36 protein-coding genes (1 of these 36 only partly in view) are annotated in these 41,440 nt (G+C 67.2%); 33 read left to right on the forward strand and 3 right to left on the reverse strand.

Annotated elements, in window-relative coordinates:
- The 32 genes from fliM to AC5QAH_RS06210 all read left to right on the forward strand — a co-directional run.
- Positions 1 to 57 carry the 3' end of a flagellar motor switch protein FliM gene (gene fliM / locus AC5QAH_RS06055; RefSeq protein WP_010482429.1) on the forward strand. It extends 948 nt beyond the left edge of the window, so 57 of the gene's 1,005 nt are visible here — the last part of the coding sequence; its start codon lies beyond the left edge, outside the window; the stop codon is at positions 55 to 57.
- Positions 54 to 389 (forward strand): flagellar motor switch protein FliN, encoded by a 336-nt coding sequence (gene fliN, locus AC5QAH_RS06060; RefSeq protein WP_005409543.1) that lies wholly within the window; start codon positions 54 to 56, stop codon positions 387 to 389. Before fliM ends, fliN begins: the two co-directional genes overlap by 4 nt.
- The gene (gene fliO, locus AC5QAH_RS06065) at positions 386 to 805 is read left to right on the forward strand and encodes a flagellar biosynthetic protein FliO (protein WP_495232183.1); all 420 of its coding nucleotides are present in this window, start codon (positions 386 to 388) and stop codon (positions 803 to 805) included. Before fliN ends, fliO begins: the two co-directional genes overlap by 4 nt.
- A 1-nt stretch (position 806) precedes the next feature.
- A complete protein-coding gene (fliP, locus tag AC5QAH_RS06070) occupies positions 807 to 1,586 on the forward strand; it encodes a flagellar type III secretion system pore protein FliP (protein ID WP_043395553.1) in 780 nt (259 codons plus the stop codon).
- Between the two features lie 51 nt (positions 1,587 to 1,637).
- The gene (locus tag AC5QAH_RS06075) at positions 1,638 to 1,907 is read left to right on the forward strand and encodes a flagellar biosynthetic protein FliQ (RefSeq protein ID WP_005413254.1); all 270 of its coding nucleotides are present in this window, start codon (positions 1,638 to 1,640) and stop codon (positions 1,905 to 1,907) included.
- A 13-nt stretch (positions 1,908 to 1,920) separates the two neighbouring features.
- Positions 1,921 to 2,712 (forward strand): flagellar biosynthetic protein FliR, encoded by a 792-nt coding sequence (gene fliR / locus AC5QAH_RS06080; protein WP_057504317.1) that lies wholly within the window; start codon positions 1,921 to 1,923, stop codon positions 2,710 to 2,712.
- A gap of 275 nt (positions 2,713 to 2,987) precedes the next feature.
- On the forward strand, positions 2,988 to 5,123 hold the full coding sequence (locus tag AC5QAH_RS06085) for a putative bifunctional diguanylate cyclase/phosphodiesterase (RefSeq protein ID WP_495232184.1): 2,136 nt from the start codon (positions 2,988 to 2,990) through the stop codon (positions 5,121 to 5,123).
- Positions 5,124 to 5,281: 158 nt separating this feature from the next.
- The gene (gene flhB / locus AC5QAH_RS06090) at positions 5,282 to 6,412 is read left to right on the forward strand and encodes a flagellar biosynthesis protein FlhB (protein WP_005416428.1); all 1,131 of its coding nucleotides are present in this window, start codon (positions 5,282 to 5,284) and stop codon (positions 6,410 to 6,412) included.
- 44 nt (positions 6,413 to 6,456) lie between these two features.
- Entirely contained in the window at positions 6,457 to 8,517 is a 2,061-nt protein-coding gene (gene flhA, locus AC5QAH_RS06095; RefSeq protein WP_171955051.1) for a flagellar biosynthesis protein FlhA, read from the forward strand.
- A 145-nt stretch (positions 8,518 to 8,662) separates the two neighbouring features.
- Positions 8,663 to 10,291 carry a flagellar biosynthesis GTPase FlhF gene (gene flhF, locus AC5QAH_RS06100; protein ID WP_495232185.1) on the forward strand — a complete coding sequence of 543 codons (1,629 nt, stop codon included), beginning with the start codon at positions 8,663 to 8,665 and terminating at the stop codon, positions 10,289 to 10,291.
- Positions 10,278 to 11,165 carry a MinD/ParA family ATP-binding protein gene (locus AC5QAH_RS06105; RefSeq protein ID WP_005409532.1) on the forward strand — a complete coding sequence of 296 codons (888 nt, stop codon included), beginning with the start codon at positions 10,278 to 10,280 and terminating at the stop codon, positions 11,163 to 11,165. Before flhF ends, AC5QAH_RS06105 begins: the two co-directional genes overlap by 14 nt.
- Complete coding sequence (locus tag AC5QAH_RS06110; protein WP_010482450.1) at positions 11,162 to 11,905, forward strand: RNA polymerase sigma factor FliA; 744 nt, start codon at positions 11,162 to 11,164, stop codon at positions 11,903 to 11,905. The genes AC5QAH_RS06105 and AC5QAH_RS06110 overlap by 4 nt, the downstream gene beginning before the upstream one ends.
- A 57-nt stretch (positions 11,906 to 11,962) precedes the next feature.
- Complete coding sequence (cheY, locus tag AC5QAH_RS06115; RefSeq protein ID WP_006365466.1) at positions 11,963 to 12,355, forward strand: chemotaxis response regulator CheY; 393 nt, start codon at positions 11,963 to 11,965, stop codon at positions 12,353 to 12,355.
- Positions 12,355 to 12,960 carry a protein phosphatase CheZ gene (locus tag AC5QAH_RS06120; RefSeq protein WP_010482455.1) on the forward strand — a complete coding sequence of 202 codons (606 nt, stop codon included), beginning with the start codon at positions 12,355 to 12,357 and terminating at the stop codon, positions 12,958 to 12,960. The genes cheY and AC5QAH_RS06120 overlap by 1 nt, the downstream gene beginning before the upstream one ends.
- A gap of 2 nt (positions 12,961 to 12,962) precedes the next feature.
- Positions 12,963 to 14,795, forward strand: coding sequence for a chemotaxis protein CheA (locus tag AC5QAH_RS06125; RefSeq protein WP_053442967.1), 1,833 nt, complete (start codon positions 12,963 to 12,965; stop codon positions 14,793 to 14,795).
- A 101-nt stretch (positions 14,796 to 14,896) separates the two neighbouring features.
- On the forward strand, positions 14,897 to 15,637 hold the full coding sequence (locus AC5QAH_RS06130) for a flagellar motor protein (protein ID WP_010482457.1): 741 nt from the start codon (positions 14,897 to 14,899) through the stop codon (positions 15,635 to 15,637).
- A 1-nt stretch (position 15,638) separates the two neighbouring features.
- Positions 15,639 to 16,655: a flagellar motor protein MotD gene (motD, locus tag AC5QAH_RS06135; RefSeq protein WP_049434715.1), complete on the forward strand. Its 1,017-nt coding sequence runs from the start codon at positions 15,639 to 15,641 to the stop codon at positions 16,653 to 16,655.
- A gap of 4 nt (positions 16,656 to 16,659) precedes the next feature.
- Positions 16,660 to 17,442 carry a ParA family protein gene (locus AC5QAH_RS06140; protein WP_495232186.1) on the forward strand — a complete coding sequence of 261 codons (783 nt, stop codon included), beginning with the start codon at positions 16,660 to 16,662 and terminating at the stop codon, positions 17,440 to 17,442.
- Positions 17,439 to 18,650 carry a chemotaxis protein CheW gene (locus tag AC5QAH_RS06145; protein WP_495232187.1) on the forward strand — a complete coding sequence of 404 codons (1,212 nt, stop codon included), beginning with the start codon at positions 17,439 to 17,441 and terminating at the stop codon, positions 18,648 to 18,650. The genes AC5QAH_RS06140 and AC5QAH_RS06145 overlap by 4 nt, the downstream gene beginning before the upstream one ends.
- Positions 18,651 to 18,819: 169 nt before the next feature.
- A complete protein-coding gene (locus AC5QAH_RS06150; RefSeq protein ID WP_014037092.1) occupies positions 18,820 to 19,128 on the forward strand; it encodes an STAS domain-containing protein in 309 nt (102 codons plus the stop codon).
- Positions 19,125 to 19,490, forward strand: coding sequence for a response regulator (locus AC5QAH_RS06155; protein ID WP_005409521.1), 366 nt, complete (start codon positions 19,125 to 19,127; stop codon positions 19,488 to 19,490). Before AC5QAH_RS06150 ends, AC5QAH_RS06155 begins: the two co-directional genes overlap by 4 nt.
- Positions 19,491 to 19,535: 45 nt before the next feature.
- The gene (locus AC5QAH_RS06160) at positions 19,536 to 21,527 is read left to right on the forward strand and encodes a chemotaxis protein CheA (RefSeq protein WP_312385623.1); all 1,992 of its coding nucleotides are present in this window, start codon (positions 19,536 to 19,538) and stop codon (positions 21,525 to 21,527) included.
- A gap of 358 nt (positions 21,528 to 21,885) precedes the next feature.
- Positions 21,886 to 24,135: a methyl-accepting chemotaxis protein gene (locus tag AC5QAH_RS06165; RefSeq protein ID WP_495232188.1), complete on the forward strand. Its 2,250-nt coding sequence runs from the start codon at positions 21,886 to 21,888 to the stop codon at positions 24,133 to 24,135.
- Between the two features lie 158 nt (positions 24,136 to 24,293).
- Entirely contained in the window at positions 24,294 to 25,067 is a 774-nt protein-coding gene (locus AC5QAH_RS06170) for a flagellar brake protein (protein WP_029550863.1), read from the forward strand.
- 133 nt (positions 25,068 to 25,200) lie between these two features.
- Positions 25,201 to 25,692, forward strand: coding sequence for a chemotaxis protein CheW (locus AC5QAH_RS06175; protein ID WP_010482468.1), 492 nt, complete (start codon positions 25,201 to 25,203; stop codon positions 25,690 to 25,692).
- Between the two features lie 136 nt (positions 25,693 to 25,828).
- On the forward strand, positions 25,829 to 26,212 hold the full coding sequence (locus tag AC5QAH_RS06180; protein WP_010482470.1) for a hypothetical protein: 384 nt from the start codon (positions 25,829 to 25,831) through the stop codon (positions 26,210 to 26,212).
- A gap of 101 nt (positions 26,213 to 26,313) precedes the next feature.
- The gene (locus AC5QAH_RS06185) at positions 26,314 to 28,692 is read left to right on the forward strand and encodes a methyl-accepting chemotaxis protein (RefSeq protein ID WP_049413562.1); all 2,379 of its coding nucleotides are present in this window, start codon (positions 26,314 to 26,316) and stop codon (positions 28,690 to 28,692) included.
- A gap of 735 nt (positions 28,693 to 29,427) precedes the next feature.
- Positions 29,428 to 31,704, forward strand: coding sequence for a methyl-accepting chemotaxis protein (locus AC5QAH_RS06190; RefSeq protein WP_126559903.1), 2,277 nt, complete (start codon positions 29,428 to 29,430; stop codon positions 31,702 to 31,704).
- A 37-nt stretch (positions 31,705 to 31,741) separates the two neighbouring features.
- Positions 31,742 to 32,611, forward strand: coding sequence for a CheR family methyltransferase (locus AC5QAH_RS06195; protein ID WP_019338555.1), 870 nt, complete (start codon positions 31,742 to 31,744; stop codon positions 32,609 to 32,611).
- The gene (cheD, locus tag AC5QAH_RS06200) at positions 32,608 to 33,204 is read left to right on the forward strand and encodes a chemoreceptor glutamine deamidase CheD (protein WP_014037083.1); all 597 of its coding nucleotides are present in this window, start codon (positions 32,608 to 32,610) and stop codon (positions 33,202 to 33,204) included. The genes AC5QAH_RS06195 and cheD overlap by 4 nt, the downstream gene beginning before the upstream one ends.
- Complete coding sequence (locus AC5QAH_RS06205; protein ID WP_019338554.1) at positions 33,201 to 34,274, forward strand: protein-glutamate methylesterase/protein-glutamine glutaminase; 1,074 nt, start codon at positions 33,201 to 33,203, stop codon at positions 34,272 to 34,274. Before cheD ends, AC5QAH_RS06205 begins: the two co-directional genes overlap by 4 nt.
- A gap of 238 nt (positions 34,275 to 34,512) precedes the next feature.
- On the forward strand, positions 34,513 to 34,884 hold the full coding sequence (locus tag AC5QAH_RS06210; RefSeq protein ID WP_043398942.1) for a hypothetical protein: 372 nt from the start codon (positions 34,513 to 34,515) through the stop codon (positions 34,882 to 34,884).
- A gap of 140 nt (positions 34,885 to 35,024) precedes the next feature.
- Here AC5QAH_RS06210 and acnB read toward each other — a convergent pair whose 3' ends face one another.
- Genes acnB through AC5QAH_RS06225 form a run of 3 tightly spaced genes read right to left on the reverse strand, consistent with a single transcriptional unit; the run spans position 35,025 to position 38,289 of the window.
- Positions 35,025 to 37,616 (reverse strand): bifunctional aconitate hydratase 2/2-methylisocitrate dehydratase, encoded by a 2,592-nt coding sequence (gene acnB, locus AC5QAH_RS06215; protein ID WP_049482208.1) that lies wholly within the window; start codon positions 37,614 to 37,616, stop codon positions 35,025 to 35,027.
- A 43-nt stretch (positions 37,617 to 37,659) separates the two neighbouring features.
- On the reverse strand, positions 37,660 to 38,058 hold the full coding sequence (locus AC5QAH_RS06220) for a type II toxin-antitoxin system VapC family toxin (protein WP_010482492.1): 399 nt from the start codon (positions 38,056 to 38,058) through the stop codon (positions 37,660 to 37,662).
- 6 nt (positions 38,059 to 38,064) lie between these two features.
- Positions 38,065 to 38,289, reverse strand: coding sequence for an AbrB/MazE/SpoVT family DNA-binding domain-containing protein (locus AC5QAH_RS06225; RefSeq protein WP_005409505.1), 225 nt, complete (start codon positions 38,287 to 38,289; stop codon positions 38,065 to 38,067).
- A 301-nt stretch (positions 38,290 to 38,590) separates the two neighbouring features.
- On the opposite strand from AC5QAH_RS06225, the gene acnA reads away from it, so the two are divergent.
- On the forward strand, positions 38,591 to 41,344 hold the full coding sequence (gene acnA / locus AC5QAH_RS06230) for an aconitate hydratase AcnA (protein ID WP_495232189.1): 2,754 nt from the start codon (positions 38,591 to 38,593) through the stop codon (positions 41,342 to 41,344).
- Positions 41,345 to 41,440 lie beyond the last annotated feature (96 nt).

Consider the following 41,440-nt stretch of genomic DNA (forward strand, 5'->3'; position numbering starts at 1 on the left):
ACCCATCCGCCGGGCACCCGCCCGCGCGCACCCGTCATCCAGGAAGACCCGCAATGAACGATATCGACGCCCTCGAACCGACCCCGGCCCAGTTCAGCAGCCTGCAGGCCGATGAGGCGAACGGTCCTGACCTGAACCTGGACGTGATCCTGGACGTGCCGGTGACCCTGTCGCTGGAAGTCGGTCGCGCCCGCCTGCCGATCCGCAACCTGCTACAGCTCAACCAGGGTTCGGTGGTGGAACTGGAACGCGGCGCCGGCGAATCGCTGGATGTGTTCGTCAACGGCACCCTGATCGCCCATGGCGAAGTGGTGGTGATCAATGACCGCTTCGGCGTGCGCCTGACCGATGTGGTCAGCCCGAGCGAGCGGATCCGGAGACTGCGTTGAGCCTGCTGGCCTCCACCCTGCTGGCGGTCGGCAAGACCGCCGCCCCGGTTGGCCCGCAGGTCGGCCAGCATGCGGCCGCCGCACCCAGCCTGTTCGGTGCGGTGCTGGCGCTGCTGGCCGTGCTGGCCCTGGTCGTCGGCCTGGGCTGGTTGCTCAAGCGCATGCCCGGCAGCGGCTTCCGCCCGGCCGAAGGCATGAAGCTGGTGGCCAGCCTCAGTGTCGGCGCCAAGGAACGCGTGGTGGTGGTCGAGGTCAATGGCCAGCAACTGCTGCTGGGCGTCACCGCCGGCGGCATCAACACCCTGCATACCCTGCCCGAACCGCTGCCGCCGCCGGCACCGGTGTGCGTGCCGGACTTCAAGAACCTGCCGAATTTCGCCCAGCTGCTGCAGCAGCGGCTGCGCAAGGACCCCTGACATGCGTGTCACCCGTACCCGTCTTGCCACCCTGATGCCGTGGCTGCTGATGCTTGCCCTGTGCCTGTTGCCGGCACTGGCCTTCGCCGCCCCGGGCGCCCCGACCACGCCGCTGCCGGACATCAACGTGGGCAAAATCGGCGGTGCGCCGGTCAGCCTGCCGCTGCAGACCCTGCTGCTGATGACGGCGATCACCCTGATCCCGTCGATGCTGCTGGTGCTGACCTCGTTCACCCGCATCATCATCGTGCTGGGCCTGCTGCGCCAGGCATTAGGCACCGGCCAGACGCCGTCCAACCAGGTGCTGCTGGGTCTGGCGCTGTTCCTGACCGCAATGATCATGCTGCCGACCTGGGACAAGGCCTGGAGCACCGGCATGGCGCCCTATCTCAATGGCGAGATCGACTTCCAGACCGCCTGGACGCTGACCACCTCGCCGCTGCGCGCCTTCATGCTTGCGCAGATCCGCGAGACCGACCTGATGACCTTCGCCGGCATCGCCGGGCACGGCACCTACGCCAGCCCCGATGCGATTCCGTTCCCGGTGCTGGTCGCCTCGTTCGTCACCAGCGAGCTGAAGACCGCCTTCGAAATCGGATTCCTGATCTTCATCCCGTTCGTGATCATCGACCTGGTCGTGGCCAGCGTGCTGATGTCGATGGGCATGATGATGCTGTCGCCGATGCTGGTGTCGGCACCGTTCAAGATCCTGCTGTTCGTGCTGGTGGATGGCTGGGTGCTGACCGTGGGTACGTTGGCGGCGAGCTTCAATCCGGCGTGATCGAAAGGCAGTCGAGCCTGGCTCGACTCTACATAAGCAGATGGAATCCGAATGTCTCCCGAACTTGCCTTGACCGAACTGCGTGGCGGCCTGATCACCGTATTGTGGGTGGCTGGCCCGCTGCTGCTCACCGTGCTGGTGGTGGGCGTGGTGGTGGGCGTGGTGCAGGCCGCGACCCAGCTCAACGAACCGACCATCGCCTTCGTTGCCAAGGCGGCGGCGCTGACCGCGGTGCTGTTCGCGCTGGGCAGCCTGCTGATCGGCCACCTGGTGGAGTTCACCACGCTGCTGTTCCAGCGCATTCCACACCTGATCGGCTAGGACACGCGCTTCGATGGACGCCGCCACCCAGATGGCAGCCGACGGCCTGCAGGCCTTCGGCATGATCGGCACCGTGCTGTGGACCATGCTGCGCATCGGTGCCGTGGCCATGGCCATGCCGATGGTCGGCACCCGTGCCGTTCCCGCGCGGGTGCGCGTCGTGCTGGCCGGGACCCTGGCCATCGCGCTGGCGCCGCTGCTGCCGCCAGTACCGGACTGGACGGGCTTCGATGCCGCCACGGTCCTGACCATCGCCCGCGAACTGGCCATCGGCGTGTCCATCGGCTTCCTGCTACGGCTGGTGTTCGAGGCCGGGGCGATGGCCGGCGAACTGATTGCCCAGGGCACCGGCCTGGCCTTCGCGCAGATGAGTGACCCACTGCGTGGCGGCACCTCGGGCGTGATCGGCCAGTGGTTCTATCTGCTGTTCGGCCTGCTGTTCTTCACCGCCAACGGGCACCTGGCGCTGATCTCACTGGTGGTGGACAGCTACCGGGCGCTGCCGATCGGCGCGCCGCTGCCCGACCCGCACGCCTTCTTCAGCATCGCCCCGACCTTCCTGCTGACCGTACTGCGCGGCGCATTGACCCTGGCGATCCCGCTGACCGTGGCGATGCTGGCAGTGAATCTGGCGTTCGGCGTGCTGGCCCGGGCCGCCCCGGCGCTGAACCCGATCCAGCTGGGCCTGCCGGTCTCGCTGCTGCTGGGCCTGTTCCTGCTGGCGTTGCTGGCCGGGGAAATGGGTCCGCCGGTACAGCGCCTGTTCGACGCCGCCATCCAGGCTGCGGACGCGGTCACACACTGAACTGATCATCACGTTTTACTGCTTGCCATGCCTTTGTTTCTGTAGAGCCGAGCCCATGCTCGGCTGTCTTCGGCAGGAGCGGCAGCCGAGCATGGGCTCGGCTCTACAGGGGCGCAATTTCACGTTTTACTGCTTGCCCTTCCCCCGGGTCCGCGCGTTAGAGTGAATGCGCGGCAACCGGGGGGATGCCGCACGTGGCCGCCGCCCTGCGTCGGCCTGCCTCATGCATGCCCCACCGTGGTTTCCGTCGACAGGCAGGTCCGGGAGACTGACGAATGCTGGTAGGCACGTACAACCCGTGGCTGGTGGCGATCTCGCTGCTGGTTGCCGTGATGGCTTCGTACACTGCGCTGGCAATGGCCGGGCGCACGGTCACCGCCCCCGGCAAGGGCGCGGCGTGGTGGTGGCGCCTCGGTGGTGGCTTCGCCATGGGCCTGGGCATCTGGTCGATGCATTTCATCGGCATGCTCGCCTTCGACCTGCCCATTCCGCTCGGCTACGACCTGCCCATCACCCTGCTCTCCCTGGCCCTGGCCATCGCCTCGTCAGTGTTCGCACTGTGGCTGGTCTCGCTGCGCACCCTGCCGCATCCGCGCCTGGCTGGCGGCGCACTCTTGATGGGTACCGGTATCGCCGGCATGCATTACGTTGGCATGGCCGCAATGCGCATGCAGCCGGGCATCGACTACGACCCGGGCTGGCTGCTGTTTTCGCTGATGGTGGCGGTCGCTGCTTCGTGGACGGCCCTGTACGTTGCATTCCGCCTGCGTGCGCAGCGCACCCGTGTCGGCGACCGGCTGGCCGCTGCCGGCCTGCTCGGGCTGGCCATTGTCGGCATGCACTACACCGGCATGGCCGCCGCGCGGTTCCCGGAAGGCAGCATCTGCGGTGCGGCGGTGGGCGATGGCCTGCAGAGCGAATGGCTGGCCATGCTGGTGGTGATGCTCACTGTGTCGATCCTGGCCGTGGTGCTGGTGGTGTCCTGGCTGGACCAGCGGGTGGAGGCGCAGCTGCTGCGCCTGCGCAATTCCCTGTTGAGCACCTCGCTGACCGACGCGCAGCAGGAACTGACCCAGGCCGCACTGCACGACCCACTCACCCGCTTGCCCAACCGCCTGCTGCTGCAGCGTCGCATCGTGCAGGCTCTGGCCGAGGCCGAACAGGGCGGCAGCCGTTTCGCGGTGATGTTCATGGACCTGGATGGCTTCAAGCAGGTCAACGATGCCTATGGCCATCAGGCCGGCGACGCGCTGCTGGTGGCAGTGGCCGAGCGCACCCGCCAGCTGCTGCGCCCCCACGACATGCTGGCCCGTCTGGGCGGGGACGAATTCGTATTGGTGGTGCGCATCGAGCACGATGAAGACCTGCCGACCCTGGCCCGGCGCATCCTGCAGGCGGTCGGCAGCGGGCCGTTGCTGGCCGACAACGAACTGCAGGTGACCGCCAGCATCGGCGTGGCGATCTGCCCGGACCACGCCGCCAGCGAGCGCCAGCTGATGGCCTTCGCCGATGCGGCGATGTACCAGGCCAAGGAGTCCGGACGCAACGCCTTCGTGCTGTTCGCCGACTGGATGAATGACAGCGCCGAGCAACAATTCCGGCTGCTGGCCGACCTGCGCCGGGCCATTGGCAGCGAGCAGCTGTTCCTGCACTACCAGCCGAAGATACAGGTAGCCACGCAGAAGGTAGCCGGTGCCGAAGCGTTGATCCGCTGGCGCCATCCGGAGCATGGCCTGATCCCGCCGGACCGCTTCATCCGGCTGGCCGAGCGCAGCGGCGCGATCAACGACATCGGGCGCTGGGCGCTGGACCAGGCCTGCCTGCAGCTGCGCCGCTGGCATGACGCCGGTCACGAAGGCTGGTCGATGTCGGTGAACCTGTCGCCGGTGCAGTTCAGTTCGCCGCACCTGCTGCAGGATGTGCGCGAAGTGATCGAACGCTACGACATTGCCCCGCGCCACCTGGTGCTGGAGATCACCGAAAGCACGGTGATGCGCGATACCGATACCAGCCTGCGCCTGCTGCAGGCGCTCTCGGCGCTGGGCGTGGGCATCTCCATCGATGACTTCGGCACCGGCTACTCCAGCCTGCTGTACCTGAAGCGGCTGCCGGCTACCGAGATCAAGATCGACCATGCCTTCGTGCGCGATCTGGAGCACAGCGCCGAGGATGTGGTGATCGTCTCGGCCATCGTGGCGCTGGGCCATGCGCTGGACATGGACATCGTCGCCGAAGGCGTGGAAACCGCTGCCCAGCGCGCCTACCTGGAGCGGCTGGGATGCGATTACCTGCAGGGCTACCTGCTCGGCCGCCCGGTCGATGCGGCGCGCTTCATGCAGCTGCACGACCTGCCCCGGCCGCGGGTGGAGCTGGCGCAGAGCCCACCGCCCAGCGACAACGCTCCCCTGTAGAGCCGAGCCTGCGCTCGGCTGCTCTTCGCGCCCGATCCAAACATAGCCGAGCATGGGCTCGGCTCTACAAATAGGTCCACGCCGTGCGTGGATAGGCAACACCCCATCACGGAACAGTTCTTGCACCCACCCCGGCAACTCCTGCCGCAGTGCCCGTGATGTCCGAGAACGAATCCGCCGGCGAAAAGACCGAACAACCCACCGAAAAACGCCTGCGCGACGCCCGTGAACAGGGCAACCTGCCGCGCTCGCGCGAACTCGGCACCGCCGCCGTGTTCGGTGCCGGCGTACTGGCGGTGATGGCCATGAGCGGCTCGATCGGCCGCGGCGCCACGGCCTGGATGAAGCAGGCGCTCAGCCCGGAACAGAGCCTGCGGCAGAACCCGAAGGAACTGTTCGGCCACTTCGGCGACCTGCTGCTGCAGTTCATGCTGGTGATCGCGCCGCTGGTGCTGGTCTGCCTGCTGGCCAGTTTCGTCGCACCTCTGGTGATGGGTGGCCTGCGCTGGTCGCAGAAGGCGTTGCTGCCCGACATCAACCGCATGAACCCGATGAGCGGGCTCAAGCGCCTGTATGGCCCGGAGGCCATCGCCGAGTTCACCAAATCGCTGCTGCGCGTGGCCTTCGTCGGTGTCGCCGCCGGGCTGGTGGTCTGGACCGGTTTCGACACCCTGCGCGGGCTGATCCACCACCCGCTGGAGACGGCCATCACCGACGGCCTCGGCTTCACCCTGCGCCTGCTGCTGGCCACCGCCGGTGCGATGCTGGTGCTGGCCGCCATCGACGCGCCGTACCAGCGCTGGAACTGGATGCGCAAGCTGAAGATGACCCGTGAAGAGCTGCGCCGGGAAATGAAGGAAAGCGAGGGCAGCCCCGAGGTGAAGGGCCGCATCCGCCAGCTGCAGCAGCAGATGGCCAACCGCCGGATGATGGAGGCGGTACCCACCGCCGACGTGGTGGTGGTCAACCCCACCCACTACGCGGTGGCCCTGAAGTACGAAGGTGGTGCCATGAACGCCCCGACCGTGGTTGCGCTGGGCGTGGACGAGACCGCCCTGCGCATCCGTGAAGTGGCCGACGGCAACAAGGTGGCGATCGTCTCTGCCCCGCCTTTGGCACGCGCCTTGTATCGGGAAGGCCAACTCGGAAAGGAAATCCCCGTGAGACTGTATTCGGCCGTCGCCCAGGTCCTGTCCTACGTCTACCAGCTGCGCGCCTGGCGCACTGGCCCGATGCCGGACGCCCCGCACATCCAGGTGGATGAATTCGGCAAGGGAGGCCGCCCGTGAGCGCCCAGCCCTCCACCGGTTTCAACACCCGCCGCGCTCTGGAAATGATCCGCCAGGGCCTTGGCGCGCCGCTGATCGTGCTGGCCCTGCTGGCCATGGTTGTGGTCCCGCTGGCCGCACCGGTGCTTGATGCGCTGTTCACCTTCAACATCGCCATCTCGCTGATGGTGCTGCTGGCGGTGGTCTACGTGAAGCGCCCGCTGGACTTCACCATCTTCCCGATCGTGCTGCTGATCACCACCATGCTGCGGCTGGCGCTGAACGTAGCCTCCACCCGCGTCATCCTGCTCAACGGCCAGAACGGCCACGATGCGGCCGGCAAGGTGATCGCCGCCTTCGGCGAATTCGTGATCGGCGGCAACTACGCGGTCGGCATCGTGGTGTTCGCGATCCTCACCATCATCAACTTCGTGGTGATCACCAAGGGCGCCGGCCGCGTCTCGGAAGTGACCGCGCGCTTCATCCTGGACGCGATGCCCGGCAAGCAGATGGCGATCGACGCCGACCTCAACGCCGGTTTGCTGACGCGTGAAGAAGCCAAGCTGCGCCGTGAAGAAGTCCGCGAGGAAGCCGACTTCTACGGCGCAATGGACGGCGCCAGCAAGTTCATCCGCGGCGACGCCATCGCCGGCATCCTGATCCTGTTCATCAACATGCTTGGCGGCCTGGCCGTAGGCGTGCTCCAGCATGGCATGCCGTTCGGCGACGCCGCCGCCACCTACACCCTGCTCTCCATCGGTGACGGCCTGGTGGCGCAGCTGCCGGCGCTGCTGGTCTCCAGCGCGGTGGCGATGCTGGTCACCCGCGCCTCGCGCTCGCAGGACATGGCCCAGGCCATGACCGGCCAGGTGTTCGGCCAGTACCGCGCGCTGGCGATCACCGCCGGCATCATCGGCGTGGTCGGCCTGGTGCCGGGCATGCCCAACGTCGCTTTCCTGACGCTGTCCGCGATCCTCGGCTTCATCGCCTGGAAGGTCTACCGCAAGGGCAAGGCCGCGGCCACCGACCCGGCAGCCGCAGGCAATGACGCCGCCGCGCTCAACGCACTGGGTCGCCCGGCCGCACCGGCGCCCACCGCCGAACTGAGCTGGGACGAGCTGCGCCCGGTCGATCCACTGGGCCTGGAGGTCGGCTATCGGTTGATCCCGCTGGTGGACGCCAACCAGGGCGGCGAACTGATGGCGCGCATCAAGGGCGTGCGCCGCAAGCTGACCCAGGACGTCGGCTTCCTGATCCCGTCGGTGCACATCCGCGACAACCTGGAACTGCCGGCCAACGGCTATCGCGTGCTGGTGCACGGCGTGCCGGTGGCCACCGCCGAGATCCACCCCGACCGGGAACTGGCCCTGGACCCGGGCAGCGCGCTCGGCGCACTGGAGGGCATTGCCGGCAAGGATCCCGCGTTCGGCCTGGATGCCACCTGGATCCAGCCGCACCAGCGCGCCCAGGCCGAAACGCTGGGCTACACGGTGGTCGACCCGGCCACCGTGGTCGCCACCCATCTGTCGCACCTGATCCGCGAACACGCACCCGAGCTGCTCGGCCATGAGGAAGTGCAGCACCTGCTGGCCAACCTGGCCAAGAGCGCGCCCAAGCTCGTCGAAGATCTGACGCCGAAGGCGCTGCCGCTGTCGGCGGTGGTGCGCGTGCTGCAGAACCTGCTGGTCGAGCGCATTCCGATCCGCCAGCTGCGCAAGATCGCCGAGGCACTGGTCGAACATGCGCCCAGCAGCCAGGACCCGGCCGTGCTGACCGCCGCGGTGCGCACCGCACTGGGCCGCTTCATCGTGCAGGAGATCGCCGGAATGTCGGCGGAGCTGCCGGTGTTCACCCTCAACCCGCAATTGGAACGTGTCTTGCAGGAGTCCACGCAGGGCAACGGCGCCGCGCTGGAACCCGGACTCGCAGAGCGACTGCACCAGAGCCTGGCCGAATGTGTCAGCAAGCAGGAAGCGCGAAACGAGCCGGCGGTCGTGCTGGTACCGGGCCCGGTGCGCGCCGCGCTGGCGCGCCTGGTCCGCCACAGCGTCCCGTCGCTGTCGGTCCTGGCCTACAGCGAGGTGCCGGAGGACAAGCGACTGAAGCTGGTCGGAACGATCAGCTGACGCCGCCCACCGATGCGCCAGAAAACAGACACCACTTTCAAACCAACGCAACAGATAGACACCAAGGGGAACCCGCACCGTGCAGACCACCGACCACCCGAGTTCTCCGACCGCCACCCCGCCGTCTTCGTCCCGTGACCACAGCATGAAAATCAAACGATTCGTCGCCGCCGACATGCGCTCGGCCATGAACCTGGTGCGCAAGGAACATGGTCCTGACGCCGTGATCCTGTCCAACCGCCGGATCGAGGAAGGCATCGAGATCGTCGCCGCCGCGAACTATGACGAGAGCGCCGTGCAGCGTGCACTGGAAGCCTCGCGCCGTGACGTGGCACCGCCGCCGGCACCCAAGCCGCGCACCGCCGCCGATGCCGTCATTGCCGCAGTCACCCGCCGTCGCAGCAACACCCCCGCTCCGGAACCGGTTGCCGCGACCACCTCGGCCGTGGCCGCCCTCGCCCGCGCCGCGGTCGGTGCCACCGGCCGTACCCTGGACAGCGCCGACGAGATCGTGCCGACCCGCGGCAGCACCGGCTTCGCCGCGACCCTGGCCCGCGCTGCCGTCAACGAACCGGCGCTGCCCGAACAGATCTTCGCCCCGTTCGCCGAGGCCATCGTTGCACCGGCATCGGCACCGGCCGCCAGCGCGCCAGCCAACCGTGCCCGCTTCCAGGTCGACCCGCCGCACGAGATGCATCACGAAAGCGCGGCCCCCGCCGTGCAGCCGCCGCCGCTGCCGGGCGCGGCTCCGACCGAAGCACAGCCGGAGATCGCCGCCAGCGAACCGGCAGTGGCCGACGCCGTCATCGAAACCTCGCCGGAGCCCACCCTCGCCCCGGCCCCGGTGCTGACCGTGGTCGCCCAGGACGACGCCGAGATCCGCCAGCTGCGCCAGGAAGTGGCCGGCATGCGCCAGGTGATCGAGCGCGAGATGAACCGCTTCACCGACGAGCGCCTGCGTGGCTGCCCGGTGCGCGCCACCGCGCTGGACCTGATGGACGAGTACGGTTTCGACGCCGGCCTGGCCCGCGACGTGGCCATGCAGATCCCGCTGGAGACCGAAGCCCACCGTGGCCGTGGCCTGATGCTGGGGCTGATCTCGCGCAAGCTGCCGATCGCCCCGGTCGACCCGCTGGAGGAAGGCGGCGTGATTGCCCTCGTCGGCCCGACCGGCGCCGGCAAGACCACCACCATCGCCAAGCTGGCCTCGCGCTTCGCCGAGAAGCACGCCCCGCGTGACGTCGCCCTGGTGACCACCGATACCACCCGCATCGGCGCCCGCGAGCAGCTGTACGGCTACGGCCGCCAGCTCGGCATCGCCGTGCACGAGGCCAACAGCGGCACCGACCTGGACCAGCTGCTGGAACGCCTGAAGGACTACAAGCTGGTACTGATCGACACCGCCGGCCTGGGCCCGCGCGACCGCGCACTGGCCGCCCAGCTGCAGTGGCTGCGCGCCGCCCGCCAGGTGCGCACCCTGCTGGTGCTTCCGGCCAACACCAGCTTCGGCGACATGGACGAGGTGGTCCGCCGCTTCGGCGCCGCCAACCTGCAGGGCCTGGTGCTGAGCAAGCTGGACGAGACCGGCCGCTTCGGCAACGCCCTGTCGGTGGCCGTGGACCACGCCCTGCCGATCACCTGGGTGACCGATGGCCAGGACGTTCCGGACGACCTGCACCGGGCCAGTGCAGCCAATCTTGTACTTCGCCTTGAAGATTTGCGCCGAGCGGCCGATATGCCCTGCAACCCGGAGTTGAACCATGCCGTCGCGTGAGTACGCCAAGCTGACCAAGACCTTCCCGCTGTCGGCCACCCGCAGCGAGCCGCTCGGCCCTGTGCGCACCATCGCCGTCACCGGCGGCAAGGGCGGTGTGGGCAAGACCAATGTCTCGGCCAACCTGGCCGTGGCACTGGCCGGCATGGGCAAGCGCACGCTGCTGCTGGACGCCGACCTCGGCCTGGCCAACATCGACGTGATCCTGGGGCTGAACCCCACCTTCACGCTGGCCGACCTGGTCGCCGGCCGCTGCTCGCTGGACGATGTGATCGTCGAAGGCCCGAACGGCGTGCTGGTGGTCCCGGCCGCGTCCGGGCGCCGGCACATGGCTGAGCTGGCCCCGGCCGAGCACGTCGGCCTGGTCAACGTGTTCTCCGAACTGGAACGCGAACTGGACATCATGGTGGTGGACACCGCCGCCGGCATCACCGATGGCGTGCTGACCTTCTGCCAGGCCGCGCAGGACACCGTGGTGGTGGTCTGTGACGAGCCGGCCTCGATCACCGACGCCTATGCGCTGATCAAGGTGCTGTCGCGCGAGCGCGGCGTGGACCGCATCCAGGTGGTGGCCAACATGGTGCGCGACCCCAACGAGGGCCGCGTGCTGTACGAAAAGCTGACCCGGGTCTGCGAGAAATTCCTCGCCGATGTCTCGCTGAACTATCTGGGCTGTGTGCCGCAGGATGATTGGCTGCGCCTGTCGGTGCAGCGCCAGCAGCCAGTGGTAAAGGCCTACCCGTCCAGCCCGGCCGCGTTGGCGATCACCGAGATTGCCCGCCGTACCGCACGCTGGCAGGCGCCGACCGAACCGCGCGGCGGCGTTGAGTTCTTCCTCGAGCGTATTCTCAAGCAGCGCGGGGTGGCCGCATGAAAGGCGCAGCCCAGTACCGGGAAGTCCAGCGCACGGCGGCCAACGAGGTCATCGCCCAGCATTCGGACCTGGTGCGGCGCATCGCCCACCACCTGGCCGCACGCCTGCCGGCGAGCGTCGAGGTCGACGACCTGATCCAGGCCGGCATGATGGGACTGATCGAAGCCTCGCGCAGCTATGACGCCGACCAGGGGGCTTCGTTCGAGACCTATGCCTCGATCCGCATCCGCGGTTCGATGATCGATGAGATCCGCCGTGGCGACTGGGTGCCGCGCTCGGTGCACCGCCGTGCACGTGATGCCGCCGCCACCATCCGCCGCCTGGAACAGAGCAGTGGCCGTGCCGCCAGCGCCACCGAAGTGGCCGCCGCGATGGAGATGCCATTGCCCGAGTACCTGCGGCTGATGGAAGACGCTGCCCGTGGCCAGGTGCTGAGTCTTGAATCGCGCATCGAGGACCAGGGCGAGCTGGACACCGTGGCCCAGGGCGGCCCGACCCCGCAGCAGGTGCTGGAGCGCGGCGAGTTCGGCCGCGAGCTGGGCAAGGCCATCGGCCACCTGCCCGAGCGCGAACAGCTGGTGCTCTCGCTGTACTACGAGCAGGAACTGAACCTGAAGGAGATCGGCGCGGTGCTCGGCGTGAGCGAGTCGCGGGTCTGCCAGATCCACGGCCAGGCGGTACTGCGCCTGCGTGGCCGGCTGAAGCTGTTCGAGGCCGCCGACGCCGGCCTCGAAGAATGAACATCCCCGAGGCGGCTGCCCCCGGCCGTCCGGAATGAACAACAAAGGAATTCTGCTTTGAACAAGAACATGCGCATCCTGATCGTCGACGACTTCTCGACCATGCGTCGAATCGTCAAGAACCTGCTGGGCGATCTGGGCTTCACCAATACCGCCGAAGCCGAGGACGGGCATGCCGCGCTGTCGCTGCTGCAGAGCCAGCCGTTCGATTTCGTGGTCACCGACTGGAACATGCCGGTGATGACCGGCATCGAGCTGCTCAAGGCGATCCGTGCCGATGCCAAGCTGAAGACCCTGCCGGTGCTGATGGTCACCGCAGAAGCCAAGCGTGAACAGATCATCGAAGCCGCCCAGAGCGGCGTGAACGGCTACATCATCAAGCCGTTCACCGCGCAGACGCTGGAAGAGAAGCTCGGCAAGATCTTCGAACGCCTGGCGGCCAGCGCCTGATGGATACCACGGTCGACAAGAGCGCCCTCGCCCTGCGCCTGCAGGAGGCCCTGGACGCACTCGAGTCCGGTGACGAAGCCGCCTGGCGGCAGCGCATCGACGGACTGGTCGCGCTGCGCACGCAGCCGATGATGAGTGGGCTCTCGCGGCTGGCCCGCGAACTGGGGCAGGCGCTGGGTGAACTGCCGACCGTGCCGAGCGAAGCCGGGGAACTGGACGATGCCTGCGCGCGCCTGGACCACGTGGTGGCGATGACCGAGCAGGCCACGCACCGCACCCTGGACCTGGCCGAGGAATGCCGCAGCCTGACCGAACAGCTGCGCGCCGAAGGCCTGCAGCCGGGCCAGGACGCGCAGCTCGAGCGCATCCGCCACAACCTGACCGAGATCGCCCTGACCCAGAGCTACCAGGACCTGACCGGGCAGATCATCCGTCGCGTGGTGGGCATCGTCCGCCGCGTGCACGAAGGCTTCGGCGCACTCGGCCTGCCACCGGAACAGCATCGCACCGACCCGGAACTGGCCGGGCCGGCACTGAAGGGACTGGACCGCCACGCGGTCTCGCAGAACGACGCCGACGACCTGTTGTCGGATCTGGGGCTGTAAGCATGAGCGCGGTATCCGACGACATCACTGCCGATTTCATCATCGAGGCACAGGAAATCCTGGATCGCCTCGGCGAACAGCTGGTGTCGCTGGAGCAGGCACCGCAGGACAGCGATCAGCTCAACGCGGTGTTCCGCGGCTATCACACGCTCAAGGGCGGCGCCGGCTTCCTCGGCGTCACCGCCATGGTGGAGCTGTGCCATGCCGCTGAAGAAGCGCTGGGCGCCGCGCGTGCCGGCCAGGCGGTGCTGCAGGCCCATCACTTCGACGCGGCCCAGCAATCGCTGGACTACCTGCAGTCGATGCTGGATGCAGTTTCCTCCGGCACCGAGCCGGGCTATGCGCCGCCGGACTTGATCGCCCAGTTCGACGTGCACGGCGGTGCCGTGGCGGCACCCGCCGCCGCCGCAGCACCCGCCGCGGGTGGCAGCGACCTGATCACCGACGACGAATTCGAGGCCCTGCTCGACCAGCTGCATGGTGGCAACGCGCCGACCGCGGTCGCACCAGCGAAGAAAGCCGACGACGGACTGATCAGCGAAGACGAGTTCGAAGCCCTGCTCGACCAGCTGCACGGTGGCGCCGCACCGGGCACCAAGCCTGTTGCCGCCGTGGCACCGGCGCCGGTTGCAGCCCCGCGCCCGGTCGCCGCACCGGCACCGGTGGCAAAGCCGGCCGCCAAGCCGTTGGCCGAGGCCGAACACACCGTACGCGTAGACACCAAGCGCCTGGACGCGATCGTCAACCTGATCGGCGAACTGGTGCTGTCACGCAATCGGCTCAAGACCCTGCGTGCACGCCTGCGCGATGAAGAATTGGACCGCGCCGTGTCCACACTGGACATCGCCACGGCCCGCCTGCAGTCGGCGGTGATGCGTACCCGCATGCAGCCGGTGGGCAAGGTCTTCTCCCGCTTCCCCAAGGTGGCCCGCGACGTCGCCCGCTCGCTGAAGAAGGAAGTGGACCTGGAACTGATCGGCGCCGAGACCGAGCTCGACCGCAACCTGGTCGAAGCGCTGGCCGACCCGCTGGTGCACCTGGTCCGCAACGCCATCGACCATGGCGTGGAAATGCCCGACCTGCGCGAGGCGCAGGGCAAGCCGCGGATGGGCCACGTGCGGCTTTCGGCGCAGCAGGAAGGTGACTACGTCAGCATCGAGGTGCAGGACGATGGCGCCGGCATCGACCCCGAAAAGCTGCGTGCCAAGGCACGCGAGAAGGGCCTGATCGATCCGGAAGCCGCTGCGCGCCTGAGCAGCGAGGAATGCCTGCACCTGGTGTTCCTGCCCGGCTTCTCGACCAAGCAGCAGGTCACCGACATCTCCGGCCGCGGCGTGGGCATGGACGTGGTGCAGTCACGCATCCGCGAACTGAGCGGCCAGATCCAGATCCAGTCGGAGCTGGGCCGTGGCAGCCGCTTCCTGATCCGCGTGCCGCTGACCCTGGCGATCCTGCCGACCCTGCTGGTGCAGGCCGGTGAGGACGTCTACGCGCTGCCGCTGGCGCGCGTGATGGAAGTGCTGCACGCACCGCGCACGTCGCTGGGCTGGTTCGATGGCCGTGCCGTGCTCGACCGCCGCTCGCACACCCTGCCGCTGGTCGATCTCCGCCAGTGGCTGGATGTGACGCCGGCCGCCTCGCCCCTGCTGACCATCGTGGTGCTGCAGGCCGGCGAAGCGCGCTTCGGGCTGGTCGTGGACCAGGTGCGCGGGCGCGAGGAAGTGGTCATCAAGCCGCTGCCGAAAGCCCTGCGCGGCCTGCGTGGTTATGCAGGTGCAACCTTGATCGGCGATGGTCGCATGGCCTTGATCCTGGACGTGGACGGACTGCGATGACCCCCGCCGGGCGTCGCCCGGCGACCCGAAAACTGTGACTACCGTCTGTACGCGATCTACCGGTGTCTCAAGTCCCATTCATACACGCCGATACCGGAACCATGGATAGACTCAGCCTCATTGGACTCTTTCTCGCCCTGGCCTCGCTGGTCGGTGGCAGCATCCTCAAGGGCGCCGGCCTGGCGTCGTTGTGGTCGCCTGCGGCGTTCGTGATCGTCATCGTCGGCACCGTCGCCGCGATCCTGCTGCATACCTCGCCGGCGGTGTTCAAGCATGCGTTCAAGATCGTGCGCTGGGTCGTGCGCCCGCCGCACAGCGATCGCCGCGAACTGATCCAGCAAATCGTCGAGTGGAGCAACATCGCCCGTCGCCAGGGCCTGCTGGGCCTTGAATCGCAGGTGGAAGCGCAGCAGGACCCGTTCCTGCGCAAGGGCCTGCAGCTGCTGGTGGACGGCGTCGAGCCCGAATCGATGCGGCACATGCTGGAAATCGAACTGGGCAGCCAGGAACACCAGGACCAGGCCGGTGCCAAGGTATTCGAGGCGATGGGCATCTACGCGCCCACGCTGGGCATCATCGGCGCCGTGCTCGGCCTGATCGCGGTGATGAAGAACCTGGCCGACCCGAGCAAGCTGGGCCACGGCATCGCTGCCGCGTTCACCGCCACCATCTACGGCATCGCCTCGGCCAACCTGCTGTTCCTGCCGGTGGCCGCCAAGCTCAAGAGTGTGATCTCGCACAACACCCGCGATCGCGAAATGGTCATCGAAGGCCTGATTTCGATCGCCCAGGGCGAGAACCCGCGCAACATCGAAACCAACCTTTCCGGCTTCCTGCACTGACATGGCCCGCCGCAAGCACCACGAAGAGCACGCCAACCACGAAGCATGGGCGATTCCCTATGCCGACCTGATGACGCTGCTGCTCGCCTTTTTCGTGGTCATGTACGCGATTTCCTCGGTCAACGAGGGCAAGTATCGGATCATGGCCGACGCGCTGACCGATGCCTTCGGCGGCGCACCGCGCACCATCAATCCGGTGCAGGTGGGTAACAAACAGGTGCAGGGGGGCGGCTGGGACAGCCCCTCGGTGATCAAGTCCGGCACCAAGATCGGACCCTCAGCGCCTGCACCGTCGCACGACCCGACCCTGCTGCCATCGATGGCCTCGCAGATGCGCATGCCGGTGTCGGTGCACAACCAGGAGCAGATCGCGCGCGCCGAGCGCCAGCTCAACAGCATCGCCGACCGCCTTACCGCTGCACTGGCGCCGTTGATCGACCGCGGCATGATCAGCGTGCGCCGCACCGAGCTGTGGATCGAAGTCGAGATCAACAGCGACATCCTGTTCCCCACCGGCTCGGCCGCGCTGGACGTGCATGCACGGCAGACCCTGGCCAGCCTGGCCGAGGTGCTGCGTGACGTGCCCAACAGCGTGCGCGTGGAAGGGCACACCGACAATGTACCGATTGCTACCGCCACCTTCCCTTCAAACTGGGAACTGTCGGCCGGCCGCGCGGCCAGCGTGGTGCACCTGTTCGCCGACCAGGGCGTGCAACCGTCGCGGCTGGCGATGGTCGGCTACGGCCAGTTCCGCCCGCGCGAAGAGAACGACAGCGCGCAGGGCCGCAACCGCAACCGTCGGGTGATGGTCATCATCCTGGCCGACACCTCGCATTCGGTGGACCCGCTCGGCCAGCGCCTGAACGCAGCCACCGGTGCCACCCAAAGCACCGACACCGAGCAAGCCGCGGCAACTCCGGCTACCGCCCCCACCTCCCCCATCGCACCGGTGAAGTTGCCGCCGGTGCCGGCTGGCAGCCGCGTCGGCGCCGCCGTTCCCCCGGCAATGAAGGAGTAAACCGATGCGCATCTGGGCAGTCGCCAACCAGAAGGGCGGAGTCGGCAAGACCACCACCACCCTCGCCCTCGGCCGTGGCCTGGCCGCGCTTGGCCATCGCGTGCTGCTGATCGACCTCGATCCGCACGCCTCGCTCAGCCGCGCCTTCGGCGTGCCGGTCGATCCGCCGCCGGCCGGCGTGCTGGAACTGTTCGGCGCACCGCCGGCCGATCTTTCCAGCCTGTGCCATGCCAGCAGCATCCACGGCCTGGACTATGTCTGTGCACAATCCGCGCTGGCCACATTGGAACGCCGCAGCGCCAACCAGCCCGGCCTCGGCCTGGCCCTACAGAACGCGCTTGCCCGCCATCAGGGGCAGCACGACTACATCCTGCTGGACTGCGCACCCACCCTCGGTCTGTTGATGATCAACGCACTGGCCGCGGCCGACCGCCTGATCATTCCCACCCAGGCCGAGCCGCTGGCTCTGCATGGCCTGGAGGGGATGGTCCGCACCGGCGAGATGGTCGAGCGCTCGCGCCGCCGCCCGCTGCCGATCTCGATTCTGCCCACCCTGTTCGACCGCCGCACCCGCGCCGGCAACGAATCGCTGCGCACGATGCAGGATCGTCACGGCACCCGCGTTTGGGAAGACGCCATTCCGATCGACACCCGCATCAGCAATGCCGCAGGCCTGACCCTGCCCAGCGTTGGTGAGGAGTACCCGGGCCGCGGCCTGGCCGCCTATCGCCGCGCACTGAACTGGATCCTCGGTGAGGATGCCCGCGCCCTGGAGCAGGCCGCATGAACAGCACCGGCGTACTGGACGACTATCTGGACGAACTGCTGGGCGAAGCGATCGCTCCGGCCGTCGTGCTTCCAACGCCGGACAGCGTCGCCCCGGCCCCGGCCAGCATATCGCAACCGGACCATGAGCCGACCTGGGATGACCTGCCGGCCGAGGTGATCTACGAAACCGACACCGTCGCCGCGGCGCCTGCCGCGGACAACGCCGCGCTCGAAGCCGCCTTCGAGGCCGCCGCAACGGCCGGGCGCGAACCCACCTGGGACGATCTGCCTGCCGAGGTGATCTACGAAACGGAGACTGTTGCCGTTGCACCGGCAGAGGACGACGCAGCACTGGAGGCCGCCTTCGAGGCCGCCGCAATGCCGGTCGCCGCTCCCGAGCGGGAACCGACCTGGGATGATCTGCCTGACAAGGTGATCCACGAGACGGCCCCGGCCAAGGCCGGCCCGGAGCCCACCTGGGACGACCTGCCCGACGAAGTGATCTACGAGACCGACGCGGCCGACAGCCATCACCTCGCCCACACTGACAGCCCCGGCCTGCAGGCTGCGTTCGAGGCCGCTGCCGGCGGCGCGGATGTCCCCACGCCGCCCCCGGCCGTGGTAGCGCCCCCGGCGCCGCGCCCTGCGCCCGCGCCTGCCCCGGCTGCGCCCGCTGCCGTCGCGCCGCCGCCCCGCGTTGCCGTGGATGCCCCGACCGCCAACCGTCCCGGCACCTGGCAGGAACTGCAGGCACAGGCTCTCCAGCCCGCCAGCAGCCCGCATCCGCAGAACCGCCGCGCCGGCGAGCGCACCTCGCGCTGGCTGCGCCTGCGTTGCGGCACCCAGGCTTATGCGCTGGAACTGCTGAAGGTGCAGGAAGTGGTGCTGCCAGTTCCCCTGCTGCCATTGCGCGGCACCGCACCAGCGATGCTCGGCATCATGAACCTTCGGGGCCAGGTGGTACCGGTGATGGATCTCGGCCTGCACCTGGGTGCGGCCGCTGCCGAAGACGATTCGCAGACCCGCATCGTGGTGCTGGAGGAAGACGGCGAAACCATCGGCCTGCGCGTGTCGGCGGTGGAAGATGTCGCCAACCTTACCGACTCGCAGATCGAGCCGCCTGATACCGCGCGCATCTGCCAGATTTCCAACGACCTGTTCCGTGGCGTCGCCCGGGTCAGTCAGCGTCCGATGATCCTGCTCGACGCCACACGGCTGTTGAGTTGAGTCGGCGCTTTGCGCCGACGCGGTGCCTGTCGGGGACTGCAGGTGCCGATGCGCAGCATTGGCATCTCCCGTCCCCGAACAACACCGCATCGGCGCACCGCGTCGATTCCCCTAAAGAACCCCGCCGGGGTGCCGTTATGGATCACGGAACCGTTTGTCCGGAGCAACGATGAGTACTGTCGAACTGGGTGGGGATCTCGGCATCGAGAGCACCACCGAGCTCAAGAACCGCCTCGCCCCGCTGGTGGCGCAGGCAGGCGAGCTGACCCTGGATGCAAGCCAGGTCGCCCGCATCCACACGGCCGCCGTGCAGGTGCTGTGTGCGTTCGTGCAGGCCCGCCGCGAGGCAGGTCTCGGCACCGGCTTCCACGGTTGCACTGCAACCTTCCGTGACGCCGCGCGCCTGCTGGGCGTCACCCAGGCCCTGGGCCTGGACGTAACCCATGACAACCTGAAATCTGTGGAGAACGCTGCATGAGCGCACGTATCTTGGTGGTGGACGATTCGGCGTCGATGCGCCAGATGGTTTCCTTCGCCCTCACCTCGGCCGGTTTTGCCGTCGAAGAAGCCGAAGACGGCGCGGTCGCGCTCGGTCGCGCCAAGGGCCAGCGCTTCAATGCGGTGGTCACCGACGTCAACATGCCGAACATGGACGGCATCGCGCTGATTCGCGAACTGCGCCAGCTGCCGGACTACAAGTTCACCCCGCTGCTGATGCTGACCACCGAATCGGCCGCCGACAAGAAGTCCGAAGGCAAGGCCGCCGGCGCCACCGGCTGGCTGGTCAAGCCGTTCAATCCCGAACAGCTGGTCGCCACCGTGCAGAAAGTGCTGGGCTGATCGCCCGCCACCGCTCCCCCTCTTCGCTTCCGGACCACCACTGCCATGAGCATGGACCTGCAACGCTTCCACGCCACCTTCTTCGAGGAGAGCCGCGAAGGCCTCGACGCGATGGAGGCTGGCCTGCTGGCCCTGGAATCGGGGCAGCAGGACGCGGAGATCATCAATTCGGTGTTCCGCGCTGCCCACTCGATCAAGGGCGGCGCCGGCACCTTCGGCTTCGATACGATCGCCGGCCTGACCCACGTGCTGGAAACGCTGCTCGATGAACTGCGTGCCGGCAAGCGGGCGCTGGAAGGCCACGCGGTCGACGCCATGCTGTCCTCGGTGGACGTGCTGCGCGCCCTGCTGCGCGAAGCCGAACACGGCCAGGCTGCCGATCCGGCTGCAGTCGCTGCGGTGAAGGCGCGCCTGGAAGCGGTCCTTTCCGGCCAGGCCGCACCGAGCGCCCCCGCTGCCGTCGCGGCCAAGGTGGACGATACGCCGGAAGCCTGGCAGATCGGCTTCACCCCGGCACCGTCGCTGTTCATGAGCGGCAACGACCCGCTGCGCATCATCCGCGAACTGGAGCATCTCGGTTCGCTGCAGGTCGCCGCGCGCATGGAACGCCTGCCCGGCTTCGCCCAGCTCGACCCGCTGGAGGCCCACCTGGCGTGGGATCTGGGCCTGGTCGGCAAGGTGCCGCGCAGCAAGATCGAAGACACCTTCGCCTGGGTACTGGACGACTGCGAACTGGACATCCGTCCGGCCGCACCGCCGAGCCTGGCTACACAGGCGCCCATTGCAACCGCCCCTTCCGCACCGGCTGCCGTCGTACCGGCGGCGCCTGCAGCGCCCGCCACCAGCGGCGGCGCCAGCCAGGAAGCCGAAACCTCGATCCGAGTCAGCGTCGACAAGGTCGATGCGCTGATCAACCTGGTCGGCGAACTGGTCATCACCCAGGCCATGCTCAAGCAGGTCTCGCACGCACTGGACCCGGTCCACGCCGAGAGCCTGTTCGCCGGCCTGGACCAGCTGGAACGCAACACCCGCGACCTGCAGGAAGCCGTGATCGGCGTGCGCATGCTGCCGGTCGATGCGGTGTTCCGCCGCTTCCCGCGCCTGGTCCGCGACCTGTCCAGCCGCCTTGGCAAGCAGGTCCGCCTGCGCACCGTCGGTGAAGGCACGGAACTGGACAAGGGCCTGATCGAAAAGATCGCCGACCCGCTGGTGCACCTGGTGCGCAACTCGATCGACCACGGCCTGGAGATGCCGGACGTGCGTCGCGGCGCGGGCAAGGACGAAACCGGCACCATCACCCTGGCAGCCTCGCATCAGGGCGGCCACATCGTCATCGAAGTCAGCGACGACGGCCGCGGCCTGGACCGCACCAAGATCCTGGCCAAAGCCCACGAACGCGGCCTGGCAGTGCCGGACAATCCTACCGATTCGCAGGTCTGGGACCTGATCTTCCAGCCTGGTTTCTCCACCGCCGATGCAGTCACCGACCTGTCCGGCCGTGGCGTCGGCATGGATGTGGTCCGCCGCAACATCCAGGCGCTGGGTGGCGAGGTGCAGATCGAAAGCAGCCTTGGTAACGGCACCCGCACGCTGATCCGCCTGCCGCTGACCCTGGCCATCCTCGATGGCATGACCGTGGCAGTCGCGGGCGAAACCCTGATCCTGCCGCTGGCCTATGTGCTTGAGGCCCTGCAGCCGCAGGCCGAGGACATCCGCAGCATGGCCGGCGAAGGCCGCGTGCTGCGCGTACGTGGCGAGTACCTGCCGATCCTGTCGCTGAGCGAATACTACGGCTACGGCAACCGTGCACCGGGCAGCGAATCGCTGGTGGTCGTGGTCGAAGGCGATGGCCAGAAGATCGCACTGGAAGTGGACGAGCTGGTCGGCCAGCAGCAGGTGGTGGTGAAGAACATCGAGAACAACTACCGCCGCATCGGCGGGGTGTCCGGTGCCACCATCCTCGGCGATGGCCGCGTGGCCCTGATCGTCGACATCGGCGGGCTGGTGCGCTCGCTGCGGATGCCGCAGGCCGCCTGATCCACGTTGCAGGCGTGTACTGGACCGCCGCCCTTCCGGGCGGCGGTTTTCGTCTGTGCGCGCCCTGCCAAGGGATCTGCCCCCAACCCACTGCGCCCTGCATTCCGTGAACTCCGTCAACGCGACGGTTTCGCGCGCAACTACGTCACACCAGCGCAAGCCCCGCCACGGCGGCACTTTCGCGCCGTCATCCCTACGCAACCGAATGTGATCTGCGTCCATAAAGTCCATCCGGACTGCGCCGCTATTTCGCTTTGACGGCCGTCACCGAACCCCCACCGGGCACCACCGTTCGCTCTGCAACCACCCCCAAACCGGCGCACGGACGCCGGCACTCTGCCCACCTGGAGCACCCTGCATGAAGTGGTTCCACGATCTGCCCATCGCCCGCAAGCTGGCCGTGGGGTTCACCCTCACCACGTTGATGACCCTGGTCCTCGGCGCGTTCGCCCTGCTGCGCCTGAGCGAAGCCAACGCGCAGCTGCGCGAGATGGCCGGCAACGATATCCCCTCCGTCCAGCACCTGGGCGAGGCGCGCTCGCAGCTCGGTGAGTTCCGTACCTACGAACTGGCCCAGCTGAGCATGCTGGACCAGCCGGAGAAGGTCGCCGACTACAACAAGCGCATGGACGACACCGCCAAAGCCGTGCATGACGAACTGGCGGCGTACTCGGCGCTGCCGGCGCTGGAGAAGGAGCGCGAACTCTATCGCGCGGCCAGAACGCAGCTGGATCGCTACTTCGCCGCCAACAAGGCGATGCGCGACGCCGTGACCGCCGGTGACGGCGCCCTGGCGCAGCAGATCTCCGACGAGCAGTCGCGCCCGGCACGTCGCGACCTGTTCGCTGCAATGAAGGCACTGGGCACCCACATCGCCGGGCAGATGGACGGCAAGATCGCCGACGCCAACGCCACCCATCGCAACAGTATGATCGCCATCATCGGCTGCATCGTACTGCTGTCACTGGTGGCCGCCGCGCTGGCCATCATCATCTCGCGCGCGGTCACCGGTCCGCTGGGCAAGGCCGTGCATGCCATCCAGGCAGTTTCCCGCGGCGACCTCAGCGTCAGCACCCAGGCCACCAGCAAGGACGAGGCCGGCAAGATGCTGGCCGCCACCGCGGAGATGACCGCGATGCTGCGCCGCTTCAGCGAGCAGACCCAGCTGATGGCCCAGATGCATGCCGGCCCGGACATCAGCCACCGCATTCCGGAAGATTTCCCGGGCGTCTATGGCCAGCTGGCCAACGGCATCAACACGGTGATCTTCGAACACCTCGATGCAATCGTCGATGCCATTGAAGTACTCAACCAGTACGCCACCGGCAACCTCGCCCCGGACGCACGCCGCCTGCCAGGCAGCCGCGCGATCCTGCACGAATCGATGGACGCCGCCAAGGCCAGCCTGCTGGCCATCAATACGCAGATCCAGCACCTGGCCTCGGCCGCCGCTGCGGGCGACTTCAGCCAGCGCGGTGACGCGCAGCGCTTCGATCACGATTTCCGCGTGATGATCGAGCAGCTCAACAGCATGATGCAGGTGGCCGACGGCAACCTCGGCCAGCTCTCGCAGCTGCTGCAATCGATCGCCGCCGGCGATCTGACCGCGCGCATGGACGGCCAGTTCAACGGCGTGTTCGCGCGCATGCGTGACGATGCCAATACCACGGTTACGCAGCTGACCCAGATCGTGAGCCAGATCCAGGCCAGCGCTTCGAGCATCACGCTTGCCGCCGGCGAGATCGCCTCGGGCAACAGCGACCTGTCGCGCCGTACCGAGCAGCAGGCCGCCAACCTGGAGGAAACCGCCGCCTCGATGGAGGAACTGACCTCCACCGTGCGCCAGAACGCCGAACACGCCCGCCAGGCCAACCAGCTCGCCATCGGCGCCCATGGCGTCGCCTCGCAGGGCGGTGAGGTGGTCGGCCAGGTGGTGACCACCATGTCGGCCATCGAAGCCTCGTCGAAGAAAATCGCCGAGATCATCAGCGTCATCGACGGCATCGCGTTCCAGACCAACATCCTGGCACTGAACGCCGCGGTGGAAGCCGCCCGTGCCGGCGAACAGGGCCGTGGCTTCGCCGTGGTTGCCAGCGAAGTGCGTACCCTCGCCCAGCGCTCGGCCGCCGCCGCCAAGGAAATCAAGGGCCTGATCGACGACTCGGTGGGCAAGGTCGCCGAAGGCTCCAGCCTGGTGCACCAGGCCGGCAGCACGATGGGCGAGATCGTCGCCTCGGTGCAGCGCGTGACCGACATCATGGCCGAGATCTCCGCCGCATCGCAGGAACAGAGCGCCGGCATCGAGCAGGTCAACCAGACCGTGGTGCAGATGGACGAAACCACCCAGCAGAACGCTGCGCTGGTGGAGGAAGCCACCGCCGCCGCGCGTGCGATGGAAGACCAGGCCGTGCAGCTGGGCGAAGCCGTGGCCCGCTTCCGGCTGGCATCGCAGGGCACGACGGCCATTCCGGCGCGTCCGCTGGCGGCGCCGGTACCGCGACAGGTCGCAGCTGCCGCACCGGTCGTGAAGGCGGCCCCGGCACGTACGCTGCGCACCGCGACAGCCCAGCCGGCGCTGGCCGCAGACGGCGACTGGCAGGAGTTCTGATGTACCCGGGGTCGGATCCCTTTCCTTCGGGAAGGGGATCCGACCCCGGACGCATGGAAAGTGATGCAATTCTCACTTCATAATCCGGCACAGTGGCCGATATCCCCATCGAGCCTCGCGCCAACGCGTGCTGGCGCCCGCCCCTGACCGTAGATTCCATGTCCGACGGCAACGACACTGCAGTGCATGATGTCCACGCGGCTGACGCCGCTGACGAACGTTTCCTGGTCCGTAATCCGCGCCAGCTGCGGCAGCTGCTGCGATCGCTGATCGACCAGCGATCACTGATCAATGCGCATATCGACGGCCGCGACCGCTCGTTCCCGACCGCGCTGCTTGAGCTCGACGAGGACGAAGACACCCTGCTGCTCGATGGCAGCCCGCAGGAGGCGTCCAACCGCGCCGCCGAACAGGCCGATCATCTGCTGTGCTTCGCCCAGCTCGAACGCGTGCTGGTGCGGTTCCGCCTGCAGGCACTGCAGCGTGTGGACAATGACGGCCACGTCGCCTTCCGCGCCCCTCTGCCGGACGAGCTGGTCCATCTGCAACGACGTGAGATGTACCGGCTGGAGACGCCCGTCACCGATTCGCCCCAGCTGCTGGTCCCCGCCGGCGAGAGCCGCGCCGAAGCGCTGTCGATGCGGGTGGTGGACATCAGTGGTGGCGGCCTGGCGGTGGCCGTGCCTACCGACTGCGCGGTGTTCAGCCTGCAGAAGCGCTACCCGGCGGTGCTGTCGCTGCCCGACGGCCCGGACCTGGAGATCGAGCTGGTCGTCTGCAACCTGCTGCCGCAGCGCCAACCCAACGGCATCGAGATCAAGCGCGTGGGCATGCGCTTCGACATCCTGCCACGTGGCGCCGACAGCGCCATCCAACGCTATATCTTCCGCATCGACCGCCAGCGCAAGGCGCGCCGCAACGGCGAGCTGTAGGGCTCGTCCAACCGGTAGTGCCGGCCGCTGGCCGGCAACCTCGCGACAACGCGGGGCGCACACCTAAAGTCCTCCGACGAGGGGCCGATATCGAGCCTGACACCGGGACTTCCGGCAGAACCAGGACCCCTCGATGAACGACAAGACCAGCTCCACCGCCAGCGCCGGTGGCGAATTCCTCAGCTTCACCCTCGGTGCCGAGCACTACGGCGTGGACATCCTCAAGGTGCAGGAAATCCGCGGCTATGACGCGGTCACCCGGGTGCCGGATGCACCGGACTACATCAAGGGCGTGATCAACCTGCGCGGCACCATCGTCCCGGTCATCGACCTGCGCCTGAAGCTGCGCCTGGACGACGCCCGCTACGACGCCTTCACCGTGATGATCGTGCTGAACGTCGACGACCGAGTGGTCGGCATCGTGGTCGACAGCGTCTCGGACGTGATCCCGCTGTCGGCCGAACAGATCCGCCCGACCCCGGAATTCGGCGCCGCCGTCGATACCCGCTTCATCTCCGGCATCGGCACGCAGGACGACCGCATGCTGATCCTGCTCGACATCGAGACCTTGCTGGACAGCGCCGACATGGGCCAGGCCAACGTCGTTGAAGACGCCGCCGCCTGATCAAGCGGACCTGCTTCACGTTCTGGTCACACAACCCTTCAGTTCCCTCCAGCAGTGCCGATAGGGGGACAGAAGCCGGTCGCGCAGGAGCGCGCAGAACCGGAACGACCATCACCATCCCCGGAGATACACCTCGATGAAGTCCCTGCTTGCGTTCGTTTCGGCCGCTGTCCTGGCCACCACCGCTTCCGCCGCGTTTGCCCAGTCGGCCGACATGATCCCGCCGGAACTGGCACCGCGCTCGGTCGGCAAGGACGGCATGGTCTGCGGCAAGGTCGAGAAGGCCCGCTACGCAGAAGGTTCCGAAGGCCAGCCGACCTTCCTGTACATGGGCGGCGCCTTCCCGCGCCACACCTTCTCGGCGCGCATCGCCGGCGAGAACCGCGGCAAGTTCTCCTTCCCGCTGGAAACCCTGGAAGGCAAGACCGTCTGCGTGATCGGCAAGATCCAGCGCGACGCCTCGCGCGCGGAAATCGAAGTCAGCTCGCCGGCCGGCCTGAAGCTGGCCAACATCAAGTAATCCGCTGTCCGTCGAACCACGCCGGACCTGGTGCCGGCGTGGTTTCTGCTGCAACCGGGCCCGACGCCCGGACGCGTCTGCCTTAGGAGATCGCAACGCCCATGCCGTGGATCAACAACCTCAAACTGATGCCGAAGCTGCTGCTGACCTTCGGCGTCCTCCTGCTGGTGATGTTGCTGCAGGGCATCGTCGCCTATCGTGGCCTGCATTCGCTGAACAATGTCACCACCGAGCTGGCGGGTTCTCGCATGGAGAGCATCCGCATGGCCGGCGAGATGCGCGGCATGCTGGGTGAATACCGCAACGCCGCCTACCAGCAGCTGATCCGCGCCAGCGACGACGTCAAGGCGGATGCACGCAAGCAGGGCGTCGAGCTGCGCGCGAGCATGGACAAGTCGATCAAGGAGTATCCGACCCTGGTCGACAACGCGCAGCAGAAGAAGCTGTTCGACACCTTCGCCAAGGAGTGGAAGGACGCCCTGGCCTCCTATGACAGCGTCACCGAGATGCTGGAACTGGACCTGCCGGACGACGCCATCGATACCTTCGTCGGCGAAACCCGCACCAAGCACCGCAAGGCCGCCGCGGCGCTGGAAGCGCTGATCGCCGAAGACAACCGCCTCGCCCGCGCGTCGCGCGAACAGGCCGCCTCCACGTATTCCGCCTCGGCCGTGCTGACCGTGATCGCCCTGCTGGGCGGCGCCGCGCTCGGCCTGGTGCTGGTCTGGCTGTTCGCCCGCGCCCTGGTCGGCAGCGTGCGCGGCGCCGTGTCGGTTGCCAACGACGTGGCCGGCGGCAAGCTCGATGGCCACATCGACGTCAGCCGCCAGGATGAAGTGGGCGAACTGATGCAGGCCATGCAGCGCATGCAGCGCGACCTGCGCGAGCGCATCGAAACCGACCAGGCCGTGGCGCGCGAGAACCTGCGCATCCGTACCGCGCTGGATTACAGCTCGACCGGCGTGTACCTGACCGACACCAGCAACACCATCGTCTACAGCAACCGCGCCCTGCAGCAGACCCTGAGCCAGTACCAGGACGAAGTGCGCCGTGACCTGCCGGACTTCGACGCCCAGGCCTCGCTGATCGGCAAGCCGGTCACGGTGCTTGAACACCGTGGTGAAATGGACCAGACCCTGCTGGGTAACCTGAAGGCACACGGCGTCGCCCGTCGCCCGATGCAGTACGGCGATGCCCAGTTCGCCCAGGTGGTTTCGACCATCCGCAATGAAGGCGGCGACACCGTCGGCTACGTGGTGGAATGGCGCGACCGTACCCAGGAAGCGCAGGTGGAAGCCGAAGTGGCGCGCGTGATCGCCCAGGCAGCCGCCGGCGACCTGTCCGGCCGCATCGATTCCAGCGACAAGGAAGGCTTCTTCCTGCAGCTGGCCCAGCAGATCAACGGCCTGCTGGACGCCAATGCCGGCAGCATCGAACAGATCTCCGGCCTGCTCGCCGCGCTGTCGCAGGGTGACCTGACCGTGCGCATGCATGGCGACTACCAGGGCGTGTTCGCCCGCATGCGCGACGACGCCAACGCCACGGCCGCGCAGCTGAGCGAGATCGTCACCCGCATCAAGCAGTCCAGCCGTGCGATCAGCTCGGCCGCCGGCGAAATCGCCTCGGGCAACAGCGACCTGTCGCGCCGTACCGAACAGCAGGCTGCCAACCTGGAAGAAACCGCTGCCTCGATGGAGGAACTGACCTCCACCGTGCGCCAGAACGCCGAACACGCCCGCCAGGCCAACCAGCTCGCGATCGGCGCGCATGGCGTCGCCTCGCAGGGCGGTGAAGTGGTCGGCCAGGTGGTCACCACCATGTCGGCCATCGAAGCCTCGTCGAAGAAGATCGCCGAAATCATTTCGGTCATCGACGGCATCGCATTCCAGACCAACATCCTGGCACTGAACGCCGCCGTGGAAGCCGCACGTGCCGGTGAACAGGGACGTGGTTTCGCCGTGGTCGCCAGCGAGGTGCGCACCCTCGCCCAGCGCTCGGCCGCTGCCGCCAAGGAGATCAAGGGCCTGATCGACGACTCCGTTGGCAAGGTCAACGACGGCTCGGCCCTGGTACACAAGGCCGGCGCCACCATGGGCGAGATCGTCGCCTCGGTGCAGCGCGTGACCGACATCATGGCCGAGATCTCTGCGGCTTCGCAGGAACAGAGCGCCGGCATCGAGCAGGTCAACCAGACCGTGGTGCAGATGGACGAGACCACCCAGCAGAACGCTGCACTGGTGGAAGAAGCCACCGCCGCCGCCCGCGCGATGGAAGAACAGGCCGGCCACCTCAGCGAGGCCGTGTCGATCTTCGTGGTGGACGAAGCCGAGGTCGTGGCCGCCCCGCGCGTCGTCGCTGCCCCTGCCCCGCGCGCCACGGCGCCGGTCGCTCCGGCACCGGTCGCACCGCCGGCCCGGCGCACCGCGGGTGGTCGCCCGATGGCCACGGAACTGGCCGACGGGGACTGGCAGGAGTTCTGATTCCAGCCTGACCTGATCCACGAAGACGCCCTGGCCCTGCGCCGGGGCGTTTTCGTTTACGGGGTATCTGGATATCCAGCCAACGGCGAAGCCCCTCGTGGCGGTCGCGGAGAGCGCTTGGCTACTGAGGGCTGGCCGGGAGGGTGGGTTGCGCAGGGGGCGCCGTAAACCCGTCCCTGGGGGCTTGGCCGCGGCATCCATGCCGCGGACACCCCTGCGCAACCCACCCTCCCGGCCACAGACATTTTCCGTGCGCGTCCACCCCGGATTGAAGAAAGAAGAGCAAGAGCAACAGCCGTATTGCTTCCGGGGTCAGATCCGTTTTCCGCAGGAAAACGGATCTGACCCCTCTTTCCACCTGGAAACCCAACGCTCTTGCCGTCCGACACCGAAATGCCGGGAGGGCTGGGCCGGGGTGGGCAGGCAGGACCGTTGGCGCCATGGATGGCGCCATCGAGCCCCCATGGATGGGTTCACGGCGTGTCCTGCCTGCTCACCCCGGCCCAGCCACTTACTGACAATCCAGCGCCGACCAGCCGCTGTTGCTGTTGCTGTTGCTGTTGCTTCAAAAGCCTGCCGCAGGCAGCGCCGCAGCCGCCGCTGCAAGGAAACCTGAATACGTTCGGACACTGCGCCTCAATCCCCCGCCCCATCGGCCGATAACGGGGTTGTCACGGCTTGTCCCGCCGCTGACCGGCTCGGCGCCGCCCGCCCGCTTCGACCTGGTCCTGCTCGATGAATCTCCTGCATCGCTGGCAACACTACTTCAGCAACCTCTCCGTCCGGCGCAAGCTCAACCTGCTGACGCTGCTCATCGCGCTCGGCGTGATCGCGCTCTCGGTGATCGCCGCCCGCATGCAGTACCTGGACCTCACCGAGACCCGCAAGACCGCGCTGAAGACCCAGGTCGAACTCAGCTACGGCATCCTCCAGCATTATCACCGGCTGGCCGGTACCGGCGAGCTCAGCGAGGACGCTGCCAAGAGCGCGGCATTGCAGGCGCTGGAAGTGATGCGCGCCGAGAGCGATGCCTACTACTTCAACATCTACGACACCGGCTACCGCCTGCTGATGCACCCGTTCCGCAAGGATCTGGTCGGCAAGGACATGAAGGACTTCCGCACCGACGACGGCGTGCGCATCTACTACGACCAGGTTGAAGCAGCCAAGGCCGGTGGCGGCTTCGTCAACTACCGCTGGGCCAAGCCCGGCAGCAAGGGCGAGGTCGAGAAGGTGGCCTACGCCGGCCTGTTCGCGCCCTGGAACTGGGTGGTCAGCAGCGGCGTCTACATGGACGACGTGCAGAAGCAGGCGCTGGTGTTCACCGCCATCATGGCCGTCTCCGGTGGCGTGCTGGTACTGATCGTGCTGGCCCTGAGCTGGCTCATCGGCAACCGCATCGCCGTGCCGCTGAAGCAGGCAACGGCCGTCGCCGAGGGTATCGCCCGCGGCAAGCTGGACAGCCACATCGGTCCGCAGGCGCATGACGAACCCGGTCGCCTGCTGGACGCCATGTCCGGCATGCAGCAGCAGCTGCACGCAGTGATCGGCGGCCAGCGCGAAATGGCCCGCCGCCACGATGCCGGCGAACTGAGCTATCGCATCGACGCCAGTGCCTTCCCCGGCGAGTACGGGCTGATGGTGCAGGAAACCAACGCCCTGGTAGGCGGCCACGTGCAGACCCTGCATGACGTGCTGGACGTGGTACAGCAGTACGCGGTCGGCGACCTGAGCCGCGACATCGCCCGCTACCCCGGCGAAAAGGCGGCGATGACCACCACCGTCGACACCGTCAAGGCCAATCTCGGCCGCATCAACGCCGAAATCAAGCAGCTGGCCAGTGCCGCCGCTGCCGGCGACTTCAGCCGCCGTGGCGATGCGCAGCGCTTCGATCACGATTTCCGCCTGATGCTGGAAAACCTCAACGCGATGATGGCGGTCAGCGATGACAACCTCGGCAAGCTCTCGCAGCTGCTGTCGGCCATCGCCGAAGGTGATCTGACCGCGCGCATGCAGGGTGACTACCAGGGCGTGTTCGCCCGCATGCGTGACGACGCCAACACAACCGTCGCGCAGCTGACCCAGATCGTCGGCCAGATCCAGGCCAGTGCCTCCAGCATCACCCTGGCCGCCGGTGAGATTGCTTCGGGAAACAGCGATCTGTCGCGCCGTACCGAGCAGCAGGCTGCGAACCTGGAAGAAACCGCCGCGTCGATGGAGGAGCTGACCTCCACCGTACGCCAGAACGCCGAGCATGCCCGCCAAGCCAACCAGCTCGCGATCGGCGCGCAGGGTGTTGCCTCTCAAGGCGGCAGCGTGGTTGGCCAGGTGGTCAACACCATGTCGGCCATCGAAGCCTCGTCGAAGAAGATCGCCGAGATCATCAGCGTCATCGACGGCATTGCGTTCCAGACCAACATCCTGGCGCTGAACGCTGCAGTGGAAGCCGCTCGTGCCGGTGAACAGGGCCGCGGCTTCGCCGTGGTCGCCAGCGAGGTGCGCACCCTCGCCCAGCGCTCGGCCGCCGCCGCCAAGGAGATCAAGGGCCTGATCGATGATTCGGTCGGCAAGGTTGCCGAAGGCTCCAGCCTGGTCCACCAGGCCGGCAGCACCATGGGCGAGATCGTCGCCTCGGTGCAGCGCGTGACCGACATCATGGCCGAGATTTCCGCTGCTTCGCAGGAACAGTCGGCCGGCATTGAGCAGGTCAACCAGACCGTGGTGCAGATGGACGAGACCACCCAGCAGAACGCCGCGCTGGTGGAGGAAGCTACCGCTGCCGCGCGCGCGATGGAAGAACAGGCTGGCCAGCTGGCCGACGCCGTGGCGATCTTCCGCCTGGACAACCAGGTCTCCGCCGCAATGAAGGCGGTGGCCGCGCGTGTCGAACCGGTGCGTGTTGCCACCGCCGTGGCGCGCCCGCAGCCGGTTCCAACGCCGGCACCGGTCCGCCGCACCGGCAGCAACGCCAGCACCTTCGTCGCCAGCGACAGCGACTGGCAGGAATTCTGAGACCCACCCGCGGCGGCTTCGGCCGCCGCCTCTGCCGATGGACACGTCCCCCGTGCAAAGTCCTACTCCCATCGTCACCGGCCCGCGCGAATTCGAGTTCGCCGACCGTGATTTCCGCCGCGTCTGCGACCTGATCTACCAGCGCGTGGGCATCGCCCTTGCACCGGCAAAGCGCGACATGGTCTATGGCCGCCTGTCGCGCCGCTTGCGCACGCTGGGCATGCGCAGCTTCCAGCAGTATCTGGACCATCTGGAGCAGGAAGACGGCGACGAGTGGCAGGCGTTTACCAACGCCCTGACCACCAACCTGACCTCGTTCTTCCGCGAGCCGCACCACTTCGACAAGCTGCGCGAGGAACTGCAGCAGCGCTCCAGCCGCACGCCGCTGCTGCTGTGGTCATGCGCGGCGTCCACCGGTGAAGAACCCTATTCGATGGCGATCACCGCCTGTGAGGCCTTCGGTACGCTGAAGCCGCCGGTGCGCATCGTCGCGACCGATGTTGATACCCAGGTACTGGCCACCGCCGGCCGTGGCGTCTACAACATCGACCGGGTCACCAATCTCGACCCGGATCTGCGCCGGCGCTATTTCCAGCGTGGCAGCGGCCCCAATGAGGGCCAGTGCCGCGTGCTGCCGGCACTACGCGAGCTGATCGAGTTCCGCCCATTGAATCTGCTCGCCCCGCGCTACGACGTCGGCGGACCATTCGACGCGCTGTTCTGCCGCAATGTGATGATCTATTTCGACAAGCCGACCCAGCGTGCCATCCTCGGCCGCCTGGTGCAGCACCTGGCCGATGACGGCCTGCTTTACACCGGACACTCGGAGAACTACCTGCACGCCGCCGACCTGATCCAGCCCTGCGGCCGTACGCTGTATCGCCGTGCGGCAAAGGCCGGCGCATGAACGCCTCGCTGCGTACCGACGATGTGATGCGCTACCAGGATGCGCGCTTCCAGACCATCGCGGCCAAGCTGCTGCCGACCCAGTACCTGGTGGTGGACGACACCACCGCGCTGACCACCACGCTGGGTTCCTGCGTGGCCGCGTGCCTGCGCGACCCGGTACTGAAGATCGGCGGCATGAACCACTTCCTGCTGCCCGAGGGCAATGCCGGTGACGGCGCGCCCGCGCGTTACGGCAGCTATGCGATGGAACTGCTGATCAACGACATGCTCAAGCGCGGCGCCCACCGCAAGCGCATCGAAGCCAAGGTGTTCGGCGGCGCCAACGTGCTCAAGGGCTTCACCAGCAATCCGGTCGGCACGCGCAACGCCGAGTTCGTGCGCCAGTACCTGCAGGCCGAGCATATTCCGATCATCGCCGAGGACCTGTGCGGCATCCATCCGCGCAAGATCTGGTTCTTCGCCGATACCGGCCGCGTGGTGGTGCAGCGCCTGCCGCACGCCCATGAAGCCGAGGTGGCCGCGACCGAATCGGCGGTGCGTGCACGCCTGTCCAAGGCCCCTGTCACCGGCGGCGTGGAGCTGTTCGAATGACCTTGACCGGCAACGCCCCCTGCCGGGTCCTGATCGTCGACGACTCCGCCGTCGTGCGGCAGATGCTCACGGAAATCCTGTCCAGCGATCCGGCCATCGACGTGGTCGGCACCGCCGCCGACCCGCTGCTGGCGCGCGAGAAGATCAAGCGCCTAGCCCCGGACGTGATCACCCTGGACGTGGAAATGCCGCGCATGGACGGGCTGGCGTTCCTGGAAAACCTGATGCGCCTGCATCCGCTGCCGGTGGTGATGATCTCCTCGCTGACCGAGCGAGGCGCCGACACCACGCTGCAGGCACTGGCGCTGGGCGCCGTGGATTTCGTTTCCAAGCCCAAGCTGGACGTGGCCCGCGGCCTGCAGGGCTACGCCGACGAGATCATCGCCAAGGTCAAGATGGCGGCGCGCTCGCGGGTGCGCCCGCTGGTGCGCGCTGCAGTCCCGAAACTCATGCTGGACGCAGCCCCCTCGATGCGCCCCGCCTCACCGCAGTTCCGTACCACCGATCGCCTGATCGCGATCGGCTCGTCAGCCGGTGGCACCGAAGCGCTGCGCGTGGTGCTGGAAGGCATGCCCGCCGACGCGCCCGCCGTGGTGATGACCCAGCACCTGCCGGCCAGCTTCAGCAGCGCCTTTGCCGAACGCCTGGACCGACACTCGGCGATGGCCGTGCGCGAGGCCAGCGACGGCGAAGCGGTGCTGCCCGGCCACGCCTACCTCCCACCCGGCGGCAAGCACCTGCGCATCATCCGCGATGGTGCGCGCTGGCGCTGCCGCGTCGATGACGGCCCGGCAGTGAACCGGCACAAGCCCGCGGTGGACGTGCTGTTCCGTTCGGTCGCGCAGAACGCCGGCAGCAACGCCATCGGTGCCATACTCACCGGGATGGGCGATGACGGCGCACGCGGCCTGCTGGAGATGCGCCAGGCCGGCGCGCCGACACTGGTGCAGGACGAGGCCACCAGTGTGGTCTGGGGCATGCCCGGTGCAGCGTTCAAGCTTGGCGCCGCCGAGGAACAGGTGCCGCTGGAGCGGATTGCCGAACGTCTGCTCGCCCTCGCCCGCGGCTGATTGCGCGCCGCGGCCCAAGGACTCCGCGAGCAGTAGATCCACGCCATGCGTGGATGCCGGTGTAGAGTCGAGCCACGCTCGACTCAGCGCGCATCGCACGAACAGCAGCCAAGCATGGACTCGGCGCTACAGGCCATCAGGCAACAGAAAAAGGCGCCGGTTTTCATCGGGGTTCTTCGTTTCAACGCGTTACCCGCATGTGTGCTTTGATAGCGGTATTGCACAAGGAATGCTGCACATGATCAAAGGCATATGGAAGGCCGCCCTGGCGGCCGTACTGCTTTCATTGCCACTGGCACCCGCCAGCGCCAGTGGCGATCTGTTCTACTTCGAGGCCAAGCAGGGTGATGTGTTCTTCATGCTGATGCTGGTGGGTCGCGAAGACCCCGGCGCGGTAAGCGTCAGCTGGAAAGGCGCGTCGATCCCGCCGTACCCCAACGTGCATCGCCGCTACTACATCGAATTCAACCGTGCAAAGCGCCAGGCCTACGTGCGTCCACTTGACCGTGATGGACTGCCCTGGTTCGAGATGGATGTCTCCGGTAAGCGCGGCAACGTGCTGATCGGCGGCCGTCGGTTGCAGGGCAACGCAGACTGGACCGTGCAATAGCGGATGCAGCAGACAAAAACCCCCGGCTTTCACCGGGGGTTCTTCGTTTCAACGGGAGGCCGGCCAGCGGCCGGCACTACCGTGCATCGTCGGCGCACAAAAAAACCCCCGGCGCGAGCCGGAGGTTTTTCGTTACCTCATCAAGCAGCGACCGTCTTGGCCACGTCCTGGTATTCCTCGATCTGGTCGAAGTTCATGTAGCGGTAGATTTCCGCGCCGCTGGCGGCGATCACGCCCACATCGGCCATGTACTCTTCCTTGGTCGGGATGCGGCCCAGGCGCGAGCAGATCGCGGCCAGTTCCGCCGAACCCAGATACACGTTGGTGTTGCGGCCCAGGCGGTTCGGGAAGTTGCGGGTCGAGGTCGACATCGCGGTGGAGCCTTCGCGGATCTGCGCCTGGTTGCCCATGCACAGCGAGCAGCCCGGCATTTCCATGCGTGCGCCGGTGGCACCGAAGGTGCCGTACACGCCTTCCTTGGTCAGCTCCGAGGCATCCATCTTGGTCGGCGGGGCCACCCACAGGCGGGTCGGCAGGTCACGCTTGCCTTCCAGCAGCTTCGCAGCGGCACGGAAGTGACCGATGTTGGTCATGCACGAACCGATGAACACTTCGTCGATCTTGGCGCCAGCGACTTCGGACAGGGTCTTCACGTCGTCCGGATCGTTCGGGCAGGCCACGATCGGCTCGTGGATGTCGGCCAGGTCGATCTCGATGACGGCAGCGTATTCGGCGTCCGCATCCGGCTCCAGCAGCTGCGGGTTGGCCAGCCACGCTTCCATCTTCTCGATACGGCGCTGCAACGAACGCGGATCCTGGTAACCCTCGGCAATCATCCACTTCAGCAGCGTGATGTTGCTGGTCAGGTACTCGATGATCGGTTCCTTGTTCAGGCGCACCGAGCAACCGGCGGCCGAACGCTCGGCCGAGGCATCGGACAGTTCGAACGCCTGCTCGACCTTCAGCTCCGGCAGGCCTTCGATTTCCAGGATACGGCCGGAGAAGATGTTCTTCTTGCCAGCCTTGGCGACGGTCAGCAGGCCGGACTTGATCGCGTACAGCGGGATCGCGTTGACCAGGTCACGCAGGGTCACGCCCGGCTGCATCTTGCCCTTGAAGCGCACCAGCACCGACTCCGGCATGTCCAGCGGCATCACGCCGGTGGCCGCGGCGAAGGCGACCAGGCCCGAACCGGCCGGGAACGAAATGCCCACCGGGAAACGGGTGTGCGAGTCACCACCGGTGCCGACGGTATCCGGCAGCAGCATGCGGTTGAGCCAGCTGTGGATCACGCCGTCGCCCGGACGCAGCGAAACGCCGCCACGGGTGGAAATGAACTCCGGCAGGGTGTGGTGGGTCTTCACGTCCACCGGCTTCGGGTAGGCGGCGGTGTGGCAGAACGACTGCATCACCAGGTCGGCCGAGAAGCCCAGGCACGCCAGGTCCTTCAGCTCGTCGCGGGTCATCGGGCCGGTGGTGTCCTGCGAGCCGACCGAGGTCATCTTCGGTTCGCAGTACGTGCCCGGGCGCATGCCCTGGCCTTCCGGCAGGCCACAGGCGCGGCCGACCATCTTCTGCGCCAGCGAGAAGCCCTTGCCGGTATCGGCCGGCTGCACCGGCAGGCGGAACAGGTCGGTCGGGGCCAGGCCCAGCGCCTCGCGCGCCTTGCCGGTCAGGCCACGGCCGATGATCAGCGGGATGCGGCCACCGGCACGCACTTCGTCGAACAGCACGTCGGACTTGACCTGGAATTCGGCGATCACCTCGCCGTTCTTCAGCGCCTTGCCTTCGTACGGGCGCAGCTCGATGACGTCGCCGTGCTCCATCTTCGACACGTCCAGCTCGATCGGCAGCGCACCGGCATCTTCCATGGTGTTGTAGAAGATCGGCGCGATCTTGCCGCCCAGGCACACGCCACCGGCGCGCTTGTTCGGGATGTACGGAATGTCATCGCCGGTCCACCACAGCACGCTGTTGGTGGCCGACTTGCGCGAGGAGCCGGTGCCGACCACGTCGCCGACGTAGGCAACCAGGTGGCCCTTGTCCTTCAGGTCGAGGATCTGCTGGATCGGGCCGCGCTTGCCGTCTTCTTCCGGGGTGAACGGCGCGTCGTCGCGCTTGTTCTTCAGCATCGCCAGGGCGTGCATCGGGATGTCCGGGCGGGTGGTCGCGTCCGGCGCCGGCGACAGGTCGTCGGTGTTGGTCTCGCCCGGCACCTTGAACACGGTGACGGTCAGGCTCTGCGGCACTTCCGGGTTGCCAGTGAACCACTCGGCATCGGCCCAGCTCTGCAGCACGGCCTGGGCGTTGGCGTTGCCGGCCTTGGCCTTTTCCTGCACGTCGTGGAAGGCGTCGAACACCAGCAGGGTCTTCTTCAGGCCGTTGGCGGCGATGGTGCCGACGCTGGCGTCGTCCAGCAGCTGCACCAGCGGAGCGACGTTGTAACCGCCGAGCATGGTGCCCAGCAGTTCGGTGGCGCGCTCGCGGCTGATCAGCGGGTTCTGCTCGCTGCCCAGCGCGATCGCGGCCAGGTACGAGGCCTTGACCTTGGCGGCGTCATCGACGCCGGCCGGCACGCGGTGGGTCAGCAGGTCGAGCAGGAACTCGGCCTCGCCCTGCGGCGGGTTCTTCAGCAGTTCGATGACATCGGCCGTCTGCTGCGCGCTCAGCGGCAGCGGCGGGATGCCAAGCGCAGCGCGCTCGGCGACGTGGTGGCGGTAGGCTTCCAACATGACAACTCCCGGGTAATGCGTAGGTTGAAATAACAAAGTGGGCTCAGGCGTGCGGCACGATCAGCTTCAGGCCCTTGAAGTAGTCGCGGTAAAACGTGTCGTTCCAGGTGATCAGGCCATCGCACTGCAGCAGTGCGTGGGCGCCGACCATGAATTCGTCCAGGCTGCGGCGGCTGCCACTGCGCTGGCGGTGGCGACGGTGCATCTCGCCGGCGCGCAACGCCGACTTCGCTTCCATCGGGTTGAAGTGCACGCCCATTTCTTCCAGCGCTTCGAGCACCTCGGCGCCGCCGCGCAGCGATGCGCAGACCTCGGCCAGGGTCGCGCCGCAGACCACCACGCGGCCGCCGACCAGGCTCTGCCGGAGGATGGCTTCCACGGCATCGGCCTGCGGACCATTGCTGAGCAGCTCGACCAGTACCGGTGAATCGACGGCGATCATCACGGCTTATTCCTCGTCGCGCACCGCGCGTACCGCCGCATCGGACGACTCGAAGCCGTCCAGCGCGAACTTGCCGCGCGCCCGTGAAATAGCATCGTCAACACTCTTGCGCAGGATGATGCGGCTGCCGTCCAGCTCGACCTTCAGCAGCGTGCCCTTGGTCAGGCCGAGGGCATCACGCACCGCCTTGGGCAGGGTGATCTGTCCGCGTTCTGCAACAGTGGCTTCCATCGGTAGGCCCTCCAGAGTATGCACAAATTATACATACTTCCCCGGGCATACTTCCACCCTGAACAGGACCGGCGACCCGCCAGCCCTTGCCTCGCAAAGGATCGGCCACAAACGTGACATACGCCATACACCTTCCCCTGTAGTCTGGAACCGATGCCGCAGGCCGGACCCGGCCCGGGTGAATCCATTCAGTTTCGGGTTCATACTGGAACCTCCGGGGCCACCAGGCCCGCGGCGACCGCAAGCAGGTCCGCCCATGCGCGGGCCACTGCAAGCCATCCGCAAGAAGGAGTTACCCCGCATGAGCGATTCGTTCTCCACCCGCAGCCAGCTGAACGTCGGCGGCAAGACCTACGACTACTTCAGCCTGCCCACGCTGGGCCAGCGCTTCGACATCTCCCACCTGCCCTACTCGATGAAGATCCTGCTGGAGAACCTGCTCCGGCACGAGGACGGCGGCATCACCGTCGGCAAGGACCACATCGAAGCAGTGGCCCGCTGGAACCCGGCGGCCGAGCCGGACACCGAGATCGCCTTCATGCCGGCGCGCGTGGTCCTGCAGGACTTCACCGGCGTGCCCTGCGTGGTCGACCTGGCCGCGATGCGCGATGCGGTGGTCAAGCTCGGCGGCTCACCTGAGCAGATCAACCCGCAGATTCCCTCCGAACTGGTCATCGACCACTCGGTGCAGGTCGATGTGTTCGGCAAGCCCGACGCGCTGGACCTCAATGGCAAGATCGAATTCCAGCGCAACCAGGAACGCTACGGCTTCCTGCGCTGGGGCCAGAAGGCCTTCGATAACTTCAAGGTGGTGCCGCCCAACACCGGCATCGTCCACCAGGTGAACCTGGAAAACCTGGCCCGCGTGGTGATGACTGCGGACAAGGATGGCAAGGCCGTTGCCTACCCCGATACCGTGTTCGGCACCGACAGCCATACCACGATGATCAACGGTATCGGCGTACTGGGCTGGGGCGTGGGCGGCATCGAGGCCGAAGCCGCCATGCTGGGCCAGCCGTCGTCGATGCTGATTCCGCAGGTGGTCGGCTTCAAGCTGACCGGCAAGCTGCCCGAGGGCGCCACCGCCACCGACCTGGTGCTGACCGTTACCCAGATGCTGCGCAAGCTCGGCGTGGTCGGCAAGTTCGTCGAGTTCTACGGTGACGGCCTGCAGCACCTGCCACTGGCCGACCGTGCCACCATCGGCAACATGGCCCCGGAATACGGCGCCACCTGCGGCATCTTCCCGATCGACGCCGAGTCGCTGAACTACCTGCGCCTGTCCGGCCGCAGCGAAGAGCAGATCGACCTGGTCGAAGCCTACGCCAAGGCACAGGGCCTGTGGCACGAACCGGGCAGCCCGCACGCGCAGTACAGCACCACGCTGGAACTGGACATGGGCACGGTGAAGCCGTCGCTGGCCGGCCCCAAGCGCCCGCAGGACCGCGTGCTGCTGGAAGACGTGCAGAAGAACTACCGCGAAGCGCTGGTCGGCATGACCGCCAACCGCGACAAGCGCAGCGACGACGTGTCCTCGTTCGTCAACGAAGGCGGCGGCGCCGCAGTCGGCAACGAGCAACTGGCCAAGGGCTTCGCCGACATCGAGATCGAAGGCCGCAAGGTCCGGCTGAAGGATGGTGCAGTGGTCATCGCCGCCATCACCTCCTGCACCAATACCTCCAACCCGGCGGTGATGATCGGTGCCGGCCTGCTGGCCCGCAACGCGGCCGCCAAGGGCCTGAACCGCCAGCCGTGGGTCAAGACCTCGCTCGGCCCAGGCTCGCGCGTGGTCACCGACTACCTGGAAAAGGCTGGCGTACTGAAGGAGCTGGAGAAGATCGGCTTCTACGTGGTCGGCTACGGCTGCACCACCTGCATCGGCAACTCCGGCCCGCTGCCGACCGAAGTCAGCGCCGGCATCGCCGCCGGTGATCTGGTGGTGACCTCGGTGCTGTCGGGCAACCGCAACTTCGAGGGCCGCGTGCACCCCGAAGTGAAGATGAACTACCTGGCCAGCCCGCCGCTGGTGGTGGCCTATGCCATCGCCGGCACCACCGACATCGACCTGACCACCCAGCCGCTCGGCACCGGCAGCGACGGCCAGCCGGTGTTCCTGCGCGACATCTGGCCGAGCAACAAGGAAATCGGCGACGTCATCGCTGCCACCATCGGGCCGGAGATGTTCAAGCAGAACTACGCCGACGTGTTCAAGGGTGACACCCGCTGGAACACCATCGCCTCGCCGGACGGCAACCTGTACGCGTGGAGCGACGCCTCCACCTACATCAAGAACCCGCCCTACTTCGATGGCATGACCATGCAGACCGGCAGCATCGACGACGTGCATGGTGCACGCGTGATGGGCCTGTTCGGCGATTCGATCACCACCGACCACATCTCCCCGGCCGGCAACATCAAGAAGGACTCGCCTGCAGGCCGCTTCCTGCAGGAACGCGGCGTGCAGCCGGCCGACTTCAACAGCTACGGCAGCCGCCGCGGCAACGATGACGTGATGGTCCGCGGCACCTTCGCCAACATCCGCATCAAGAACCTGATGTTCGGTGGCGAAGAAGGCGGCAACACCCTGTACTACCCCGCCGGCGGCGGTCAGCCGGAGAAGCTGGCGATCTACGATGCGGCCATGAAGTACAAGGCTGACAAGGTGCCGCTGGTGGTGCTGGCCGGCAAGGAATACGGCACCGGCTCGTCGCGCGACTGGGCGGCCAAGGGCACCCTGCTGCTGGGGGTGAAGGCGGTCATCGCCGAAAGCTTCGAGCGCATTCACCGCTCCAACCTGGTCGGCATGGGCGTGCTGCCGCTGCAGTTCCGCAACGGCGAAAACGCGCAGTCGCTGGGCCTGGACGGCTCGGAAGTGATCGACATCACCGGCCTGCAGGACGGCGCCAGCAAGCGCGCCACGGTCACCGCCACCAAGGCCGACGGCACGAAGAAGACCTTCGAGGTGTCGGTGATGCTGCTGACCCCGAAGGAAGTCGAGTACTTCCGCCAGGGCGGCCTGCTGCAGTACGTGCTGCGCCAGCTGGCAGGTCGCTGAGCCTTCCCCCGGTACCAACGGGCGGAAGCCCGGCCCCCGCGCCAGCGCGGGGGCGCTGCGGAGACGCGCGAACCAGTGGTTCGCAAGCGCGCCTCC

It is taken from the genome of Stenotrophomonas sp. YJH_SMC_43, from assembly GCF_059372535.1.

What these genes read in the sequence shown, in the direction of transcription:
- fliN (WP_005409543.1), top strand. Translation starts at nt 54, where the DNA reads ATGAACGATATCGACGCCCTCGAACCGACCCCGGCCCAGTTCAGCAGC.
- fliP (WP_043395553.1), top strand. Translation starts at nt 807, where the DNA reads ATGCGTGTCACCCGTACCCGTCTTGCCACCCTGATGCCGTGGCTGCTG.
- AC5QAH_RS06075 (WP_005413254.1), top strand. Translation starts at nt 1,638, where the DNA reads ATGTCTCCCGAACTTGCCTTGACCGAACTGCGTGGCGGCCTGATCACC.
- fliR (WP_057504317.1), top strand. Translation starts at nt 1,921, where the DNA reads ATGGACGCCGCCACCCAGATGGCAGCCGACGGCCTGCAGGCCTTCGGC.
- AC5QAH_RS06085 (WP_495232184.1), top strand. Translation starts at nt 2,988, where the DNA reads ATGCTGGTAGGCACGTACAACCCGTGGCTGGTGGCGATCTCGCTGCTG.
- flhB (WP_005416428.1), top strand. Translation starts at nt 5,282, where the DNA reads ATGTCCGAGAACGAATCCGCCGGCGAAAAGACCGAACAACCCACCGAA.
- flhA (WP_171955051.1), top strand. Translation starts at nt 6,457, where the DNA reads ATGATCCGCCAGGGCCTTGGCGCGCCGCTGATCGTGCTGGCCCTGCTG.
- flhF (WP_495232185.1), top strand. Translation starts at nt 8,663, where the DNA reads ATGAAAATCAAACGATTCGTCGCCGCCGACATGCGCTCGGCCATGAAC.
- AC5QAH_RS06105 (WP_005409532.1), top strand. Translation starts at nt 10,278, where the DNA reads ATGCCGTCGCGTGAGTACGCCAAGCTGACCAAGACCTTCCCGCTGTCG.
- AC5QAH_RS06110 (WP_010482450.1), top strand. Translation starts at nt 11,162, where the DNA reads ATGAAAGGCGCAGCCCAGTACCGGGAAGTCCAGCGCACGGCGGCCAAC.
- AC5QAH_RS06120 (WP_010482455.1), top strand. Translation starts at nt 12,355, where the DNA reads ATGGATACCACGGTCGACAAGAGCGCCCTCGCCCTGCGCCTGCAGGAG.
- AC5QAH_RS06125 (WP_053442967.1), top strand. Translation starts at nt 12,963, where the DNA reads ATGAGCGCGGTATCCGACGACATCACTGCCGATTTCATCATCGAGGCA.
- AC5QAH_RS06130 (WP_010482457.1), top strand. Translation starts at nt 14,897, where the DNA reads ATGGATAGACTCAGCCTCATTGGACTCTTTCTCGCCCTGGCCTCGCTG.
- motD (WP_049434715.1), top strand. Translation starts at nt 15,639, where the DNA reads ATGGCCCGCCGCAAGCACCACGAAGAGCACGCCAACCACGAAGCATGG.
- AC5QAH_RS06140 (WP_495232186.1), top strand. Translation starts at nt 16,660, where the DNA reads ATGCGCATCTGGGCAGTCGCCAACCAGAAGGGCGGAGTCGGCAAGACC.
- AC5QAH_RS06145 (WP_495232187.1), top strand. Translation starts at nt 17,439, where the DNA reads ATGAACAGCACCGGCGTACTGGACGACTATCTGGACGAACTGCTGGGC.
- AC5QAH_RS06150 (WP_014037092.1), top strand. Translation starts at nt 18,820, where the DNA reads ATGAGTACTGTCGAACTGGGTGGGGATCTCGGCATCGAGAGCACCACC.
- AC5QAH_RS06155 (WP_005409521.1), top strand. Translation starts at nt 19,125, where the DNA reads ATGAGCGCACGTATCTTGGTGGTGGACGATTCGGCGTCGATGCGCCAG.
- AC5QAH_RS06160 (WP_312385623.1), top strand. Translation starts at nt 19,536, where the DNA reads ATGAGCATGGACCTGCAACGCTTCCACGCCACCTTCTTCGAGGAGAGC.
- AC5QAH_RS06165 (WP_495232188.1), top strand. Translation starts at nt 21,886, where the DNA reads ATGAAGTGGTTCCACGATCTGCCCATCGCCCGCAAGCTGGCCGTGGGG.
- AC5QAH_RS06170 (WP_029550863.1), top strand. Translation starts at nt 24,294, where the DNA reads ATGTCCGACGGCAACGACACTGCAGTGCATGATGTCCACGCGGCTGAC.
- AC5QAH_RS06175 (WP_010482468.1), top strand. Translation starts at nt 25,201, where the DNA reads ATGAACGACAAGACCAGCTCCACCGCCAGCGCCGGTGGCGAATTCCTC.
- AC5QAH_RS06180 (WP_010482470.1), top strand. Translation starts at nt 25,829, where the DNA reads ATGAAGTCCCTGCTTGCGTTCGTTTCGGCCGCTGTCCTGGCCACCACC.
- AC5QAH_RS06185 (WP_049413562.1), top strand. Translation starts at nt 26,314, where the DNA reads ATGCCGTGGATCAACAACCTCAAACTGATGCCGAAGCTGCTGCTGACC.
- AC5QAH_RS06190 (WP_126559903.1), top strand. Translation starts at nt 29,428, where the DNA reads ATGAATCTCCTGCATCGCTGGCAACACTACTTCAGCAACCTCTCCGTC.
- AC5QAH_RS06195 (WP_019338555.1), top strand. Translation starts at nt 31,742, where the DNA reads ATGGACACGTCCCCCGTGCAAAGTCCTACTCCCATCGTCACCGGCCCG.
- cheD (WP_014037083.1), top strand. Translation starts at nt 32,608, where the DNA reads ATGAACGCCTCGCTGCGTACCGACGATGTGATGCGCTACCAGGATGCG.
- AC5QAH_RS06205 (WP_019338554.1), top strand. Translation starts at nt 33,201, where the DNA reads ATGACCTTGACCGGCAACGCCCCCTGCCGGGTCCTGATCGTCGACGAC.
- AC5QAH_RS06210 (WP_043398942.1), top strand. Translation starts at nt 34,513, where the DNA reads ATGATCAAAGGCATATGGAAGGCCGCCCTGGCGGCCGTACTGCTTTCA.
- acnB (WP_049482208.1), bottom strand. Translation starts at nt 37,616, where the DNA reads ATGTTGGAAGCCTACCGCCACCACGTCGCCGAGCGCGCTGCGCTTGGC.
- AC5QAH_RS06220 (WP_010482492.1), bottom strand. Translation starts at nt 38,058, where the DNA reads ATGATCGCCGTCGATTCACCGGTACTGGTCGAGCTGCTCAGCAATGGT.
- AC5QAH_RS06225 (WP_005409505.1), bottom strand. Translation starts at nt 38,289, where the DNA reads ATGGAAGCCACTGTTGCAGAACGCGGACAGATCACCCTGCCCAAGGCG.
- acnA (WP_495232189.1), top strand. Translation starts at nt 38,591, where the DNA reads ATGAGCGATTCGTTCTCCACCCGCAGCCAGCTGAACGTCGGCGGCAAG.